Source organism: Longimicrobium sp. (genome assembly GCA_036389135.1).
Taxonomy (GTDB): Bacteria; Gemmatimonadota; Gemmatimonadetes; order Longimicrobiales; family Longimicrobiaceae; genus Longimicrobium.
The window spans coordinates 1-57,134 of record DASVQP010000008.1 but is presented as its reverse complement, the minus strand read 5'-3'; the positions used below and the strand labels follow the sequence as shown (position 1 = coordinate 57,134).

51 protein-coding genes (1 of these 51 running past the window's edge) are annotated in these 57,134 nt (G+C 70.7%); 14 read left to right on the top strand and 37 right to left on the bottom strand.

Annotated features, from left to right (window positions below; all coding sequences use genetic code 11):
- Window positions 1–108: the 5' portion of a hypothetical protein gene (locus tag VF584_02240; GenBank protein HEX8208980.1), read on the bottom strand. Its footprint begins 129 nt before the window's first position; the window shows 108 of its 237 coding nt (coding positions 1–108); it begins with the start codon at window positions 106–108; its stop codon lies off the left edge, out of view.
- Between the two features lie 227 nt (window positions 109–335).
- The gene (gene typA, locus VF584_02235) at window positions 336–2,162 is read right to left on the bottom strand and encodes a translational GTPase TypA (protein ID HEX8208979.1); all 1,827 of its coding nucleotides are present in this window, start codon (window positions 2,160–2,162) and stop codon (window positions 336–338) included.
- Window positions 2,163–2,416: 254 nt separating this feature from the next.
- Between typA and VF584_02230 the strand changes: the two genes are divergently transcribed.
- Complete coding sequence (locus tag VF584_02230) at window positions 2,417–3,043, top strand: type 1 glutamine amidotransferase family protein (GenBank protein ID HEX8208978.1); 627 nt, start codon at window positions 2,417–2,419, stop codon at window positions 3,041–3,043.
- Entirely contained in the window at window positions 3,040–3,501 is a 462-nt protein-coding gene (locus VF584_02225; GenBank protein HEX8208977.1) for a MarR family transcriptional regulator, read from the top strand. Before VF584_02230 ends, VF584_02225 begins: the two co-directional genes overlap by 4 nt.
- A 375-nt stretch (window positions 3,502–3,876) precedes the next feature.
- On the opposite strand, the gene speB is transcribed toward VF584_02225, so the two are convergent.
- The 4 genes from speB to VF584_02205 all read right to left on the bottom strand — a co-directional run bounded on the left by speB (window position 3,877) and on the right by VF584_02205 (window position 7,059).
- Window positions 3,877–4,809: an agmatinase gene (gene speB / locus VF584_02220; GenBank protein HEX8208976.1), complete on the bottom strand. Its 933-nt coding sequence runs from the start codon at window positions 4,807–4,809 to the stop codon at window positions 3,877–3,879.
- 157 nt (window positions 4,810–4,966) lie between these two features.
- On the bottom strand, window positions 4,967–5,476 hold the full coding sequence (locus VF584_02215) for a Fur family transcriptional regulator (protein ID HEX8208975.1): 510 nt from the start codon (window positions 5,474–5,476) through the stop codon (window positions 4,967–4,969).
- Between the two features lie 60 nt (window positions 5,477–5,536).
- The gene (locus VF584_02210) at window positions 5,537–5,947 is read right to left on the bottom strand and encodes a hypothetical protein (GenBank protein ID HEX8208974.1); all 411 of its coding nucleotides are present in this window, start codon (window positions 5,945–5,947) and stop codon (window positions 5,537–5,539) included.
- Between the two features lie 11 nt (window positions 5,948–5,958).
- A complete protein-coding gene (locus tag VF584_02205; GenBank protein ID HEX8208973.1) occupies window positions 5,959–7,059 on the bottom strand; it encodes a hypothetical protein in 1,101 nt (366 codons plus the stop codon).
- Between VF584_02205 and speA the strand changes: the two genes are divergently transcribed.
- Both speA and VF584_02195 read left to right on the top strand, forming a co-directional pair.
- Window positions 7,005–9,161: a biosynthetic arginine decarboxylase gene (speA, locus tag VF584_02200; GenBank protein ID HEX8208972.1), complete on the top strand. Its 2,157-nt coding sequence runs from the start codon at window positions 7,005–7,007 to the stop codon at window positions 9,159–9,161. The two genes, VF584_02205 and speA, sit on opposite strands and share 55 nt — an antisense overlap.
- Window positions 9,162–9,511: 350 nt before the next feature.
- A complete protein-coding gene (locus tag VF584_02195; GenBank protein ID HEX8208971.1) occupies window positions 9,512–9,718 on the top strand; it encodes a hypothetical protein in 207 nt (68 codons plus the stop codon).
- 72 nt (window positions 9,719–9,790) lie between these two features.
- Here VF584_02195 and VF584_02190 read toward each other — a convergent pair whose 3' ends face one another.
- Entirely contained in the window at window positions 9,791–10,807 is a 1,017-nt protein-coding gene (locus tag VF584_02190) for a bifunctional oligoribonuclease/PAP phosphatase NrnA (GenBank protein HEX8208970.1), read from the bottom strand.
- Window positions 10,808–11,059: 252 nt separating this feature from the next.
- Here VF584_02190 and VF584_02185 point away from each other — a divergent pair, with 252 nt between their 5' ends.
- Both VF584_02185 and VF584_02180 read left to right on the top strand, forming a co-directional pair.
- The gene (locus VF584_02185) at window positions 11,060–12,658 is read left to right on the top strand and encodes an amino acid permease (GenBank protein HEX8208969.1); all 1,599 of its coding nucleotides are present in this window, start codon (window positions 11,060–11,062) and stop codon (window positions 12,656–12,658) included.
- 196 nt (window positions 12,659–12,854) lie between these two features.
- Entirely contained in the window at window positions 12,855–15,062 is a 2,208-nt protein-coding gene (locus VF584_02180) for a sodium-translocating pyrophosphatase (GenBank protein ID HEX8208968.1), read from the top strand.
- A gap of 326 nt (window positions 15,063–15,388) precedes the next feature.
- Here the strand turns inward: VF584_02180 and VF584_02175 are convergent, their stop codons facing one another.
- The 5 genes from VF584_02175 to hemL form a co-directional block, all read right to left on the bottom strand.
- Window positions 15,389–15,814, bottom strand: a complete 426-nt coding sequence (locus VF584_02175; GenBank protein HEX8208967.1) for a ferritin-like domain-containing protein — start codon at window positions 15,812–15,814, stop codon at window positions 15,389–15,391.
- 104 nt (window positions 15,815–15,918) lie between these two features.
- Window positions 15,919–16,929, bottom strand: coding sequence for a Gfo/Idh/MocA family oxidoreductase (locus VF584_02170; protein ID HEX8208966.1), 1,011 nt, complete (start codon window positions 16,927–16,929; stop codon window positions 15,919–15,921).
- On the bottom strand, window positions 16,926–17,579 hold the full coding sequence (locus VF584_02165; GenBank protein HEX8208965.1) for a hypothetical protein: 654 nt from the start codon (window positions 17,577–17,579) through the stop codon (window positions 16,926–16,928). Before VF584_02165 ends, VF584_02170 begins: the two co-directional genes overlap by 4 nt.
- A gap of 154 nt (window positions 17,580–17,733) precedes the next feature.
- On the bottom strand, window positions 17,734–19,041 hold the full coding sequence (locus tag VF584_02160) for a SpoIID/LytB domain-containing protein (GenBank protein HEX8208964.1): 1,308 nt from the start codon (window positions 19,039–19,041) through the stop codon (window positions 17,734–17,736).
- Window positions 19,025–20,350 carry a glutamate-1-semialdehyde 2,1-aminomutase gene (gene hemL / locus VF584_02155; GenBank protein HEX8208963.1) on the bottom strand — a complete coding sequence of 442 codons (1,326 nt, stop codon included), beginning with the start codon at window positions 20,348–20,350 and terminating at the stop codon, window positions 19,025–19,027. The genes VF584_02160 and hemL overlap by 17 nt, the downstream gene beginning before the upstream one ends.
- 25 nt (window positions 20,351–20,375) lie before the next feature.
- On the opposite strand from hemL, the gene VF584_02150 reads away from it, so the two are divergent.
- Window positions 20,376–20,534 carry a hypothetical protein gene (locus VF584_02150; protein HEX8208962.1) on the top strand — a complete coding sequence of 53 codons (159 nt, stop codon included), beginning with the start codon at window positions 20,376–20,378 and terminating at the stop codon, window positions 20,532–20,534.
- Window positions 20,535–20,600: 66 nt separating this feature from the next.
- Here the strand turns inward: VF584_02150 and VF584_02145 are convergent, their stop codons facing one another.
- From VF584_02145 to VF584_02100, 10 genes are all read right to left on the bottom strand, one after another.
- Window positions 20,601–21,104: a YajQ family cyclic di-GMP-binding protein gene (locus tag VF584_02145; GenBank protein ID HEX8208961.1), complete on the bottom strand. Its 504-nt coding sequence runs from the start codon at window positions 21,102–21,104 to the stop codon at window positions 20,601–20,603.
- A gap of 221 nt (window positions 21,105–21,325) precedes the next feature.
- Entirely contained in the window at window positions 21,326–22,219 is an 894-nt protein-coding gene (gene lolA, locus VF584_02140; protein HEX8208960.1) for an outer membrane lipoprotein chaperone LolA, read from the bottom strand.
- Between the two features lie 289 nt (window positions 22,220–22,508).
- On the bottom strand, window positions 22,509–24,911 hold the full coding sequence (locus tag VF584_02135) for a DNA translocase FtsK (protein ID HEX8208959.1): 2,403 nt from the start codon (window positions 24,909–24,911) through the stop codon (window positions 22,509–22,511).
- A gap of 465 nt (window positions 24,912–25,376) precedes the next feature.
- Window positions 25,377–26,111 (bottom strand): 2-phosphosulfolactate phosphatase, encoded by a 735-nt coding sequence (locus tag VF584_02130; GenBank protein HEX8208958.1) that lies wholly within the window; start codon window positions 26,109–26,111, stop codon window positions 25,377–25,379.
- A gap of 1 nt (window position 26,112) precedes the next feature.
- Window positions 26,113–27,465, bottom strand: coding sequence for an acetyl-CoA carboxylase biotin carboxylase subunit (gene accC / locus VF584_02125; protein ID HEX8208957.1), 1,353 nt, complete (start codon window positions 27,463–27,465; stop codon window positions 26,113–26,115).
- A 13-nt stretch (window positions 27,466–27,478) separates the two neighbouring features.
- Window positions 27,479–28,654: a type IV pilus twitching motility protein PilT gene (locus VF584_02120; GenBank protein ID HEX8208956.1), complete on the bottom strand. Its 1,176-nt coding sequence runs from the start codon at window positions 28,652–28,654 to the stop codon at window positions 27,479–27,481.
- Between the two features lie 2 nt (window positions 28,655–28,656).
- Window positions 28,657–29,160: an acetyl-CoA carboxylase biotin carboxyl carrier protein gene (gene accB, locus VF584_02115; protein HEX8208955.1), complete on the bottom strand. Its 504-nt coding sequence runs from the start codon at window positions 29,158–29,160 to the stop codon at window positions 28,657–28,659.
- Window positions 29,157–29,720 carry an elongation factor P gene (gene efp, locus VF584_02110; protein ID HEX8208954.1) on the bottom strand — a complete coding sequence of 188 codons (564 nt, stop codon included), beginning with the start codon at window positions 29,718–29,720 and terminating at the stop codon, window positions 29,157–29,159. The genes accB and efp overlap by 4 nt, the downstream gene beginning before the upstream one ends.
- 104 nt (window positions 29,721–29,824) lie before the next feature.
- Window positions 29,825–30,271, bottom strand: coding sequence for a type II 3-dehydroquinate dehydratase (gene aroQ, locus VF584_02105; protein ID HEX8208953.1), 447 nt, complete (start codon window positions 30,269–30,271; stop codon window positions 29,825–29,827).
- The gene (locus VF584_02100) at window positions 30,268–32,526 is read right to left on the bottom strand and encodes a tetratricopeptide repeat protein (protein HEX8208952.1); all 2,259 of its coding nucleotides are present in this window, start codon (window positions 32,524–32,526) and stop codon (window positions 30,268–30,270) included. Before VF584_02100 ends, aroQ begins: the two co-directional genes overlap by 4 nt.
- 254 nt (window positions 32,527–32,780) lie before the next feature.
- Between VF584_02100 and VF584_02095 the strand changes: the two genes are divergently transcribed.
- Complete coding sequence (locus VF584_02095) at window positions 32,781–34,583, top strand: SurA N-terminal domain-containing protein (protein ID HEX8208951.1); 1,803 nt, start codon at window positions 32,781–32,783, stop codon at window positions 34,581–34,583.
- Between the two features lie 282 nt (window positions 34,584–34,865).
- Window positions 34,866–36,656, top strand: coding sequence for a carboxypeptidase-like regulatory domain-containing protein (locus VF584_02090; GenBank protein HEX8208950.1), 1,791 nt, complete (start codon window positions 34,866–34,868; stop codon window positions 36,654–36,656).
- Between the two features lie 281 nt (window positions 36,657–36,937).
- Here the strand turns inward: VF584_02090 and VF584_02085 are convergent, their stop codons facing one another.
- From VF584_02085 to VF584_02030, 12 genes are all read right to left on the bottom strand, one after another.
- The gene (locus tag VF584_02085) at window positions 36,938–37,318 is read right to left on the bottom strand and encodes a hypothetical protein (GenBank protein ID HEX8208949.1); all 381 of its coding nucleotides are present in this window, start codon (window positions 37,316–37,318) and stop codon (window positions 36,938–36,940) included.
- Entirely contained in the window at window positions 37,315–37,638 is a 324-nt protein-coding gene (locus VF584_02080) for a hypothetical protein (protein HEX8208948.1), read from the bottom strand. Before VF584_02080 ends, VF584_02085 begins: the two co-directional genes overlap by 4 nt.
- A complete protein-coding gene (glpK, locus tag VF584_02075) occupies window positions 37,635–39,164 on the bottom strand; it encodes a glycerol kinase GlpK (protein ID HEX8208947.1) in 1,530 nt (509 codons plus the stop codon). Before glpK ends, VF584_02080 begins: the two co-directional genes overlap by 4 nt.
- Window positions 39,128–39,508 carry a CPCC family cysteine-rich protein gene (locus tag VF584_02070; GenBank protein ID HEX8208946.1) on the bottom strand — a complete coding sequence of 127 codons (381 nt, stop codon included), beginning with the start codon at window positions 39,506–39,508 and terminating at the stop codon, window positions 39,128–39,130. Before VF584_02070 ends, glpK begins: the two co-directional genes overlap by 37 nt.
- Window positions 39,509–39,544: 36 nt before the next feature.
- Window positions 39,545–40,144, bottom strand: a complete 600-nt coding sequence (locus tag VF584_02065) for a Maf family protein (GenBank protein ID HEX8208945.1) — start codon at window positions 40,142–40,144, stop codon at window positions 39,545–39,547.
- 5 nt (window positions 40,145–40,149) lie between these two features.
- Window positions 40,150–40,587 (bottom strand): D-aminoacyl-tRNA deacylase, encoded by a 438-nt coding sequence (gene dtd, locus VF584_02060; GenBank protein HEX8208944.1) that lies wholly within the window; start codon window positions 40,585–40,587, stop codon window positions 40,150–40,152.
- A 142-nt stretch (window positions 40,588–40,729) separates the two neighbouring features.
- Window positions 40,730–40,969, bottom strand: a complete 240-nt coding sequence (locus tag VF584_02055; GenBank protein HEX8208943.1) for a hypothetical protein — start codon at window positions 40,967–40,969, stop codon at window positions 40,730–40,732.
- 64 nt (window positions 40,970–41,033) lie between these two features.
- Window positions 41,034–41,846 carry a methyltransferase domain-containing protein gene (locus tag VF584_02050; GenBank protein HEX8208942.1) on the bottom strand — a complete coding sequence of 271 codons (813 nt, stop codon included), beginning with the start codon at window positions 41,844–41,846 and terminating at the stop codon, window positions 41,034–41,036.
- Between the two features lie 301 nt (window positions 41,847–42,147).
- On the bottom strand, window positions 42,148–43,875 hold the full coding sequence (locus VF584_02045) for a M28 family peptidase (GenBank protein HEX8208941.1): 1,728 nt from the start codon (window positions 43,873–43,875) through the stop codon (window positions 42,148–42,150).
- Between the two features lie 68 nt (window positions 43,876–43,943).
- On the bottom strand, window positions 43,944–45,566 hold the full coding sequence (locus tag VF584_02040) for a S41 family peptidase (protein HEX8208940.1): 1,623 nt from the start codon (window positions 45,564–45,566) through the stop codon (window positions 43,944–43,946).
- Window positions 45,567–46,061: 495 nt separating this feature from the next.
- Entirely contained in the window at window positions 46,062–46,691 is a 630-nt protein-coding gene (locus VF584_02035) for a hypothetical protein (GenBank protein HEX8208939.1), read from the bottom strand.
- Window positions 46,692–46,816: 125 nt separating this feature from the next.
- A complete protein-coding gene (locus VF584_02030) occupies window positions 46,817–47,941 on the bottom strand; it encodes a Vms1/Ankzf1 family peptidyl-tRNA hydrolase (GenBank protein HEX8208938.1) in 1,125 nt (374 codons plus the stop codon).
- 181 nt (window positions 47,942–48,122) lie between these two features.
- On the opposite strand from VF584_02030, the gene VF584_02025 reads away from it, so the two are divergent.
- Both VF584_02025 and VF584_02020 read left to right on the top strand, forming a co-directional pair.
- On the top strand, window positions 48,123–48,686 hold the full coding sequence (locus VF584_02025) for a thioredoxin family protein (GenBank protein ID HEX8208937.1): 564 nt from the start codon (window positions 48,123–48,125) through the stop codon (window positions 48,684–48,686).
- Between the two features lie 107 nt (window positions 48,687–48,793).
- The gene (locus tag VF584_02020) at window positions 48,794–49,225 is read left to right on the top strand and encodes a hypothetical protein (GenBank protein ID HEX8208936.1); all 432 of its coding nucleotides are present in this window, start codon (window positions 48,794–48,796) and stop codon (window positions 49,223–49,225) included.
- A gap of 326 nt (window positions 49,226–49,551) precedes the next feature.
- Here the strand turns inward: VF584_02020 and VF584_02015 are convergent, their stop codons facing one another.
- The 3 genes from VF584_02015 to VF584_02005 form a co-directional block, all read right to left on the bottom strand.
- The gene (locus VF584_02015; GenBank protein HEX8208935.1) at window positions 49,552–50,841 is read right to left on the bottom strand and encodes a tetratricopeptide repeat protein; all 1,290 of its coding nucleotides are present in this window, start codon (window positions 50,839–50,841) and stop codon (window positions 49,552–49,554) included.
- 30 nt (window positions 50,842–50,871) lie between these two features.
- A complete protein-coding gene (locus VF584_02010) occupies window positions 50,872–51,411 on the bottom strand; it encodes a hypothetical protein (protein HEX8208934.1) in 540 nt (179 codons plus the stop codon).
- Window positions 51,412–51,581: 170 nt separating this feature from the next.
- A complete protein-coding gene (locus VF584_02005; protein HEX8208933.1) occupies window positions 51,582–52,961 on the bottom strand; it encodes a sigma-54 dependent transcriptional regulator in 1,380 nt (459 codons plus the stop codon).
- A 148-nt stretch (window positions 52,962–53,109) separates the two neighbouring features.
- Here VF584_02005 and gspG point away from each other — a divergent pair, with 148 nt between their 5' ends.
- The 3 genes from gspG to VF584_01990 all read left to right on the top strand — a co-directional run.
- Entirely contained in the window at window positions 53,110–53,556 is a 447-nt protein-coding gene (gspG, locus tag VF584_02000; GenBank protein ID HEX8208932.1) for a type II secretion system major pseudopilin GspG, read from the top strand.
- A 386-nt stretch (window positions 53,557–53,942) separates the two neighbouring features.
- The gene (locus VF584_01995; protein ID HEX8208931.1) at window positions 53,943–56,384 is read left to right on the top strand and encodes a S8 family serine peptidase; all 2,442 of its coding nucleotides are present in this window, start codon (window positions 53,943–53,945) and stop codon (window positions 56,382–56,384) included.
- A 397-nt stretch (window positions 56,385–56,781) separates the two neighbouring features.
- The coding region (locus tag VF584_01990; GenBank protein ID HEX8208930.1) for a hypothetical protein at window positions 56,782–57,134 on the top strand (353 nt) is incomplete at its 3' end.

Genomic DNA, 57,134 nt, shown 5'->3' with positions numbered 1-57,134 from the left:
GCCATCGCCGCTCCACTCGTCGTCCTCTTCGTCCTCGAAGCGCGCAAAGATCGCGTCCTCGAGGTCGAGCTCCTCACCGGTCGCCGGGTGAGCCATCGCGTTCGGCATTGCCAGAGTCTCCATGGTAGGCGGGATACGGAAGAGAGGCGCGGACCGGTGCCGACCGGTCCTCGTCGCGCGACGAAAGTAAGCGGCGCCCCCGGCCTGTCAAGCCTTGAATAACCGTTCCGCGCCGCATACGCAAATACCGCGTCATTCTCCTGCCGTTCCGCCACAAACGAAGAGCGCGCCGCTCCCGTGTGGGAACGGCGCGCTCGCCACCGGCCTGGAACCGCTCAGGCGCTGGCGCGGGATGCCTTCTTGCGGTCGCTGGCGCTCAGCAGCCGCTTGCGCAGCCGCAGCGCCTTGGGGGTCACCTCGATCAGCTCGTCGTCGGCGATGTACCCCATCGCGTCCTCCAGCGTCATGATCCGCGGCGGCTCCAGCAGGACGTTGTCGTCCGAGCCGGAGGCGCGCATGTTGGTGAGCTTCTTCCCCTTGGCGACGTTGACCTCCATGTCGCCCTGGCGCGAGTTCTCGCCCACGATCATCCCCTCGTACACCGGCAGGCCGGGGGCGATGAAGAAGGTGGAGCGCTCCTGCAGGTTGCCCAGCGCGAACGCCACGCTCTCGCCGTCCACCATGCTCACCAGCACGCCGCGGTTGCGGGTGCTCATGTTCCCCACGTACGGGCCGTACTCCAGGAAGCGGTGGTGCAGGAGCCCTTCGCCGCGCGTGTCCGTGAGGAACTCGGAGCGGTAGCCAAAGAGCCCGCGCGCCGGCACGCGGTACACCAGGCGCACCAGCCCGCCGCCGGGGTTCTTCATCTCGATCATCTCCCCGCGGCGCTGCCCGAACTTCTCGATCACCGGCCCCATCAGCCCTTCGGGGACGTCCACCGTGACCTCCTCGTACGGCTCCATCAGCTCCCCGTTGGGGCCCTTTTTGAGGATCACGCGGGGGCGCGACACGGCGAACTCGTACCCCTCGCGGCGCATCGTCTCCATCAGGATCCCCAGGTGGAGCTCGCCGCGGCCGGACACGGTCATGGTGTCTGGCGAGTCGGTGTCTTCCACGCGCAGCGCGACGTTGCTCTCCAGCTCCTTCATCAGGCGGTCGCGGAGCTGGCGCGAGGTCACGTACTTCCCTTCCCGCCCGGCGAACGGCGACATGTTCACCATCATGTCGACGGAGACGGTGGGCTCCTCCACGGCGATCCCCAGCAGCGCCTCCGGGTGCTCCGGGTCGCAGATGGTGGAGCCGATGTCCACGTTCGGCAGCCCGGCCACGGCGACCACGTCGCCGGCGGATGCGCTCTCCACTTCGCCGCGCTCCAGCCCCTCGAAGGAGAAGAGCTTGCTGATGCGGGCGCGCGCCATGCCGGGCGCGTCGCCCTCGTGGCCGTGCTCCAGCAGGATCACCGGCTCGCCCACCCGCGCCACGCCGCGCTCGATGCGCCCGATGGCGAGCCGCCCCAGGTACGGCGAGTAGTCGATGGTGGAGACGAGCATCTGGAACGGGCCCTCCGCGTCGCCCGTGGGCGGCGGGATCGTCTTCACGATGGTGTCGAAGAGGGGCGTGAGGTCCTTGCGCTCGTCCTCCGCCTCGTACATCGCCACGCCCTCGCGGCCCACGGCGTAGAGGAAGGGGCAGTCGAGCTGGTAATCCTTGGCCTCCAGCTCCATGAACAGCTCCAGCACCTCGTCGTGCACGCGGTGCGGGTCGGCGTCGCCGCGGTCGATCTTGTTGATGATGACCACCGGCTGCAGCCCCAGCTCCAGCGCCTTGCGCGTGACGAAGCGCGTCTGCGGCATGGGGCCCTCGGCCGCGTCCACCAGCACCACCACGCCGTCCACCATGCGGAGGATGCGCTCCACTTCGCCGCCGAAGTCGGAGTGGCCCGGGGTGTCGACGATGTTGATCTTGGTGCCGGCCCAGCGGACCGACAGGTTCTTGGCCAGGATGGTGATCCCCCGCTCGCGCTCCAGCGGGTTGGAGTCCATCACCCGCTCCGCCACCTGCTGGTTCTCGCGGAAGGTACCGGCCTGGCGCAGCATGTGGTCGACCAGCGTGGTCTTGCCGTGGTCGACGTGCGCGATGATTGCGATGTTGCGAATGGCCATATGTATCTCGGTCCCGTGCGGGCTCGATCGAAGTCTAGGTTTCACCAAACGAAAGCGGGCGCCTCTTACGGGAGGTGCCCGCCCTCGGTGTGCAGCCATGTAAAATAACGGGTTTACCTCCCGCGGTCCACCCCCGGAGCTGTTTGCTGGCTGAGGCGACGGGAGAGTTGACAGCAGACTGTCAAACGCCTATCGTTCCTCCGCAGATGACAGGATGCTGTCATCATCCACTCGCGCCCCGACCGGAGGATCTCATGGAGCAGAAGACCGTGCACCTGTTCGTGCTGGACACGATGGCGGATTGGGAGCCGGGATACGCCGTCAGCGGGATCAACCAGCCGGCATACCAGACGAATCCCGGGCGCTATGTGGTGCGCACCGTGGGCGCCACCCGCGACCCGGTGCGGACGATGGGCGGCGTGACGATCCTCCCCGACTTCGCGCTGGACGAGGTGACGCCGGGCGAGAGCGCGATGCTGATCCTTCCCGGCGCGGAGACGTGGGACCGGGGGGAGCACGCCCCGGCGGCTGAGAAGGCGCGCGAGTTCCTGGAGGCGGGCGTGCCGGTGGCCGCCATCTGCGGCGCAACGTCGGGCCTCGCGCGGTGCGGGCTCCTCGACTCACGGCCGCACACGAGCAACGCGCCGGAGTACCTGGCCGCCGCGCCCGGCTACGCGGGGCAGGCGCACTACGCCGGCGGCCCCGCCCTGCGCGACGGCGACCTGATCACGGCGAGCGGCACCGCGCCGCTGGACTTCGCCCGGCTGATCTTCGAGCGGCTGGAGCTGTACGCGCCGCCCGTGCTGGATGCGTGGTACCGGCTGTACAGCACCGGCGACGCGTCCGCGTTCTACGCCCTGGAGGGGGGCGGCGAAGCGTGAGCGAGGCTCCGCGCCTGGTCCGTTCGGCGGCGGGCGACGCGCTGACGGAGCTGCTCCTGCGCGTCTTCCGCCTGAACGGGCTCTTTCTCTCCGAAGCGGAGGAGATCGCGCGGCCCACGGGGCTGACGCCGGCGCGGTGGCAGGTTCTGGGCGCCGTTCTCCAGCAGCCGCGCACCGTGTCCGGGATCGCGCGCGTGATGGGCCTCACCCGGCAGAGCGTGCAGCGCCTGGCCGACGCGCTGGTGGAGGCGGGGATCACCGAGTACGTCGACAACCCCGCCCACCGCCGCGCCAAGCTGCTGCGCCCCACCGCCGCGGGTTGGGCCGCCATCGAGGTCATCCGCCCGCGCCAGTACGCCTGGACGCACCGCGTGACCGCGGACATCGGCGCGGAGGATCTGCGTGCGGCCGTGGCGACGATGGATCGGGTGATCGAGCGGATCGAGGAGATGGAGTAGGGGGCCCTCTCCCCGCTCGTCACCTCGCTGCCCCTCCCCCAAACTGCGGGGGAGGGGCGTTGGGCGTGCATCGGTGCGCGGTGGCTTGGGGCGGCGCGGGGGATGGCACGGGCAGCCACGCGGGGCGGCCCCTACGGGTTTGGGTGCGACCGGCGTGGGTCGCGGTGGGGGCGAGGGCGGGCAGACACGTGGGTCTGCCCCTACGGATCTGTGCGTAGAGCAGGGATCGAGCAGGCGGAGGGTGGGCGCGATGAATCGCGCCCCTACGGATCGATGCGTTTCCGGATGCGGAGGCACCGCGAGGATGGCGGCGATCTCCCCCCTCGCCCAGCAGTTTGGGAGAGGGGGGCCGGGGGGGGGGTGAGGGCTGGGCCCTCAACCCCGCGCCCTCAGCCCGTAGTACGCGATCATCTTGTACACCAGCTTGGCGGCCACGAAGTCCGGCGCCGCGTTGCCGCCGATGGGGGCCAGCTCCACCACGTCCGCGCCCACGACGTTCTTCTCGGTGAAGACGCGGCGGAGGAGCTTCATGGTGGGGTACCAGGTCATCCCGCCGGGCTCGGGGGTGCCGGTGGCGGGCATCAGCGAGGGGTCGAAGTAGTCCACGTCGAAGGTGATGTAGACGTCGTCGCCCAGCGCGTCCATGGCGCGGCCGATCCACTCCTCGTTGTCCCACATCTCCTCGGCGAAGATCGTGGTGATGGCGGGGGCACGCTCGCGCATCAGCGCCCGCTCCTCGGAGGTGATGGCGCGGATGCCGACCTGCACCAGGTCCGCGTCGTCGATGCAGCGGGCCATCACGGCCGCGTGCGAGTAGGGTGAGCCCTCGTACTCCATGCGCAGATCGCCGTGCGCGTCGAACTGGAGGACGGAGAGGCGGCGGCCCTGGAGTCGCGCGGCGTTGGCGAGCACCGGGGCGCTGGAGATCGAGTGCTCGCCTCCCAGCCCGATCACCAGCCGGTCACCGGCGGCCGCGAGGATGGTGTCGTACGCCTCGCGCAGCTCGCGCACGGCCGCCTCGGGGCCGGCGGAGCTGAGGTGGATCGCGGGGAGCGTGCAGACGCCGACTGCCGGGCCGGGCTCGCCGTCCAGCTCCTGGTCGTACAGCTCGATGTAGCGCGACGCCTCCAGGATGGCGGCGGGGCCCAGCTTGGTGCCGCCCTGGTACGACACGGTGGACTCGTACGGGATCGGCAGGATTACCACGCCCGCGTTCTCCCACCCGGCGGCATCGCCTTCAAGGCCCAGGAAGTTGCGGGGCAGCTCCCAGGGAAGGTCCTTCAGCGATTCGGGGAGGTCGTTGCTCATATCGGGTCCGGCGCTCGGGTTCGATGGGATGTGGGCGGGCGCAAAAGAACGGGTGCGCCCCCGTGCGTCAACGGCACGGAGGGGAGGCCGCGTCCCGCCGCAGCCTCCCCTCTTCCGTTCCCTCCCCGCGTCTCCGCGCCTCCGCACTTCCGTCAGGCTACCACGCCGGGCAGGTGAGCCCGTTGTAGGCCACGGTGACGCCCTGCTCCTGGCACTCGGCGCAGAGGCCGTGGATCTCCAGGCGGTGGCGGGTGGGGGCGAAGCCGTGCTCGCGCGAGACCGCGTCCTTGATGCGCAGCAGCTCCGGGCTGCGGAACTCCGTCACCTTTCGGCAGTGGGTGCACACCAGGTGGTCGTGCACCGGCTGCCCGCCGAAGAGGTGCTCGTAGCGCTTGAAGCCGTCGCCGAAGTCGTGGTCCTCCACCAGGCCGCTCCGCACCAGGATCTCCATGGTGCGGTAGATGGTGGCCTTGCCGATCCGCTCGCCCCGCTCCCTGAGGCGCGCCTCGATCTCCTCGACCGAGAGGTGCTCGGTGGTGCTGAACACCACGTCCGCCACCACCTCGCGCTGCTGCGTAACCGGGAGCCCCTGCTGCTTCAGGTAGCGCCGGAAGAGGTGGAGGTACGGCGAGGCCACGGGGGGAGAATCGAAGGTCGCTACCGACATGCTGGGCTCCTTGCGGGAAAGCTCGCCGACTTCACGGCACCCCAACGATAATCATTCTTGTTAGCGGGGGTCAAGCATCCCGGCGAGCTCGGCCAGGAGACGAGTCCAGTCCGCGGGGTCGCCGCCCACGTCGCGCACCTCGGGGGTCTCGGTGCCGCCGCCCAGCCGGCGCACCATCCCGTCCACGATGCGGTCCAGCCGGTCCGCGGGAACGGTGCCCTCTTCCTGGCGCGTGTCCACGCGGCGCGTCTTGCCGCCCTTGAGCGCCTCGGCCTCGTACGTGAGCGTGTGCAGGGTGCGGCGCTGCCCCCGCGCGTCGGCCTCGGCAAAGAGGGCGAGGACGGCCAGCCCGCTCTCCCGCGCGCCGAGGGGGCGCGGCGGGAAGATCCACACCTGGTCCACCTGTTCGGGCGGCGTCTGCTCCGCCGCGGCGGCCAGGGCGGCGGCGAGGTGGGGGTTGGGCGGAAGCAAGGCCGCGCGGGTCAGGCGAGCTGCCGCGAGGCGACCTCGATCTCCACGTAGTGGCGCAGCACGTGGAGGAAGTCCTGCGCGTTGGTGATGACGCCGAACGCCTGGTGGGTGCCGCGGTCCTTGAGCTTGGAAACCACGAACTCCGACGAGTCCACGCAGATGGTGGTAATCGGCCGCACTTCGCCCGTCTCCTCGTTCCACGCGTACGACGGCAGCATGTTGCCGGTGGCGATGGAGTGCAGCGCGGTGGCGATCATGATGACGCCGGTGGCGCGGCGGGTGTGCTCCTTCATCGTCTCCTGGCAGACGATGGCGTCGGTCAGGGTGTCCGGGAGGGGGCCGTCGTCGCGGATGGAGCCGGCGAGGACGAAGGGGACGCCGGAGGTCACCAGCGCGTGCATGATCCCCTCCTTCACCACCCCCTGCTCCACCGCCGCGCGAATGGAGCCGGCCGCCCGCACGCGGTTGATGGCGCGCATGTGGAAGCCGTGCCCGCCCAGCATGGGGAGGCCGCGCGAGTTCATCCCCAGCGTGGTGCCCATGGTGGCGGACTCGATGTCGTGCACCGCCACCGCGTTGCCCCCGAACATCACTCCCACGTAGCCGTTGCGGATGAACCAGGCCAGCGTGTCGCGCCCGCGGGAGTGCAGCACGGCGGGGCCCACCACCCACACGAAGCAGCCGCCGCGCTCCTTCTCCTCCACCAGGATGCGCGCCATCTCCCCGTAGTCGGTCGGCTTCTCGCGCGACACCTCGCTCGACATGAACTTGAACTCGCCTTCGGGGCCCTGGTCCGGGTCGCCCATCAGCCCCGCCACGTGCACGAAGATCCCCTGCGAGCCGTCCTCGGCCATCCCCATAGCCACCTTCTGGCCGGCGCGCACGTAGCGCCCCTCCAGCACCCGCGGCACGCCGTCCGGGTCCAGCACCAGCGCCGCGTCCATGCGCGGGTCGCGCGGGAGCCGCCACTCCCCACCGGTGTGCACGTAGGTGGGGAGGTTGGTGGTGGAGAAGAAGCCTTCCGGAAGGACGCCGTCGGCGGGCGCGGGGGCGAAGCGTGCTTCGGGCGCGGACTGGAAGCGCGGCTGCGAGAAGTCCGGTGCGCGGTACATGGGAGAACGATCTCGGCTGGGGTACGGAGGGCCGCTCGGGCTGTGCGAACGCGGGCGTCCGCGCGGCGCGGGGCCGGACGGCGGAAGGTAGCGGAGGCCCCCCGCGGCGGACAAGCCGGGGGCGGGGTCTTTCGCTCCGGGGCCAGAGGGTCCAAATTGCGCCCCCGCAACGCACAACCGCAACGCTCCCAACCCCGGAGGCCGCACTGGCTACCGACTGGACGATCGAAGACTCCCGCGAGCTCTACAACGTGGAGGGGTGGGGGGTCGGCTACTTCGAGATCAACGACAAGGGGCACGTCGCCGTGCGCCCCACCCGCGAGGATTCGCGCGAGCTCGACCTCTTCGAGATCGCCATGGACATGGAGGCGCAGGGGGTGCGCCTTCCGCTCCTCCTGCGATTCTCCGACATCCTGCGCACCCGCATCGAGACGCTGACGGACCGCTTTCAGCACGCCATCAAGGAGTTCGACTACGAGGGTGGCTACACCACCGTGTACCCCATCAAGGTGAACCAGCAGCGCCACGTGGTGGAAGAGATCGTGGCGTTCGGGCAGGCGCACGGGGTGGGGCTGGAGGTGGGGAGCAAGCCCGAGCTGCAGGCCGTGCTCGCCCTCACCGAGCGCGCGGACCACCTGATCGTGTGCAACGGGTACAAGGACGAGGAGTTCATGCGCCTGGCCATGATGGGCCAGAAGCTGGGGCACAAGGTGCTCATCGTCATCGAGAAGCTGAGCGAGGTGGAGACGCTCCTGCGCGTGGCCGACGAGATCGGCGTGGTGCCTACGCTGGGGGTGCGCATCAAGCTCACCACCACCGGCTCCGGGCGCTGGAGCGAGACTGCGGGGGAGAAGAGCAAGTTCGGGCTGAACGCGTCGCAGGTGGTGCGCGTGCTGGACAAGCTGGAGGCGGCGGGGAAGCTGGACACGCTCAAGCTGATCCACTTCCACCTGGGCTCGCAGATCCCGGACATCCGCAACATCAAGCTGGGGATGGCCGAGGTGGCGCGCTTCTACGTGGAGCTGCGCACCATCGGCGTGGGGATCGAGTACGTGGACGTGGGCGGCGGGCTGGGGGTGGACTACGACGGGTCGCGCTCCACCTCGTCGGCCAGCGTCAACTACAGCGTGCAGGAGTACGCCAACGACATCATCTACGGCCTGGCGGAGGCGTGCCGCGAGAACGAGATCCCCATGCCGCACGTGATCAGCGAGAGCGGGCGCGCCCTCACGGCGCACCATGCCCTGCTGCTGATCAACGTGGTGGACCTGGAGACGCAGGTGGCCGGCGAGCCGGAGCCGGTGGACGAGGATGCGCACGCGCTGGTGCAGGAGCTGGCGGCGACCCTCAAGGAGGTGGGCGTGCGCAACACCCGCGAGGTGTACCACGACACCTCCTTCGCCAAGCAGCAGATGCAGCTGTTCTTCAACAGCGGCTCGCTTTCGCTGCGGGAGCGCGCCTCGGCGGAGCGCTACTGGCTCGCCATCATGAATCGCGTGGCGGACGAGGCGCGCAAGGACCCGGAGGAGTACGAGGACATCCTCCCCGAGCTGGAGTCGGTGCTGATCGACCGCTACTTCTGCAACTTCTCGCTCTTCCAGTCGCTCCCGGACTCGTGGGCGATCGACCAGCTCTTCCCCATCATGCCGATCCACCGGCTGGGGGAGGAGCCCACGCGGCGCGGCACGCTGCAGGACGTGACCTGCGACTCGGACGGCAAGATCGACAGCTTCGTGGGTTGGCGTAAGGCCAAGCCGTCGTTGGAGCTGCACACCTTCCATCCGGACGAGCCGTACATCCTGGGGATTTTTTTGACGGGCGCGTACCAGGAGATCCTGGGCGACCTGCACAACCTGTTCGGCGACACCAACGCCGTGCACATCCGCCTGGCCGAGGGCGGCTACGAGATCGGCGACCTCGTCCACGGCGACACGGTGACCGAGGTGCTGAACTACGTGCAGTTCAACGCGCAGGACCTGGTGGCGACGTTCCGGAAAAAGGTGGCGAACGCGCGGCTGCCCCGCGCGCAGGCCAACGCCTTCATCGCGGACTACGTGGACGGGCTGGCGGGGTACACGTACCTGGAGTCGGAGGTGGAGTAGGGCCTCTCCGGGGCCCCTCCCCCGCTCGTCACCTCGCGGCCCCTCCCCCGAAAACCATCTGGGGGAGGGGCGCTGGCGTTTGCAGGGGACGTGGATTCTCGCGGGGTCGGGCACGGGCAGCCACGTGGGGCGGCCCCTACAGGGTTGGTGCGGGGGGCGGGGGTCGAGGTGGGGCAAGGGAGGGCGCGATGAATCGCGCCCCTACGACCGGCGCGTTTCCCGATGTGGAGGCACCCGCGGATGGACGGGGGGGAGGGGTGGGAACCCGAAACTTCCCACGCTCCCCCACCGTACCGCACCTCGTCCCGGAAGAGGCCGGGTAACGCACGCACCTGGAAAGCGAGGACACGGTGAGAAATCCTGGCATTGCGGCTCTCCTGAGCTTCCTGATCCCCGGCATCGGGCAGATCTACAACGGCAAGTTCCTGCGCGGGCTCTTCTGGCTGATCGTGACGCCGGGGATGTGGATCGGCACCGGCGGGCTGCTGGGGTGGGTCTGCCACCTGATCGCCGCGTACACCGCGTACAACTACGCCAAGGCCCACCCCTACCGCTGATCCGGGGGGAGGGAAAGACGAAGGGGCGCCCCCGGCAGCGGGGGCGCCCCTTCGTCTTGCCGCGGGCATCGCTCAGCCGGCGCTGCGGGCGGCGGCCAGGACGGGAGGGGCGACCTCGTCGATGCCGCCGGGGATCAGCGCGCCGGCGGCCTTTACGTGCCCGCCCCCGCCGAAGCGCCGGGCCAGGCGGTTGACGTCCGCCGCGCCGTTGGAGCGGAAGGAGACTTTGGTGTCGCCCTCGCCCGTCTCGCGGAAGAGCATCGCCACCTCGGTGCCCTCGATGGAGCGCACGTGCTCGATGAGGCCGTCGAAGTCCTCGCCCGTGGCGCCCAGGCGCGTGGCGGTGTCGGCACGCACCGTCATCCAGGCGATGCGCGCCTCAGGGTCGGTGCGCAGGGTGGCCAGGGCCTCGCGCAGCAGCTCCAGGCGGCGCAGCGGCGCGGTGGCGAACATGCGGCGGTACACCACCTCCGTGTCGATGCCGCGGCCCAGGAGCTCCGCGGCGACGGCGTGGATGCGCGGGGTGGTGTTGGAGTAGCGAAAGGAGCCGGTGTCGCTCACGATCGCCACGTACGCCCCCAGCGCCGAGGCGTGCGGCACGGCGTCGCCCGCCAGCGTGATCAGGTCGTACACCATCTCGCCGGTGGCGCCGGCGGAGGGGTCCTGAACGGCGGTGTCGCCCACCACCTCGCTGCCGGCCGGGTGATGGTCCACCACCAGGGTGCGGTCCGGCGGGAGTCGCTCGGCCAGGGCGCCCACGCGCGGCGGCTCCGAGGTGTCCAGCACGACGAACAGGTCGGCTTCGGCCAGGGCGGCCTCGCCCTCCGGCGTCCCCATCTCCGCCACCACGTCCTGCCGGTGCAGGCAGAAGCGGAAGAGGTCCGGGAAGGGGGTGGGGTTGACGATGGCCACCTCGATGCCGCGCGACTCCAGCCAGGCCGCGAGGGCCGCCTGCGAGCCGCTGCCGTCGCCGTCCGCGCCCACGTGGGTCACCAGCACCACGCGGCGGGCCGCGAGGAGGCGCTGGAGGACGCGCCGCAGCGGGAATGCGCGCGATTCGGGAACGGCGAGGAGGTCGTGGCTCGGCATCAGCGGCGGGCGCAGGGCGTACGCGGGGCGGGATCGCCCCCGGTGCAGCGCGTGGATGGTACGCCCCCGCGCGGCCCGCCGCAACCGTCGCGGCGTACATGTTGGGCGCAAAGAGCCGAACGAGCGCTTGACCGGCGCCACACGGGCGTTACATTGCGCGAAACCCAGAGTAGCTCCACTCGCGCCCCGTGGTCCCGGCGCGCCTGTATCCATCCCCACCGCGGACGCGGTTCCGCCCAGACCGGAGCAGCCATGAACTATTTCGCCCGCAAGAACATCGACCAGTTGCAGGCGGACGCAACCGCGGAGGGCGAGCACGCGCTGAAACGCGAGCTGGGACCGCTGAACCTGGTCTCGCTGGGGATCGGGGCGATCATCGGAACCGGTATCTTCGTGCTCACCGGGACCGCGGCCGCACAGCATGCCGGGCCCGCCATCGTGCTGGCGTTCGTCTTCGCGGGGATCGCGTGCGTCTTCGCCGGCCTGTGCTACGCAGAGTTCGCGGCCATGATCCCCATCGCCGGCTCCGCGTACACCTACGGGTACGCCACGCTGGGCGAGCTGATCGCGTGGATCATCGGGTGGGACCTGATCCTGGAGTACCTGTTCGGAGCGGCGACGGTGGCGGCGGGGTGGTCGGGGTACGTCAACTCCTTTTTGCGTGACCTGGGGGTCGTGCTCCCCCCCAGCCTCACCTCGCCTCCGGGAGAGCTGGTGCAGGCGCCCGGCTCCGAGACGTGGGTGCGCAAGACGGCGGCGCTGGCCGAGTCGCTCTCCAAGCAGGGGGTGGACATCAACACCCTGCCGCAGGCGAACGGCGGCTTCAACGCCATCGCGGCGATCGGCATCTTCGCGGTGACGGTGCTGCTGGTGGTGGGGATCAAGGAGTCGGCCCGCTTCAACAACGCGGCGGTGCTCATCAAGCTGGGCGTGGTGACGGCGTTCATCCTGGCGGGCGGCTACTACGTGCTCACGCACTGGGGCCAGACGGTGGACCACTGGACGCCCTTCATCCCGGCCAGCACCGGCCCGGGGACGTACGGCTTCAACGGCATCATCGCGGCGGGCGGCGTCATCTTCTTCGCCTACATCGGCTTCGACGCGGTGTCCACCACGGCGCAGGAAGCAAAGAATCCCCAGCGGGACATGCCCATCGGCATCCTGGGGTCGCTGATCATCTGCACCGTGCTGTACATCCTGGTGTCGGGGATCATGACGGGGATCGTGGAGTACCCGCGCCTCAATGTGGGCGAGCCGATCGCCGTGGCCATCGACGCGACGGGGTACACCTGGCTGGCGCCGTGGATCAAGATCGGCGCGATCGCCGGTCTCTCGTCGGTGATGCTGGTGATGCTCATGAGCCAGCCGCGCATCTTCTACACGATGTCGCGCGACGGCCTCCTTCCGCCGCTGTTCAGCCGCCTTCACCCGCGCTTCCGCACGCCCCACATCAGCAGCATGCTGGTGGGCACCGTGTGCGCGCTGCTGGCCGGCTTCTTCGACGTATCGGAGCTGGGCCACCTGGTGTCGATCGGCACGCTGCTGGCCTTCTGCATCGTGTGCGGCGGCGTGTGGTACCTGCGCGTGAAGGAGCCCAACCGCCCGCGCCCGTTCAAGACGCCGTTCGTGCCGCTCTTCCCCATCCTGGGGATCGCGTCGTGCCTGTACCTGATGACGGGGCTGCCGACCGAGGCGTGGACGCGGCTCTTCATCTGGCTGGCGATCGGGATGCTGATCTACTTCCTGTACGGCCGCAGGCACAGCGTGGTGCAGCTGACGGGCGACGAGGCCCACGGCGGGCTGCAGGAGCCCCCGCGCCCCACGTACACGGACGACAAGGACGGCGTCTGAGCCGTTCGTGACACGTTGAAGGCGGGCCGGGCGCGGAGTTTCCGTGCCCGGCCCGCTTGCGCTTCCGGCTTCTTTCAGCCATCCTATCGCGCGCGTCACGGCGCCCGCGCTGTGCGCCCCCTCCCCTGCCCCACGGCGGCCGGACGGGTGTGCAAGCGGGCGCGTCCTTTTTTTCAGTAGCCCCAACACCGTTCACATGCATCCGATCGCATACGCTGTCCCCGCCCTTGGGGTGCTGGCCCTGGTCTACACCTTTGTGATGTCCGGCTGGGTGTCGAAGCAGGACGCCGGCAACGAGCGCATGAGCACCATCGCCGGGTACATCGCCGACGGCGCCCGCGCGTTCCTGAACGCGGAGTACCGCGTGCTGGCGATGTTCGCGGTGATCGCCTCGCTCTTCCTCGGCTACCTGAGCTTCGCCGACGAGCGGTCGCACCCGCTGATCATCGCCGCGTTCCTGATCGGCGCCCTCTTCTCGGCCGTCGCCGGGCGCATCGGGATGATCATCGCCACCAAGGCCAACGTGCGCACGGCGCAGGCGGCGCGCACCAGCCTGTCCAAGGCGCTCGACGTGTCGTTCGCGGGCGGCTCGGTGATGGGGATGGGCGTCGCGGGCCTGGCGGTGCTGGGCCTGGGCGGCCTCTTCATCGCCTTCTACGGCTTCTTCGTGGACGGCGCCTCGCCCAACGGCTTCGAGATGGAGCGGGCGCTGGAGGTGCTGACCGGCTTTTCGCTGGGCGCCGAGAGCATCGCGCTCTTTGCCCGCGTGGGCGGCGGCATCTACACCAAGGCGGCCGACGTGGGCGCCGACCTGGTGGGCAAGGTGGAAGCCGGCATCCCCGAGGACGACCCGCGCAACCCCGCCACCATCGCGGACAACGTGGGCGACAACGTGGGCGACGTGGCCGGGATGGGCGCGGACCTCTTCGGCTCGTACGTGGCCACGATCCTGGCGACGATGGTGCTGGGCCGCGAGGTGGTGGCCCGCGGCGACAACTTCGGCGGGATGAGCCCCATCCTGCTGCCGATGGTGATCGCGGGGCTGGGGATCGTCTTCTCGCTGGTCGGCATCCTGCTGGTGCGCATCAAGGAGGGCGGCGACGTGCAGGCCGCGCTCAACCGCGGCAACTACGTGTCGATCCTGCTCACGGCCGTCGGCTCGTACTTCCTGATCGTCTGGATGCTCCCGGACACGATGCGGATGGGCCGTACCGGCTCGCAGGAGTTCAGTCCGATGGGGGTGTTCGGCGCGGTGGCGGTGGGGCTGGCGGTGGGCGCGCTGATGAGCATGATCACCGAGTACTACACGGCGATGGGCAAGCGCCCGGTGAACACCATCGTCCAGGGGTCGGCCACCGGCCACGCCACCAACGTGATCAGCGGGCTCGCGATGGGGATGGAGTCCACCGCGCTCCCCATCCTCGTACTCGCCGCGGGCATCATCGGCTCGTACGAGTTCGCGGGGCTGTACGGCGTGGCGATCGCCGCGGCGGGGATGATGGCGACGACGGCGATGCAGCTTGCCATCGACGCCTTCGGCCCCATCGCGGACAACGCGGGCGGCATCGCGGAGATGAGCGAGCTTCCCGCCGAGGTGCGGCAGCGCACCGACATCCTGGACGCGGTCGGCAACACCACCGCGGCCACCGGCAAGGGCTTCGCCATCGCCTCGGCGGCGCTGACCTCGCTGGCGCTCTTTGCGGCGTTCATGGGGATCTCGGGGATCGAGGTCATCGACATCTCCAACGCGCGGGTGCTGGGCGGCCTTTTCGTGGGTGCGATGATCCCCTTCATCTTCTCGTCGCTGGCGATCGCCGCGGTGGGGCGCGCGGCGATGGCGATGGTGCAGGAGGTCCGCCGCCAGTTCCGCGAGATCCCGGGGATCCTGGAGGGCACGGGGATGCCGGAGTACGGCCGCTGCGTCGCCATCTCCACCAATGCCGCCATCCGCGAGATGATGCTGCCGGGCGCCATCGCCCTGATCGTGCCGGTGATCGTGGGCTTCGCCATGGGGCCCCAGGTGCTGGGCGGGCTGCTGGCGGGGGTGACGGTGTCGGGCGTGCTTATGGCGATGTTCCAGTCCAACGCCGGCGGCGCGTGGGACAACGCCAAGAAGTCGTTTGAAAAGGGCGCCATGATCGACGGCGCGCTGGTCTACAAGGGTTCGGACGCGCACAAGGCCGCCGTGACCGGCGACACCGTGGGCGACCCGTTCAAGGACACCTCCGGCCCGTCGATGAACATCCTGATCAAGCTGATGTCCATCATGTCGCTGGTGATCGCCCCGCACATCGCCGTGCGCACGCCCGGCGAGTCGCCGGTGCGCGAGCCCGAGGCGCGGGCGCCGGTGGAGGCGCCCGCGGTGGCTGCGGCGGCGCCTGCGGTTGCGGTGGTGGCGCGGTAGAGGGCCCCCTACCCCCAGCCCCAGGGACCCTCACCCCCGGCTCGTTACACTCGCCTGCCCCTCTCGCGATAACAGGAGAGGGCTGTGCCCTCTGTTATCGGGAGAGGGGGCGTATGTCGTTGCCAGGCGCGCAGATCTCGTAGGGGCGCGATTCATCGCGCCCGTGTCACGGGGCTGCACCGCAACCGGCGGCACTCGAGACCGCTTCAGCGGTCTTCCCGTGGTTCCAGTTGGGGGATTCATCCCCCGGGCGATCACGACCGCCAGAAAGAAGGGCGGCCCCACACCGGGGCCGCCCTTTCGTTCGTTCTGCCGGCGCGACGCGCCTACCGCCAGTCCATCAGCATGCGGCGGATGGTGTCGCGGTGGGTGCTCTCGTCCACGATCAGGTCCTCGAGCTGAATCTTGATGGCGATCTCGCCCACGGCCTCCGCTTGCTCGATGCGGCGGGTGTAACGCTCGATGGTGTCGACCTCGCCCTGCAGGGCGTTCTCCAGCATCTCACGGTTGTTCCTGGCCATCGGCACGGGCGCAGGCACCACCGTGGGCGTGCCACCGAGCGCGACGATCTTGTCGGCCAGAAGGGCGGCGTGGCCCAGCTCGTCCGGGATCTCAGCCTCAAAGAAATCGCGCAGCTCCTGCCGGTTGGGGCCCGTCACCAGCGCGGCGTAGGTCCGGTACAGGATCACGGCCTGGTATTCGGCCGCCAGGTCTTCGTTCAGCCCATCGATCAGCGCCTTCACATCCGACATTGTTCCTCCCACGGTAAGCGTTTGTGGTCCAGAGAGTCCTGAGTGCTAAGTGCTAAGTCCTGAACTCCTCACTTAGCACTTAGCACTCAGCACTTAGCACTTCCTTACGGCACCACCTCCCGGCGTTCCTCCGCTGATCGGTAAGCGGCTTCCACCAGCCTCAGGAGCTGCACGTGCTCGCGGGCGGACGAGTCCGGCGGCTGTTCGCCGCGCACCACCTCCACGAAGTGCTGCAGCTCGCTGCGGTACGAGGCGGTGAACAGGTTCTCGCGGCCCGGGGGGAGCTGCGGCGTAACCTCGGTGAGGCCCGTGGACATCTCGCGGTACACCGCCAGCGGCGAAAGCGACGCGGAGCCGGCCGAGCCGAGCACGTGCAGGAACTGGCGGTCGCGCGCGGAAAGCAGGTTCCAGCTCGCCTCCAGGTTGATCACGCGGTCGCCCTCCAGACGCAACAGGAGGGCCGCGGCATCCTCCACCTCGCTGCCGGCCGGGCGGTGCATCTGGGCCGAGATGCGCTCGGCTTTCGGGTGGTCAAGGATCCAGAGCGCCAGGTCGAGCATCTGGATGCCGAGGTCCATGAAGGCGCCGCCGCCCGCCGCCGCCTTGCTCTCGCGCCAGGTGCGGCCGCGCGGCTGCGCGCGGTTCAGCCACCCCGCCTTGAGGTAGAAGACGTCGCCCAGCTCGCCGCTCTGCACGAATGAGCGGATGGCGCGGGCATCGGCGCGGAAGCGCTGGTTCATCGCCACCTGCAGCCGCCCCTCGGCGCCCTCCTCGGCCAGCACCCGCTCCACTCCGGCGGCGGTGAGGGCGAGCGGCTTCTCGCACAGGACGAACTTCCCCGCGCGAAGCGCATCCACGACGTTTTCCTCGTGGCGGTTGCTGGGGGTGCAGACCACCACGGCGTCCACGGTGTCGTCGGCCAGGACTTCGTCGGTGTCGCGCGCGCCGCCCGCCACGCCGAAGCGCTCGGCGATGGTGCGGGCGGTGCGCGGGTCCTTGTCCGCGACGGCGGCCACTTCGACGCCGCGCATGCGCGTGAGGATGGGGAGATGCACCACCTGCGCGATGGCGCCCGCGCCCAGCACCGCCACGCGCACGTTGCCGCGCGGGGTCACGGGCGCACCTCCGCGGGCGCGCGGCGCTCGGGGAGGACGATGCTCCCGCCGATGCCCGCGCCGAACCAGTTGACGCCGCCGGCCAGCACGGCGCGCGCCTCGCCGTGGATGCGCAGGCGGCCGATGGGGAACTCCACGCCCGCCATGGCGTTGATCCCCGGTGTGATGGCGTCCAAGATCTCTTCCACGAAGGTGTTGTCGATGAAGTCGCCGCCGCCGTTCACCAGGTGGAGCCCGGCGCCCAGCCCCACGTAGGGCTGCACCCGGAGCGGCCCGCCCACCAGGTACCTCGCGTCCAGATCGATGGACAGGTCGCTGATGTCCACCTCGCCCAGGTCCAGCCCGGGGCACGGGGTGCCGCCCGCCTCGCACAGCTCCTCCACCCGCTGCCGCACGTGGCTGACCTCCTGATCGCGCAGCTCCGTGGCCCAGAAGGTCATCGAGGGCGACACCCGCACCCGCGGTGCCAGCCTTCCAAGGTACGCGTTCAGGTGGAGGCCCGTCGTGGCTTCGCTGCGCGCGGGTACCACCTGGTACAGCGACGCCCCGAACCCCTGGAACTCCAGCGCGCGCAGCCCGAACTGCTGGGCAGCCGCTGGGGCCGCGGCGAGCAGCGCGAGGGCGAGGGTGATGGGTGCGGCGCGAAGCATCGAGGAGTGCGTAAGTGCGTTAGTGCGTAGAACATCGCTGAACTGCATCTCACACGGAGACACAGAGAAACACAAAAAGAATCGGAGAACAACAAACCTGGTTTCCTTTGTGGCTTTCTGTTGTTCTCTGTGTCTCTGTGTGAACCGCTTTTCGTCAGTAGACCTTTCGGATTTCCGTTCCCGGGTAGTACGCGCGCAGGATGGTGCGGTAGTTCTGGCCGGCGCGGGCGCGGCCCATGGCGCCGACCTGGCACATCCCGATCCCGTGGCCCCAGCCGCCGCCCTCGATGACCGCGCCGCCGTCAGGGCTCATGCGGACGTCGAACTTGGAGGAGTTCAGGATGCCGCCGCGCATCGGCGTCAGGATCCAGCGCACGCGGTCCCGGCCGACGGTGAAGCGCCCGGCGTCCGTGTCGATGGCCATCGCGCGCACGCGGCCGGAGGGGGTGCGCGTGAGGACGCGCATGTCGGTCACGCGGGTGATGCGGCGCCCGCGCAGCGAGTCCGCGAGCGTCTTGTTGAGCGTGGAGACAAGCTGCGGACCCGTCCACCGCTCCGTCCAGGTGAAGCGCGAGGAGCTGCGGTCGTAGGCCTCGCCCGTCGCGGGGTTCACGTCCACCACCGAGACGAGGTACGGGATCGGACCCTCGTTCCACACCTCGTCGATGGCGGCGGTGCGGCCCGCGCAGGTCGAGTGGTAGTAGGCGACGATCGGCTGGCCGTTGTACTGCATCACCTCGCCGACCGTCCCAAGCACGGCCTCGGAGATCAGCGGCGTCTCGCCCGTTACGCCGCCGTACACCTGGTCCTCGACCGTCGCGTACACGTCGAAGCCCTGCGTGCTGCGGCGCCCGAGGTAGCGGACGGCGTAGGTGCGCGCGGCGACGGCCTGCGCCTTGGCGGCTTCCATGATGTCTGGCGTGACGCGCCCGAGCTCCTTCGGCACCACGCCGAGGAGGTAGCTCTCCATGTCCAGGCGGTTCACGAGCGTGATGCCGCCGCGCGGGCTCTGCTGCACCAGGAAGACGCCGCGGTACGGGTTGTTGCGCAGCCGCAGGATCCCCTCGGGCGCTTCGACGGTCAGCGGCGCGCGAAGTCCGGACTGCGTCTGCCCGCCGCTGGTGCGCAGGCTGATGCCGTCGGCGGCGGAGGAGAAGCGCACGGTCTCGCCCGAGTTCACCCGCGCCACCACGCGCCCATCCGCGGTGCGCACCATGAAGCGGTCGTCCGCGCCCACTTCGACGGATGCGCTGTCCACCACCAGCCCCACGCGCACCGGCGTCGCCAGCGTGGTGACGGCGTCGGGGACCCGGGCCGGGGGCGCCGGAGGCGCCAGCGGCGGTGCGGCCGGGGGCGCGGCGGGCGGGAGCGGCGCGGGGAGCGGACCGGGTGCGGCTGGGGGCGGAGCGCACGCGGCGGCGCCCAGCAGGAGCGCCGCGGCGGCGCTATGCCAGGGCTTCACGGAGCGCCTCGCGGGAACGGTGGATCGTCTCGTCGACATCGGAATCGGTGTGGGCTGTAGATAGGAAGCCGGCTTCGAAGGCGCTCGGCGCAAAGAAGACCCCGCGCCGCAGCATTCCGTGGTAGAACCGCTGGAAGAGCGCCACGTCGCTGGCTTTGGCGTCTTCGAACGAGCGGATGGGTCCAGCGGCAAGGAACACGCCCCACATCGAGCCCAGGCTCCCGCCCGACATCGGCACCCCCATCTCCGCGCCCACGCCGAGCAGCCCGTCCACCAGCCGCCGCGTGCGCCGCTCCAGCTCCGGGTACGGGTTCTCGTCGCGCAGGATGCGCAGCTGCGCCAGCCCGGCCGCCATCGCCAGCGGGTTGCCGCTGAGGGTGCCGGCCTGGTACACGGGGCCCACGGGCGCGATGTGGTCCATGATGTCGCGCCGCCCTCCGTACGCGCCAACGGGTAGGCCCGCGCCGATCACCTTCCCCAGCGTCGTGAGGTCGGGGCGGATGCCGAAGCGCTCCTGCGCGCCGCCGAGCGCCACGCGGAACCCCGTCATCACCTCGTCCAGCACCAGGAGCGAGCCGTCCGCCTCCGTCATGCGCCGCAGCCCCGGGAGGAAGTCGTCGTCAGGCGCGATGAAGCCGGCGTTCCCCACCACCGGCTCCACGATCACGCACGCGATCTGGCCCGGGAAGGCGCGGAATGCCTCCTCCACGGCCGCGAGGTCGTTGTAGGGCGCGGTCAGGGTGAGCTTCGACAGCTCGGCGGGGACGCCGGGGGAGTTGGGGAGGCCGAGCGTGGCGACGCCGGAGCCCGCCTTCACCAGGAAGGAGTCGCCGTGGCCGTGGTAGTTCCCCTCGAACTTCAGGATCATGTCGCGGCCCGTGGAGCCGCGGGCCAGGCGCACGGCGGACATCGTCGCCTCCGTGCCGCTGCTCACGAAGCGGAGGCGCTCCATCGACGGAAAAAACTCGCGCACCAGCTCCGCCAGCTCCACCTCGCCGGCGGTGGGCGCGCCGTACGACGTCCCCCGCCCCGCCGCATCGCACACGGCGGCGACGACGGCGGGGTGGGCGTGCCCCAGGATCAGCGGACCCCAGCTCAGCACGTAGTCGATGTACTCGTTCCCGTCCGCGTCCCACAGCCGCGACCCGGCGGCGCGCTCCACGAAGAACGGATCGCCCCCCACTCCGCGAAACGCGCGCACCGGCGAGTTGACCCCGCCCGGCGTCACATCCTGCGCGCGCGCAAAGAGCGCCGCCGACCGCGCACGGGCCGGGTTCTTGCCCTCGCCCCCCGAAACCGAATCCGACATTCAACCGACCTCAAGGATGGAGCGTATGACCAGGCGCCTCGCGTACGCCGTGCTGGCTCTCGCGCTCGTGGTAGCCCCGCTGGCCGCCTGCGACGACGGCATGGACGACCGCCGCGACGGCGCGGAAGAGAACGCCGGCCAGCAGCAGGCCCCCGCGGACACCGCAAAGGCGCCGGGGAGCTAACAGCAGTGCCTAGTGCCTAGTGCCTGCAGTCACTTGGCACTGAGCACTCGGCACTGGGCACTTTCTTCAAGACCGGAAATTCCCGAACGACAGCTCGATCCCGAAGTCCTCCTTCTTGAGCGCCGCAATCACCGACTGCAACTCGTCGATGGAGGGCGACGTCACGCGCACCTGCTCGTCCTGGATCTGCGCGCTGACCTTTTTGAAGCCGGCGGCCTTGATCGCCTTCACGATCTCCTTCCCCTTTTCGGTGGAGATCCCCTGCACCAGCGTGATCGTCTGCCGCGCCTTGCCGCCGAACGCCTCCTCGACTTCACCGTAGTCGAGGTTGCGCACGGGCACGCCGCGCTTGATCAGCTTGGTCTGGATGACGTCCACCAGCGCCTGCAGCTTGTACTCGTCGTCGGAGAGGAGGGTGAGCGTCCCGTCCTTTTTGCTGAACTCGATTTCGGCCGTGGAGCCCTTGAAGTCGAAGCGCTGCAGGATCTCCTTGCGCGCCTGGTTCAGGGCGTTGTCGACCTCCTGGAGGTCCACGGTCGAGCTGATGTCGAAGGTGGCCGTCTTTGCCATGGTCTCGGTCCGGGTGGATGGGGTCGGCGCCAATGTAGGCCGGCGGCCGGGGGCGGAGCAAGGCGGGTTGCCCTCACCCCCCGGCCCCCTCTCCGCCTTCCCGTGGTAGGGGCGCGATTCATCGCGCCCGCGCTCGCCCCCGCCACGAAGGCTGCCACCAACGACAAAGGCCCCGTGCCGGGGATTTCCGGTCGGGGCCTCCGTCATACGCCGTGCGCCGCTTACTGTTCGAACACCTGCGTGCCCTGCGGCGGCGTGAAGCTGAACAGGTTGTCCGGGATCGTGCCGTTGACGCGGATGTTGCGCAGCTCCACGCGGCGCACCGACTCGTTTTCCTCGGTCATCTCGAAGCGGCGGACGGTGTAGTCGTCCTTGTCCACCCAGATGCGCAGCACCTTGTACGGCGACGCCTGCCGCGGGACGAGCGTAAGCGCGTGGCTGTCGTGCCCGTCCACCACCTCGCTGCGGTTCAGCGTGGCGACGAAGCGCGCGGCCGCGTTGCCGATGAACTGCCGCTGGAGGTCCACCGCGCCGCCGCCCTTGGCGATGCTGGTGCGGATCACCTGCGTGCGGTCGGTGCTCGGGTAGTAGAGCCAGAAGTAGCGCCCGTCCGCCACCATCACGTCGCCGGCGGGCTGGGTGAAGCGCATCAGGAAGCGGTCCGGCTTGCGCTGGTACAGCTTGCCCGCGCTGTTCTGGTTCTGGTTGAGGAGCGGCACGCGCAGGCTCTGCACGAAGTCCGCCTCCAGCGTGCGGATCGCGTCCGCGCGCTGCTCGGTACGACGCAGGATCTCCGTCGCGTCGTCCGTGCTCGCGGCGGTCTGGCCGGCGGCCGGCTTGGCGCCCGGCTGCGCAGCCGGAGCAGTGCCGGCCTGCGCGGGAGCCGCCGACGGTGCACCGGGCTGAGTCACCGCACCGCCGCTCTGGGCCGTGCCCCCGCCGATGGAAGCCGCCGCCGTATCCGCGCCGGCTACCGGTGCCTCCGCGACGGCTGGCGTCTCCGCACGCGGACGCTGCGGCGCCACGCCCTGCGCGGGCGAATCGGCGGAGCTCTCCTGCCCGCCGCATGCCGCCAGCGCCACCAGCAGCACTCCAAAGGAAGCCGAACGAATCATCACCGATCTATCTCCCGAACGAGTTCGAATCGCGTACCGCAAGGTTATGCGTTGCGCTGAGTTACCCCGCCGGCACGCGCACCGTTCCGGTTCTTGGATGCGGGCTGCGCCGCGGCGGCCGGCACGGGCAGCTACTTGGGGCTGTCCCTACGAGGATTTGGTGTGCGGAGCACGGGTCGAGGTGGGGCAAGGGCGGGCGCGATGAATCGCGGCCCCACCACAGATCTCGAAGCCGAGTCCGCGAAGGCGGACTTTGTGCTGTTGTTGCAGCGAGTTCACTCGCCCCAGCCTATCCACCGCAGATCGAATCGATCTGCGTGAAGTCGACGAGCACGTCGCGCGGCTTGGAGCCGTCCGGGGGGCCGAGGACGCCGGCGAAGTGGAGCTGGTCGATGATGCGCGCGGCGCGGCCATAGCCGATGCGCAGGCGGCGCTGCAGCAGCGACGTGGAGCCGCCCTGGTGCTGGATGCACAGCTCGGCGGCTTCGCGGAAGAGCTTGTCGCGCTCCCCCACCGCCTCCTCCGGCTCCAGCTCGCCCGTGTCCTCGGAGGCGCGCACGACGTCCAGGATGTTCGCCTCGCCCGTGCCCTCGGCGAGCTCCAGGCCCGCGGCGAGCGCCTCCTCGCGGCGGATGCGCGCCTGCTCGCGGTACCACTTCATCACCTCTTCCGTCTCCTCCGTCGATAGGTACGCACCCTGGATGCGGATCAGCTCGCTGCTCCCCGGCGGCAGCATCAACATGTCGCCGTTGCCCAGCAGTGCGTCGGCGCCGTTGCCGTCCAGGATGGTGCGGCTGTCCACTTTGGACGAGACGCGGAAGGCGATGCGGCTGGGGAAGTTGGCCTTGATCAGCCCCGTGATGACGTTCACCGAGGGACGCTGCGTCGCCAGGATCAGGTGGATGCCGATGGCGCGAGCCTTCTGCGCCAGCAGCGCCAGCGGCTTCTCCACGTCGCCCTGCACCGTCATCATCAGGTCGGCCAGCTCGTCGATGATGACGACGATGTACGGGAGCGCGCCGCTCTTGTAGAGCCACCGGTCGGGATCACCCTCCTCCCCGTCGGCCTCGGGGGAGCGGATGACGACGCCGCTCTCCACGCGCTTGTTGAAGTCCTGCAGGTTGCGGACGCCGTTCACCGAGAGGAGCTCGTAGCGGCGCTCCATCTCCAGCACCGCCCACTTGAGGACCGCCGCGGCATCGTTGTTGTCCGTGACGACGGGGTGCCGCAGGTGGGGGAGGTCGTTGTACATGCTGAGCTCCACCATCTTCGGGTCCACCATCAGGAACCGGAGCGACTGCGGCGAGTGGCGGTAGATCAGCGAGGTGATGATGGTGTTGACGCACACCGACTTGCCGGAGCCCGTGGCGCCCGCGATCAGGAGGTGCGGCATCTTCGCCAGGTCCGCCACCATCGGCCGCCCGGCGATGTCCTTGCCCAGCGCCAGCGGGAGCGCCGCCTTGCTCGCGCGGAACTGCTGGCTCTCCACCACTTCGCGAAAGAACACCATCTCCGGCGTCGGATTGGGCACCTCCACGCCGACGGCGCCCTTGCCTGGGATGGGCGCTACGATGCGCACCGATGGCGCCTTGAGCGCCAGCGCCAGGTCCGCCTCCAGGTTCGCGATGCGCGCCACTTTAACGCCAGGCGCGGGCGAGACCTCGAACTGCGTGACCACGGGCCCGGTCGTCATCCCGACGATCTCGCCCTCGATCTTAAAGGTTGCGAGCTTGTCGATCAGCACCTTTCCCAGCTTGTCCAGCTCCTGCCGGTTGCGCTGGTCGTCGCGGAAGGGTGCGGCGGTGAGCAGGTCGGACGCCGGAAGATCGCCGGCCGTGGGATCGCCTGCGTCCTGGGGGATCAGCTCCGTCTGCTCGGCCGCGGTGGACCGGGCGACCGGCTTGGCGGCGGCTTTGGCCCTCGCGGCGGGCGCCTTCGTGGGCGGCGCCACGGCGACGGGGTGGTCGAGCACCGTCGCCTCCTCGTCGTCGTAGCTGGCGAAGGCGTCCTCGGGAAGGAAGTCGGCGTACTCCTCCTCCAGCTCAGCCCCGTCGATCTCCTGCTCCGTGTCCGGCATGCGGGCGCCGCGCGAGGGGATGAGGAGGCGCGGATCGGGGAGGCGCAGCGTGGGCGTTGGGATGGAGGTGGCGAGGGTGCGCGCGTGCCCCCATGCCAGCCGCCCGCCGCCGACCGCGGTGCGCAGCGGGTTCCACTTGAGCGTCGCCACGCACAGCCCGGCGAAGGCGAAGAAGAGTACGAGCGACGCGCCCACCGTCCCGATCAGCGACGCCATTCCCCACCCCGCCGCGGCGCCGGTCCACCCGGCCAGCAGCGGCGGCTGCGCCACGCGTCCGATTGCGACGGCGGCGGTGGCGGGCACCAGCAGCATCAGCCCCGTCGCCAGCACGCTCCAGCGCAGTGCGGAGGGCGCCTCCAGCTTGTCGAACGCGACCAGCCCCCACAGTCCCGCGAGCACCGGCAGCGCGACCGCCCCGACGCCCAGGAAGCCGAGGGTGCTGCGCGCGAGCCAGCTTCCCGCCACGCCGACCACGTTGCCGGTGGGAAAGAGCCGCATTCCGGTCGCGCCGAACAGGCCGACCGGGATCAATGAAAGCGCGAGCAGGAGCGCGAGGGCCAGAAGTCCGAGCCCCCACAGCTCGCGCCGCTGCCGGTCGTCGAGGGATAACTGCATGGAGTTCCTGCGGGTGGGGAAGTACGGAAAACGAAGTGCGTTAGTGCGTAAGTGCGCTGACCGATGCCGCCCCTTTCCTTTGTCATCCTGAGGGAGCCGCATCGCAAGGCTCCGCGGCGCACTGCGGGGCTCCTGCGGCGACCGAAGGATCTAGCCGGCGAGGCAAGAGGACAGCGCGATTTGACGGTCCCCTCGGCACGCGCAGTAGATCCTTCGCTCCGCGCCCGAAGTCTGGTGAACGGGCGAGGATGGAGTAGGCGCTTTGCTCAGGATGACGAGAATGGGGGGACGTGCACCGCCCTCTGCGTGAGTCCGCGCAGGCGGACTTCGTGTGGTTCCAGCGGCGAATTCATTCGCTCCTGGACCCCCACGGGATTGCGGTGTGCACGGCGGGGCGCGGAGCCGATTCGGGCGCGGGCGTGATGAATCACACCCCTACCACCAATCCGGCCGTCCCCAACGCACTCACGCACTTCCGTTCAACGTGATGCTGCGATCCTGGAGCACCGGGACCACGTCGCGGAGGTTGGTCTGGGCGCAGAAGGCGAGGTCGGCTTCCAGGCCAACGTCGGAGAGCTGGCGGCCGGCGGCGGTCTGGGCGAAGAGGACCGCCGCGTCGCCGTCCCAGGCGCGGCCCAGGGCCAGGGCCGCGCGGGCACCGTCGTTCATCGTCCACTCCGCGTCCGGGCCCGCTTCCAGCAGGGCGCCGATCATCCGGCCGGCGGTCACCGCGTCGTCCAGGCCGAAGCGGCCCTCGCGGGCCGAGCAGAGGAAGACGGGCTCGGCGCCGGTGCGCACCAGGTCCTCCACCACCGCGTCCAGGTTCAGCAGCGCGCCCACGATCACCCGCGCCGCCCCCGCCGCGGCCGCCATCGACGCCGTGCCGTTGGTGGTGGTCATCACCAGCGTCTTGCCGCCCACCCGCTCGGGGGTGAACTCGCCGGGCGAGTTCCCCAGGTCGAACCCCTCAATGGTGAGCCTGCGCCGCTCGCCGCACAGCAGCACCTCGTCGCGCCCCAGCGTGTTGGCAAGGCGGATCGCCTCCTCGATGGAGGTGACGGGGAAGATGGTGCGCGCACCCGACGCCATCGCCTCCACGATGGAAGACGAGGCGCGCAGCACGTCGATCACCACGACGGTGCGGCCTGCGACCTCGGCGGGGATGGCCTCGGCGGGGGTCATTAACACGTCCAGCCGCATGTCAGGCACCCGCGCGCTCCGCCATCCAACGCTCCAGGAACTTGGTGTCCACGTCGCCGGCCATGAAGCCGGGGTGGTCCATCACCTGGAGAAGGAAGGGGATGGTGGTATGCACCCCCTCGATCACGAAGCCGGCCAGCGAGTGCCTCATGCGCGCGATCGCCTCTTCGCGCGTGGAGGCGTGCACGATCAGCTTCGCCAGGAGCGAGTCGTAGTACGGCGGCACCCGGTACCCGGCGTACACGTGCGTGTCGATGCGCACGCCCGGGCCGCCCGGCGGGTGGAAGACCGAGATGGTGCCCGGCGACGGCGCGAAGTTGCGCGACGGGTCCTCGGCGTTGATGCGGCACTCGATGGCGTGGCCGCGCAGCTGGATCGGATAGTCCGGAATGGAGAGCGGGAGCCCCGCCGCGGCCCGGATCTGCTCCTTCACCAGGTCGAACCCCGTGCACACCTCGGTGACCGGGTGCTCCACCTGGATGCGCGTGTTCATCTCCATGAAGTAGAACGACCCGTCGTCGTTCAGCAGCATCTCGATGGTCCCCGCGCCCACGTAGTCGATCGCCTTGGCCCCGCGCACCGCCGCCTCGCCCATGCGCGCGCGCAGGTCGTCGTCCAGTGCCGGGGAGGGAGCCTCCTCCAGCAGCTTCTGGTGGCGGCGCTGGATGGAGCAGTCTCGCTCGCCCAGGTGGATGACGCGGCCGTGGCTGTCGCCCAGGATCTGGAACTCGATGTGGCGCGGGCGGGCCAGGTACTTCTCCACGTACACGGAGTCGTCGCCGAAGGCGGCCGCCGCTTCGTTCCTGGCCATGGTGAAGGAGCGCGCAAACTCGTCCGCGTCCAGCGCCACGCGCATCCCCTTCCCGCCCCCGCCGGCCGCCGCCTTGATGAGCACCGGAAAGCCGATCTCCTCCGCCTTCGCCAGCGCCTCGTCCACGTCGGCGATGGCGTCGGTGCCGGGGACGATGGGGACGCCCACCTCGCGCATGGTGCGGCGCGCGGTGGCCTTGTCGCCCATCATGCGGATCTGCTGCGGGGTGGGCCCGATGAAGGTCAGCTCGCTGCGCTCGCAGATCTCGCTGAACTCCGCGTTCTCGGCCAGGAAGCCGTAGCCGGGGTGGATTGCGTCCGCGCCCGTGATCTCCGCCGCGGCGATGATGCGGGGGATGTTGAGGTAGCTTTCGCGCGCGGGCGGCGGGCCGATGCACACGTCTTCGTCGGCGAAGCGCACGTGCAGCGACTCGCGGTCTGCCTCGGAGTAGACCGCTACGGTGCGGATCCCCAGCTCCTTGCAGGCGCGGATGACCCGCAGGGCGATCTCGCCGCGGTTCGCGATCAGGACTTTACGGAACACGTCTCTCGGGGATTTATCGGTCGGAACGGGGGGAGGCCGGCGGCCCGCCCCAGGTTTCCTGCTCGCCGCTCTCCACCCCGGAGGCGCGCAGCGCGAACTCCGAAGGGTTGGACGCGTAGTGCATCGCCCACTCGTACGTGATGGCGCCGCGGCGGTACAGCTCGAGCAGGCTCTGGTCGAACGTCTGCATCCCGTACTGCACGCGGCCGTCCGCGATCAGCTCGGGGATGCTCTGCGAATCGTCGCCCGTGCGGATGAGCTGCGAGATGGCGGCGGTGTTCACCATCACCTCGGCGGCGGGGACGCGCCCCGGCCCGTCCGCGCGCGGGATCAGCCGCAGCGACACGATGGCGCGCAGGGCGTTGGACAGCACCCCGCGGATCTCCGCGTGCTGGTGCGGCGGGAAGAACGAGATGATGCGGCCGATGGTCTGCGCCGCGTCCGTCGTGTGGAGGGTGCTCATCACCAGGTGCCCGGTGTCCGCCGCCTTGAGCACCGTCTCCATCGACGGGCGGTCGCGGATCTCGCCGAGCATGATGACGTCCGGGTCCTGCCGCAGCACGTGGCGCAGCGCGTCGTGGAAGGAGTGCGTGTCCGTCCCCACCTCGCGCTGGCTGATGATGGCCTTCGTGTCGCGATGGAGGAACTCGATGGGGTCCTCCACCGTGACGATGTTGACCGCGCGCCGCTCGTTGAGGTGGCGGATCATGGCGGCCAGCGTGGTGCTCTTGCCGCTCCCCGTCACCCCCGTCACCAGCACCAGCCCGCGGGGGAGGAGGGCGATCTGCTGCAGCGCCTCCGGCAGCTCCAGCGTGTCCAGCCCCGGCACTTCCATGGGGATGGCGCGAAAGGTCATCCCCAGCGTGCCGCGCTGGTGGAAGATGTTGGTGCGGAAGCGCCCCAGCCCGCTCACGCCGATGGCGAAGTCGATCTCCTTCTTCTCGGCGAACTCTTCGCGCTGGCGGGGGTTGAGCGTCTGCTCGGAGCAGCGCTTGAGGTCCTCCGGACGCAGCGTGGCGAGCGCCGTCTCCACCAGCTCGCCCTGCACGCGCAGCATGGGCGGGCGGCCGACCTTGAGGTGCAGGTCGGAGCCCTGGCGCCGCACCAGCTCGTCCAGCGCTTCGCGAAGTACGAACTCGCGCTGCGCCGGGCGTGGCGGCGTTTCCGCGCTGCGGACCGCTTCGGCCATGGTCAGGCCGCCGGCTCGATGCGGAAGAGGACCTGCCCGTACTCCACGGGCTCGCCGTTCTCCACCAGGATCTCGCGCACGATGCCGGCGACGTCGGACTCCAGCTCGTTCATCAGCTTCATCGCCTCCAGGATGCACAGCGTCTGCCCCTTGGCGACGCGCGTGCCCAGCTCCACGTAGGCCGGGGCCTCGGGCGCGGGGGAGCGGTAGTACGTCCCCACCATGGGGCTCTTGACGTCCACCAGGTTCCCGGCCGCGGCGGCCGCCTGCGCCGCACCGCCTGCCGCGGGCGCCGCGGAGGCCGCCGCCGCAGGAGCCGCCGCGGGCGCGGGCGCGGGCACGGCGGCGTGCACCACCTGCGCGGGGGCCGCCGCGGCGCTCACGGGCGCGGGGGGCGGGGTCTTGTGGATGCGGATGCGGGTTCCGCCGCGGGCGATCTCCAGGGAGTCGATCCCGCTGTCGTCCACCGCGCTGATGAGGCCGCGGAGAAAGTCGAGGTCGATCATTTCGCGCGCTCGATGTACTTGTCTTCGCGCCGGTCGACGCGAATGAGGTCGCCCTCGTTGAGGAAGAGCGGCACCTGCACCACGGCGCCGGTCTCCAGCGTGGCGGGCTTGGTGCCCCCGGTGGCGGTGTCGCCGCGCACGCCCGGGTCCGTCTGCGTAACCTGCAGAGTCACAAAGAACGGCAGCTCCACGGCGATCACGTTCTCGCCGTGCACCAGCCCGTCGCACTCCATCCCTTCCTTGAGGTACTTGAGCTGGTCCTCGCCCAGCACCGCCGCCGCGATCGGGATCTGGTCGTAGGTCTGCTGGTCCATGAAGTAGTAGAACTCGCCGTCGTTGTACGAGTACTGGATCGGCCGGTGCTCGAGCCGCACCTCCTCGATGCGCTCGCCCGCGCGGAACGTCTTCTCCAGCACGTTGCCGGTGAGGACGTTCTTGAGCTTGCTGCGCACCACGGTGTTCCCCTTGCCGGGCTTGTGGTGCTGGAACCAGAGGATGCTCCACAGCACGCCATCCATGCTGATGACCATCCCGTTGCGGAAATCGGCCGTCGTTGCCACTGAAATCTCCTAAGTTTTTGTGCCGACTGAAGTTTCGGTTTGGTAGTCCTAAGTGCTAAGTGCTAAGTGCTGAACTGGAACACCCAGGACTTAGGACTTAGCACTTAGGACTTCTGTTCGTTCTCCAAAAGCTCCACCAGCGCCCGCAGCCCCAGCCGGTAGCTCTCCGCGCCGAAGCCGGAGACGATGCCGACGGCGCCGGCGGCGAGATACGAGCGGTGCCGGAAGCGCTCGCGGGCGAAGACGTTGCTAAGATGCACCTCCACGTAAGGACGCGCCACTCCCGCCAGCGCGTCGCGCAGCGCGATGCTGGTGTGCGTGTAGGCGCCCGCGTTCACCACGAACCCGCCCACGCGCCCTGCCGCCTCCTGCACGTGGTCCACCAGCGCGCCCTCGTGGTTGGATTGAAAGAACTCCACTCCCACGCCCAGCTCGGAGGCCAGCGACGCCACTCCGGCGTTCACGTCGTCCAGCGTCGCGCTCCCGTACAGCGCGGGCTCGCGCGTGCCCAGGAGGTTGAGGTTGGGGCCGTGGACGACCCCGATCCTCAACGCTTGAGGCTCTGCAGCCACGCCTGGAAGCTCTCCAAGTCCTCGTCGTCGTCCGCCGCCGCGTCGGCGGCCGGTGCCGCCGGGGCCGCGGGCTGCGGTGCGGGGGCCGGCGGCGGCGCGGGCGCGGGGGCCGGCTCCGAGAAGAAGTCCTCGAACGAGAACCCACCCACCGGCTCCGCGGGTGCCGGGGCCGGCGCGGCCTCCGCGGCCGCCGGCGGAAGGTCCAGCGCCATCTCCCACGGCATCGGCTCGTCCGCCGCGTCCCCGGCACCTTCCGTTCCCGCGGGCGCGAAATCTTCCACAGGCGGCGCGAACTGATCCGCGTCCGGCTCCGAAGCGGCCACCGGCTCGTCCAGCGCCAGCCACGGAAGCTCGTCGATCGCCCCCGCCGTGTCGTCCGGCGGGAGGATGTCCTCGGTGGGCGCGGCCGGGACCGCCCACGGCTCGTCCTCGTCGTTGGCCGAGGTGAGCTCCGACTCGACGGCCCCATCCGCCATCCAGGGCTCGTCCAGCGGCGGCTGCTCCTCGGCGGCGCCCAGCGTCACGTCATCCCACGGCTCGGCGGGGGGCGGCGCGCCCGCTTCGGGCTCGATGTCGGGCGGGTTGTACTCGAGCGGGGCGGGCGCGGCCGGCTCCACGTCCGTGGCGTACGACTCGTACGCGGGGCTGGCAGTCGCGCCCGGGCGCCAGGAGAGGATCGACCAGAGGTACGCCGCCACCGACTCGCTTCCTTCCGTCCCCTGCTCCGCATCCGTCTGGGCAGTGACGGGCTCCGCGGCAAAGGCGGGCTCCATCTCGAATGCGGCGTCCTCGATGGGGGCGGTGGGCTCCACGGTCGGCGGCATCCAGGCGTCGCGCTCGGCGTCAAAGGGCGCGGCGTAGGCGGGCGCGGCTTCCTCCGCGGGCGCCGTCTCCGCCGCGGGTCCACCGAACCCGTTCGCGAACGACTCGGCAAAGGTGTCGGCAGACGTTTCGCCGCCCTGCGCGCCGATGAAGTCGCTGGCCGGCTCGTCGTGCGCGAAGCTCATCATGGGGAGCGGCGGCGGGGTGCCGGGCTCATCGGCGAAGCTCATCCCGGGGAGCGGCGGCGGGGCGTTGCCGGTCATCGCGGCGTCCACCGCGTCCAGCCACGACGGCGCGGCTTCCTCCTCCTGGACCGAGGCGGGCGCGGGCTTGTCGGCGGCGGGGTTGCGGAGCTCCGTCTCCAGCTCGGCGAGGCGGCCGATGAGGGCGGGCTCATGGCCGCGGCGCGCCACCAGCTCGCGGTACACGTCGGCGGCGCGGTCCACGAAGCCCTGGCGGTAGTACAGCTCCGCCATCGTCTCGGTGACCATCTCCACCTCGTCCTCGCCGACGGCGTCCTCGTCGTGGAAGGAGCGCAGCTCCACCGGCTCGTCCGGCGCGTCGTTGAAGGAGTTCCACCCGGCGTCGGCGGCGGGGTGTGGCTCGGCGGGCGCGCTGCTCCAGTCGTCCGTCAGATCCACCGTGCCGAAGTCGAGCGCGTCCGGCGCCGCGGCGGCGGGGGGGGACTCGAACGGCTCGTCCAGGCTCACGTCGCCCCAGCCGGACAGGTCGGCGGCGGGCTCCTCCGCGGCGGCCGGCGGCGGGAGGCTGATGCCGCCGAAGCCCAGCTCCGGCGACGGCTCCAGCGTGGCGGGCACGTCGAAGCCCGGCGCGTCCATCAGCTCCGGCTCGTCGAACGAGCCGTCGTCGATGCGCGTCTCGCCGTACGCCGGCGCGGGCTCGCCGAACGACGAATCCACCGCCTCGGGCGAGGCGACTCCGCCGTGCTCGAACGGGTCCCATCCACCCGATGGATCGGGAGCGGCGGCCGCGGCGGGGGCGGAGTCGAGTGAATCGAGCGCCTGCCGCGCCTCCGCGCTCATCGGATCGACCGCCAGCAGCTCGCCGTACCAGCGGCGCGCCTCGGCCTGGTCCCCCCCGGAAGCGGCCATCTCGCCCAGCGTGCGCAGGGCGATCAGGTTCTGCGGGTCGATGGAAAGGACGTAGCCGAACTCGTTGCGCGCCTCCTCCGTGGCCCCACGGTCCGCCAGGCAGCGCCCCAGCAGGACGTGCGCGCTCAGGTAGCCCGGGTGCCGCTTGAGGTTCTCGCGCAGCAGCTCCTCCGCCCTCGCCAGATCGCCCGCTTCGCGGTACGCGGAAGCGAGCGGCATGAAGAAGCGCGACGGGTTGCCGTCGTGGCTGCTCCTCAGCTGCTCGATCCGGGCGGCAAGCTCGGGCGAGATGTCGGGCATGGCGGCTCGTGCCTGGGAGGGGTGGTGCGGGCAGGTTTTAGGAACAGGGAACGCAACTTAAGCCTCGCGGCACCATGGGTCAACGGCAACCTCGCGCGGGCGTGCGGGGTACGCGGGGGCACGGGTTGCGGCGAACGGCCGGGGTAAGTATCTTTGCGGCCTTCACTTTCGCCCATCAGGCGGTCCGCAGCACGCTCGCAAACCACATGCATCCGCCGCGATCTCGCGGCGCACTTCCGGAGTTTGACGCCCACATGATGGAGTTCATCCGCAGCAAGGCCGGAAAGTTCATCATCTTTCCCACCGTCGTCTTCTTTCTCCTCTTCATGGTCTGGGGGATCATCGCCGAGACCGGCCAGACCGCGCCCAACGAGCTGGGGAGCGTGAACGGGGAGCCGATCACGGTGCAGGCGTACCAGAACGCGCTGGAGACGCTCACCCGGCAGGCGCAGGAGGGCGGCGCCACGCGCATGACGCCGGAGGAGCAGCGCCAGATCCGCGAGCGCGCCTGGGACGAGCTGGTGACCGATGCCCTGCTGCGCCAGGAGATGGAGCGCCGCGGAATCAACGTGACGGACGGCGAGATCGTGCTGGCCGCCCGCTCGTTCCCGCACCCGCAGATCTCGCAGCAGGAGATCTTCCAGACGAACGGGCAGTTCGACATCCGCAAGTACCAGTCGTTCCTGGCCAGCCCGCAGGCGAGCGACGAGCTGCTGGCGCAGATCGAGGGCTACTACCGCGCCATGCTGCCGCGCATGAAGCTCCAGCGGCAGCTCGCCGCGGGAGCGCGGGTTACGGAGGCGGAGCTTTGGCGCGCCTTCCAGGACCAGAACGAGCGCGCCACCGTCGAGTACGTGTCGCTCGACCTGGCGAAGCTGGCGCCCGGCCAGGTGAACGTGACCGACGCCGAGGTGCGCGACTTCTTCCGCGACAACCCGGACCGCTTCGAGCGTCCGCGCACGGCGCGGCTGACGGTGGCGTACATCGCCAAGACGCTGACCGACGCGGACAAGCAGGCGGCGGTGCAGAACGCGCTGCGCATCCGCCAGGAGCTGGTGGGCGGCGGCGACTTCGCGGCGGTGGCGGCGCGAGAGAGCCAGGACCCCGGCAGCGCCCAGAAGGGCGGCGACCTGGGGACCTTTGGGCGCGGGCAGATGGTGGGCGCGTTCGACTCGGCCGCCTTCTCCCTCCCGGTGGGCGAGATCTCGCAGCCGGTGGAGACCCAGTTCGGGCTGCACCTGATCCAGGTGCAGGAGCGCACGGGCGACCAGGTGAAGGCGCGCCACATCCTCCTCCCCATCGGCAAGTCCGAGGCGGAGCTGGCCAAGCTGGACGTGCGGGCGGACTCGCTGCGCACCCTGGCGGAGCGCTCCGGGATGAACCTCGCGGCGCGCGCCGTGGGCGCCACTGTGCGCCGCGGCGTCACGGTGACCGAGTCGCTCCCGGTGATCCCCGGCGTGGGCCCGGCGCAGGACGCGCTGGACTGGGCCGCCAACCCCGGCGAGAGCGACGGCAAGCCGGTGATGAGCGACGTCTTCGAGAACGACAACGCGCTGTACGTGCTCCAGCTGGAGAGCTACGCCCCCAAGGGCCGCATGACGCTGGCCGAGGCGACTCCGCAGATCCGCCGCGACCTGATCGTGCGGAAGAAGCGCGCGCAGGCCCGCGTGGCCGGCGAGAAGATGGTGGCCGAGGTGCGCGCCGGGCGCTCGCTGGCGCAGGTGGCGGCGGGGCGCGGGCTGACGGTGGGCGTGGCCGGGCCCTTTGCCCGCGTGGAGCCGAACCCCATCCTGGGGCAGGCCAACGCGGCGATCGGCGCGGCGTTCGGCACCCCGGTGGGCCAGGTGAGCAGCGTGGTGGAGACGCCGACCGGGCTCTTCATCATCCGCCCCACCCAGCGCGTGCCCGCCGACCGCAAGGCGTGGGAGGCGCAGAAGGAGCAGCAGCGCGCCAGCGTGAGCTACCAGATGCAGCAGGGCACCATCGAGCGCTGGCTGCAGAGCGCCCGCCGCAACGCCGAGATCGTGGACAACCGGGAGACGCTCGGCGTTTCCTGATTTTTCCCGGAACAGCGTGAAACCGCCCCGTCCTCCGGCATGGAGGGCGGGGCGTTCTTTCGAAAAAGCCTCACACAGAGACGCAGAGGGGAAAGGCAAGGCACAGAGAACCTCCTCTTCTATCCTTGTAGTTTCCTTCCGTGGCTCTGTGTGAGGCCATCCGTTCTCGCGTTTCGGCTTCTTACAAACGCTTGGCGCGAATCCGTCAGATATCCTCCCTCCCGTGCGTTTCCTTTCGGGTCCGTGCACCCCCCTCCCACATACCTGCAGCAGGAGCCTTCCATGCTACGTACGATGGCGCTTGTCCTCGCCTGTTCCGCGATCCCGGCGGCGCTGGCGTCCCAGACGGTAGCGGGGACGCTGGTGGCGGCGGACCGGGGGGCGCCGCTCGCCGGGGCCACCGTTTCGCTGCTCGACGAAGGGGGGCGGGCGGTGGCGGCCGCGTCGAGCCGGGCGAACGGGGGCTTCACGCTGACCGCGCCCGCCGCGGGACGGTACCGGGTGCGCGCGGAACGAGTCGGCCACGCTTCCACGCTCTCCGCGCCGATCTCGCTGGCGGCGGGGGAAACGTTCACGCTGCGGCTGGAAGCAGGGGGCCGGGGGGTGCAGCTCGAGGGAATCAAGGTGGTCGCGGGCGACCGCGGCTGCGTGGTGAACCCGCGCGCCGGGGCGCGAACCGCCGCCGTTTGGGAGGAGGCCCGCAAGGTACTCTCCGCCACCCGCCTGTCGGAAACGAGCGCGGGCACCCTCTACACCGTCCGCCGCTTCCGCCGCGAGCTGGACGCCTCCACTTCGATGACGCGCGCCGCGCAGGAGGACACCACGCGCGGCATGAGCCTCGACCCCTTCCGCAGCCTCCCGCCGGAGGAGCTGGCGCGCGAGGGGTACGTGCGGCGCGAGGGGCGGGAGAACGTGTTCTTTGCGCCCGACGCGCAGGTCCTCCTCTCCGACGAGTTCCTGAACGGCCACTGCTTCCGCGTGGTGCCGGGGAGCGGCGAGGCGGCGGGGATGATCGGGCTGGCGTTCGAGCCGGTGCGCGGGAGGCGCCTCCCCGACGTGCAGGGCACCCTGTGGCTGGACCCGGCCAGCGCCGAGCTGCGCTTCATGGAGTTCACCTACACGCGCCTCGACGAGATCTCCGTTGACGACAGCTGGGGCGGCACCGTGGAGTTCGACCAGACGGACGCGGGGACGTGGATCGTCAACCGGTGGAAGCTGCGGCTCCCCGTGGTGGGACGGATGGTGAATCCCAGGGGGCGGAGCGTGGCGGATGCGCCGGTGGGGGTCGTCTCGATCTCGGAGGTGGGGGCGGAGGTCCTGGGGGTCGGAGCGACGACCGCGACCGGGGTGGTGGCGGGCACGGTCTTCGACAGCACCCGCGCCGCGCCGCTCGCCGGCGCCGTGGTGAGGCTGGCCGGCACGGGTCACTCCGCGACGACCGACGCGTCCGGAGCGTTCCGCATCAGCGAGGTGCCGGTGGGGCGCTACGAGGTGGAGTTCACGCACCCGCGCGCGGACTCGCTGCAGTGGAAGCCCGACGCCGCACAGGTGGCGGTGGCGGGCTATGAGAGCGCCGTGCACCTGTCGCTTCCGCGGCGCGCGGCGCCCGCCGTGGTCGCCGCCCGCGACTCTCTGCGCGTGGTGCAGCTGGAAGGCGTGACGGCTACGGCGGCGGCGCAGGCGCGCATCCTCTCGCGGCTCGGCTTCTACGAGCGCAAGGAGCGCGGCATCGGAACGTACCTGACGGGCGACGAGTTCCGCGACAAGGGCCGCGGGCGGATCACGGACCACATCACCGGCACGCGGCGGATCTTTGCCACCCCGGCCGGCCCCGACGGGATCATATTCATCCAGAACAGGGGCGGGGGCAGGTGCTGGGTGCCGGTGTTCCTGGACGCGCGGCAGGTGCCGGCGCGGGAGCTGAACCGGTTGCGGCGCGAGGACATCGTGGCCGTGGAGATCTACGAGGGCACCGACGTCCCCGGCGAGTTCAACATCGCCATGCACTACAACAGCGCGGGGCGGCGGCGCGCGTGCGGGGCCATCGTGGTGTGGACGACGCTGGCGCGGTAGACGGCCGGGGGTAGGTCCGGCGGTTGAAACCGCTGCAACAACCGCGGGAAGCCTGCCTTCGCAGGCTCCAGGGGGCGGGATGGGTCCGGGACGGTAGGGACGGTCCGGCGGCTGGTCGCCGGGGGATGAATCCCCCGGCTGGAACTACGGGAAGGCGGCTGAAGCCGGCTCGTGCGGAACGCGGTTCCGCGCGGGCGCCGCCGTCTTCCATTCCCCATTCCCCATTCCCCATTCCCCATTCCCCATTCCCCATTCCCCATTCCCCATTCCCCCGCAGTTCCCTACCCCACCGTCCCGCGCGCGACCTCCGCCTGCACGGACCAGCGGCAGCTCGCGCACTGCACCATGTGCGGCTGCCGCATGCGGCCGAGCTCGGAGTAGTCCTGGGCGGTGCCGCACTTGGGGCAGGGGCCGTGGAGCGAAAGCAGGGTGCGGTGCTCGCGCAGGCGGCCAAACGCGCGAAAGGCGCCCAGGCCCAGCACCAGCAGCACCCACGGGATGTGCGGCGGGATGAAGAAGACGGCGGGCGCCAGCAGCCACCACGCCAGCTCCTTCAGCGCGGCCGTGCGGCGCCAGCGGGGGGTGCGCTCCAGGACGCGGGCGCGCGCCTCCGTCGTCTGGCCGGAGAAGCTGAGGCGCGCGGGGACCTCCGGTACGGTCATCGAGCCTGGGCCACCAGCACGGTCGCGGTGCCCACACCGATGGCGTCCCAGGCGAGGTCGTAGAGGGAGGCGGTGCCGCTTTCGGGGGAGCGGCGGTCGCGCAGCTCCTTGGCGATGCCCAGGCCCATCCCCGCCGCCGCGCCGGCGGTGAGGCTGGGGGTGCGCCCCAGGCCGGCCGCCCGCGCGCCGCTGGACGCCAGGCTGGTGAAGACAAAGGAAACGGCGAAGTGCTTCAGCTTGTCTTCCGCGAAGAAGCGGTCCGCGGGGGTCTCCGGGCCCGTGCCGAGGGAAAGGCACAGGCAGAGCATCAGGTGATTCACGATTCCTCCTCCGTTGCGGCCCACGCGCGCGCCGCGCCCACCGCCCGGCGCCATCCGCGCTGCCATTCCCCACGCGCGGCGTCGTCCGCGGCGGGGGTGAATACCGTTTCCTCGGGGCGCGCCGCATCCAGCTCCTCCGGCGTGCGCCACACGCCCGTCGCCAACCCCGCGAGCCCCGCCGCGCCGCGCGCCGTCATCTCCACCATCGCGGGGCGGCGCACGGGCACGCCCAGCACGTCCGCCTGGTACTGCATCAGCCAGTCGTTCGATGTGGCGCCGCCGTCCACCCGCAGCTCGGAGAGGGTGACGCCGGCGTCGGCCTGCATCGCCTCCACCACGTCGGCGGTGGAGTAGGCCATCGCCTCGAGGGCGGCGCGCGCCAGGTGCGCCCGCGTGCTCCCGCGCGTGAGGCCAAAGAGCGTCCCCCGCGCCCGTGGCTCCCAGTGCGGCGCGCCCAGCCCCGTGAACGCCGGGACGAAGTACACCCCGTCGTTGCTCTCCAGCGAGCGGGCCATCGCGTCCGTCTCCTCGGCCTGCTCCACGATGCCGAGGCCGTCGCGGAGCCACTGCACGGCGGCGCCCGCGATGAAGATGGAGCCCTCCAGCGCGAAGGCGCGCTCGCCGCGCGGTCCGCAGGCGGCGGTGGTCAGCATCCCGTGCTTCGACGCCACGCGCTCGGCGCCGGTGTTCACCAGGAGGAAGGCGCCCGTGCCGTAGGTGTTCTTCCCCTCCCCCGCCGTCCAGCAGCCGTGCCCAAAGAGCGCCGCCTGCTGGTCTCCCGCGATCCCCGCGATGGGGACCTCGCCGCCGAACGCGTCGCCGCGAGTGGTGCCGTAGACTTCGCTGGAGGCGCGCACCTGCGGGAGCACGGCCGCCGGGACGCCGAACAGGTCGAGCATCGCCGGGTCCCACGCGCCGTCGTCGAGCGAGTAGAGGAGGGTGCGCGAGGCGTTGGTCGGGTCGGTCAGGTGCAGGGCGCCGCCCGTGAGCTTCCACACCAGCCAGCTGTCGATGGTCCCCGCGGCCAGCTCCCCCGCCTCGGCGCGGCGGCGCGCGCCGGGGACGTTGTCCAGGAGCCACGAGAGCTTCGTGCCGCTGAAGTACGGGTCGATCACCAGCCCCGTGCGCGCGCGTACGTCCTCCTCGCGGCCGGCATCCTTGAGGGCGCGGCAAACGTCGGCGGTGCGGCCGTCCTGCCAGACGAGTGCGCGATGGAGAGGGCGGCCGGTGGCGCGGTCCCACAGCACGATCGTCTCGCGCTGGTTGGTGATGCCGATCCCGGCGAGCCCCTCCAGCGCGATATCCGCATCCGCGACGGCGGTGGCGGCGACGCGGCGCGTCGTCTCCCAGATCTCCTCCGCATCGTGCTCCACCCATCCCGGCCGCGGAAAGTGCTGGCCGAACTCGCTGTATCCACGCCCCCTCACCCGCCCCTCCACGTCGATCACCAGACAGGTGACGCCGGTCGTCCCTTCATCGATCGCCAGGATCATGTTGATGCGCGGGTGGAGGATGGGGTGCGCCAATAGTACGGCTGGTCGTGCGCCGGAACGATGTCGCACGTCGGGTCGACGGGCCGCCAGAGCGGATCGCGTGGCTCGTCCGCGGCCGGCGGGCGGACGAAGGCGGCCACGCGCGGCTCGCATGCTCCGAGTTCCGCGAAGTTGCGTTGCGCATCCGCCAGGGTGACCGCGTTGGCGCCGCGGGTCGTGGGTTCGCGGAGTTGCGCGGCGTCATCTTCCCAGAAGCAGACCGGGCAGATCTCGTGCGACCCCGGCGCGACGCCGAACACGAGATGTCCGCAGCAGGGGCAGGGGAACCGCTCCGGGCCGGCCCCGCCGCGCAGGCAGGCGGGCGAGCTCAGCGCCACGCGCACGGCTCCGCGAGAGAAGGTGCCTCCATCGCCCTACCCGCGCCGCAGCTCGCCGAATGCGTAGCGCCAGCCGAAGCGCTCGAACAGCTTCAACATGTGCACCACGGGAAGCCCCATGACGGCGAAGTAGTCGCCCTCGATCCCCTCCACCAGCGCGCTGCCGAAGCCCTGGATTCCGTACGCGCCGGCCTTGTCCATCGGCTCGCCGGTGGCGACGTACTCCTCGCAGGTGCGGCGGTCGAGCGCGCGGAAGCGGACGCGGACGCGCTCCAGCCCGCTCTCCACGCGCCCCCCCTGCACCACCGCGATCCCGGTGCACACCTCGTGCTCCCGCCCCGCGAGCCGCGTCAGCATCTCCACCGCCTGCGCCTTGTCGCGCGGTTTGCCGAGCACGTCGCCATCGACCACCACGATGGTGTCCGAGCCGACCACCAGCGCGTCCGGGTTCCCGGCCGCGACGTGCAGGGCCTTGTCGCGGGCCAGGCGCTCGGCGTGCTCGGGGGGAGTCTCGCCGTCGCGGTAGCGCTCGTCTAGGTCGGCGGGGATGGTGTCGAAGACGAGCCCCAGCCGCCCGATCAGCTCGGCGCGGCGCGGGGACTGGGAGGCGAGGACGATGCGGGGTGAGTCGGACATCGGGATCAGCGTTCCAGGACCAGGGTTACGGGGCCGTCGTTGACCAGCTCCACCTCCATCATCGCGCCGAACTCGCCCGTCTGCACCGGTCGGCCGGTGGCGCGCAGCAGCTCGAGGAAGCGCTCGTACAGCGGGATGGCGGTTTCGGGGCGCGCGGCATCCACGAACGATGGGCGCCTTCCCTTGCGCGCGTCGCCGTACAGCGTGAACTGCGACACCACGAGCAGCGCGCCGCCCGCCTCCTCCAGCGAGCGGTTCATCTTCCCTTCGTCATCGGGGAAGATGCGCAGCCCGACCACCTTGTCCGCCATCCACGCGAGCGCCTCCTCGCCGTCGCCCTCCGTGAAGCCGACGAGGAGGAGCAATCCGCGGCCGATTTCGCCGGTGGTGCGCCCCTCGACGGTGACGCGGGCGCGCGACACGCGCTGGAGGACGATTCGCATGCGGGGAAGTTACTGCGGGCGAGGGGCCGGGGCGAGTGAACTCGCGGCAACGACAGCACAAAGTCCCCCTGCGGGGACTCGGCTTCCGCCTCGGGGCGAGTGGCCTGGGTCCGCGAGGGGGACGTTTGCGGCGGCTGCGGGTTCAGCGGGCGCGGGCGGCGTCCTTGCCCTGCTCGCTCAGCACGTCGGCGAGGGCCATGAGGGCGCCCGTACCCGCCGCCAGGATGATGGCCGTGCCCAGCCCGCTGCGGCGGCGCACCGGATAGGGGAGGCGCGGGGCGCCGTGCTCGTTGTGCATCGCCTTGCGGGTGCGGCTCCTCACCACCTTCGACGCCGCCGTGCCGACCACCATCCACAGAAGCTTTCGCGAGAGACTGGCCACTGTTCCATCCTCCTCTTCGGGTTCCGTTCGCGATCGGGCGCGGCGCGTTGCAGGAGCCGGGCCATCAACGCTTTACGCCCACCACCTCCACCATCGGCGGCGACGCGAAGAAGGCCCCGGGGACGCTTTCCCACTCCTTCCACCTCGCATCGAACTCCGCCAGCTCGCCCGCGCTCAGCAGACCCGCCTCTACCAGCGTGGGGAGGAAGTTGTCGAAGAAGGTGCGCGGCCACTGCCAGAACGCCGTCCCCGGCCGCCCGATGCGGCGGATGGGGCGGATGTGCGTGACCCGCAGCCCGCACCGCTCCATCATCGCGGGGAGCGCGGCGCCCACGCTGGGATCGCCGCCGCGCTCGCGCCACGCCCGCACCACCGCGGGGAAGATCCGCGCGAAGGCGGGGTCTTCGGGGGCGATCTGGACGGCTTCGTACTGCGAGTAGTCCTGCACCACGAAGGCGCCGCCGGGCCGCAGCGCACGCGCCACCGCCCGCACCGCCGCCTCCGGATCGGCGACGAAGCAGAGCACCCAGCGCGCGTACGCCCCGTGGAACTGATCGGGGGGGAGCGGCGCCGCGGTGAGGTCGCCCTCCTCGGCGGTGACGTTGGGGATGCCGCGCGCGGCGATCTCCCCCTGCAGGTGGCGGATGAAGCGCGCGGAAAGGTCGATCCCGTGCACGTGCCCCGTCGGCCCCACGAGGCGCGCCAGGTCGAACGACGCGTATCCGGGCCCGCACCCCACGTCCAGGATCCGCTGCCCGGGCCCAAAGCCGGCCGCCTCCCACCCCTCCGCCGCGTACCCGCTCCACACCGCGTGCTGAAACCCGAGCCGCGTCAGCTCGCCGTCGCCGGTGCCCAGGACGTACTCGCGTTCTTGCAAGGCCCTCACCCCCGTCTCGTTACACTCGACTGCCCCCTCTCCCGATAACAGGAGAGGGCTCCGCCCTCCTGTCATCGAGAGAGGGGCTTGGGTTTGCTTCGGCGGGTTTTATGCCGCGCGGAGGGCCCCCCCCGGCCCCCTCCCCCGGCTGCGGGGGCTCAGGGCGGGCGAGGGGGGGAACTCCGCGCGCGCCGCAGGCACCGCACCCGGCCGCACTCGAGACCGCTTCAGCGGTCTTCCCGTGGTTCCAGCCGGGGGCTTCAGCCCCCGGCGATTCATCATCCCCCGGCGGTGCCCGCGGCTACTGCTGGCAGCGGCCGTACGGATCGGGCTTGGGCTTGTCGACCACGGGGCGCGCGTCGCGGTTGGCGACCGCTTCGGCGACGGAGCCGATGAAGCGGCTCACGCGGACGAGCTTGTCGAAGTCGATGTACTGCGGCTCGTCGGTCACCATGTGGTAGTCCGCGTGGCCGCCGGTGGTGAAAAAGGTCACCGGGATGCCCCAGCGGGCGTAGCTGTAGTGGTCGCTCCGGCAGTAGATGTTCGCCTCGTGCTTGTCGGCGTCCATCGAGTAGTCGAAGGTGAAGCCGTGGCTGCCGGTGCGGTTCACCTCCTCCACCAGGTCGCCGAGCTGCGTCGAGAGCCGGCGCGAGCCCACGAGCTGCAGGTAGCCCTGCCCGCCGCCGCGCTCCACGTCGTCCGCGCGGCCACGGCCGATCATGTCGATGTTCAGCTGCGCCACGATGGAGTCGCGCGGCACCGTGGCGTGCTCGGTGAAGTACTGCGAGCCGAACAGGCCCTTCTCCTCCGCCGTGTGCCAGACGAAGAGGACGGAGCGGCGCGGCGGGCGGGCCGCCATCTGCTGCGCGATCTCCAGCACGGCCGCGCTTCCGGAGGCGTCGTCGTCCGCGCCGTTGAAGATGCTGTCGCGGCGCGCCGGGCGCACACGCCGCAGCGAGTCGATCCCCGCGCGCAGCTGCGCGGCCTCCGCCGCCGACAGCACACGCTCCGGGTCCTCGGCGCCGCCGCGGCGGAAGAGGCGGTCGTGGACGCGCACCGAGTCGTGGTCCTCCGCGTGCTCGGCGATCCCCACGTGGTCGTTGTGCGCGCCGACGGCCACGTACTGCCCGCGCAGCCGGGCGTCGCTGCCGGGGAGGATCGCCACCACGTTGCGCGCCGGGAAGGCCGTGCGCTGCTCCAGCGGACGGAAGCCGCCGGTCACGGTGCGCCCGCCCGCCGCGGCGGCGCCGGGTTGCAGCGAAGTGAGGGGCGCGCCGAGGAGCCGCTCCGCCGCGACGGAGGTCACCAGCATCACCGGCGGACCGCTCTGGCGCCGCGGCCCGGCGGCGAGCACCAGCTGCTCGTCGCGCAGGAAGGTGATGAAGTCCGGCGGCGACGCGTCCATCGTGGCGATGGCGATGCCGGTGGCGCCTGCGTAGCGCGTCATCGGTCCCTGCATCCAGATGCGGAAGTCGGGGCGGCCGTTGGGCGACATCGGAGCCGAGAAAACGACGAAGCGCCCGCGCGCCTGCTCGGGTGTCATCGCGGCCGGGTCGCCCCAGCGCCCGCCGTACACCACGGGCGCGGCCTGCGCGGCGAGGGTGGTGCCCACGTCGAAGAAGCCCTCCACCTGTGGCAGTGGCGCGAAGTCTTCCCACAGCTTCAGCGGGTTGCCTCCCCGCGGCGTGAACGACGACTGCGGGTCCACCGTGCGGCGCACCATCGGCACGGTCTGGAAAAAGGTGCCGTTCTCCCCCGCCGGCCGCAGCCCGATCCGCCGCGCCTCGGCGGCGATGTAGTCGGTCCCCATCACGTTGCCGCGCGTGCCGGCGTCACGCCCCATCATCGAGTCGTCGGCCAGGACGTAGACGCGCGTCATGGCGTCGTCGCGCGTGATGGCGGCGGCGGTGGGGCGCGGCGCGTGCCGGGCCGGCCCCTCGCCGGGCGCGGCGCGCGGGGCCTGCGCAAGCACCGGCGCGGCGGCCAGCGCCAGGGCGGCGCCCGCTGCCATTCCGAATCTGCTCTTCACTCGATTGCTCCTGGAGGGAGTGTGGGGCGAGGCCGCGCCGCTCCGGCCGGCCCCCGGTGGATACCGCGTCAGCGCCCGCCGCCCGTGGCGCCGGGGACGCGGGCGAGTGCTTCCTGCTGGGTTCGCGCGCCGCGCAGCACCCGCAGCGCCGCCTGCAGCTGGTTGTCGCGCGGCACGGTGAGGAGGAACGACGCCTCCTCGCCCAGCGCCAGCGAGGTCACGCGATCGGCGATCAGCCGGTCGATCAGCGGGAGCCCCGCGTTCCACACGGCGCGGTCCACCGGCGCGCCACGCGCGACCAGGCGCTGGAAGAAGGCCTCGCGCCACGCCGGCGTCACGGTGAAGCCGCGCTGCACGCCGGCGCGCGCCCACTGCAGGCTGAGCTCGGTCAGCACCTCGTTGATCACCGACGCGCGCCCGGTGAGCGCCTGCACCAGCGCCCGCTCGCCGCCGCCCAGCGTGTCCGGCCGCACCACCAGGTCGGGGGTGATGCCCCCGCCGCCGCGCACGATCCGCCCCGCGTCCGAGCGGAACTCGGGGAGGCGCGACAGCGCGGAGTCGGAAGGCGGCAGGGTGTCTGGAAGGAAGCGCCCCGTCTCCGACACGCGCCGCTCGCGCTGGATGGAGCGCCCGCTCGGCGTGAACCACTTGGCGGTGGTCAGCTTCAGCGCGTAGCCGTCCGGAAGGGGGAAGAGCTCCTGCACCAGCCCCTTGCCGAACGAGGGCGTGCCGATCACCACCGCGCGGTCGTGGTCCTGCAGCGCCCCCGCCACGATCTCCGAAGCGGAGGCGGAGCCGGCGTCGGTCAGCACCACGATCGGCTCGCCGGACGCGAGCGGCCCGCCCTCGGCGCGGTACACCTCCGCGGGGCGGTCGCGGTAGCGGACCTGCAGGATCTCCTGCCCGCGCGCCAGGAAGAGGTTGGAGATGCGGATCGACTGCTCCAGGCTCCCGCCGCCGTTGCCGCGCAGGTCCAGGATCAGCGACTTCGCCCCGCCTGCCCGCAGCGCCGCCACGGCGCGCGTGACCTCCTCGGCCGACGCCTCGCTGAATCGGTCCAGCGGCAGGTAGCCGACGCCGCCCTCAAGCACCGTGGCGTACGCCACCACGGGGATGTGGACGATGGCGCGCCTCACCTCGCGCACCACGGGCTGCTCGCCCGGGCGCACGAAGGTGACGCGCACGGGCGTCCCCGGGACTCCGAGCACGCGCGAGGTCACGCTGTCCAGCGGCAGCCCGATGACGCGGTGCCCCTCGACGGCGATCACCCGGTCGCCCACGCGGACGCCCGCGGCGGCGGCGGGGTTGCCGGGGTAGACGCGGGTGATGACGGTGGTGTCGCGGACGCGCTCCAGCAGCATCCCCAGCCCGCCGTAGCCGTTGCGGAGCCCTTCGCGCTGGAAGGCCGCCAGCTCGCGCGGCGTGTACAGCTCCGCGTACGGATCGCCGATGCTGCGCAGGAGCCCCCGCGCCGCCTTCTCGTACAGCGAGTCTTCGGGAATCGAGTCCACCCCGCGCGTCGCGATACGGGTGAGCACCTCGTAAAATAGGCGCTCGCCGTCGTTGGCCTGCCGCTGCAGCATGAAGCCGCCGGCCAGCACGGGGATGACCAGCCCGGCCACGGCGCTGCGCAGGAAGGTGAGGCGCGCTGCGCGGCGCGGGTCGTCGGAACGTCGGGGATCGCGGGCCATCTGCGCTCGTCGCGGCGGGTGTGCGCGCCCCCCTGGCGGCGGCGCGGAGGTACTCCGGGTGAAGCTGTCCTCCTGCGTACAAGACACAGGCCAGCGCGGTTCCACCAGGGTTAAATTTTTAGCACCACGCGGTTTGATGCAAGGACGAGGGGTGAGGGTTGGGTTAGGGGGCCTAGTTTGGTGCCGCAAGGAGGGGCCCCCTCCCCCCGGCCCCCCTCCCCCGCCTGCGGGGGCGCAGGGCGGGCGAGGGGGAGAACTCCGTGCGCTGCGGCAATGCCCTCGTAGGGGCGCGATTCATCGCGCCCGTGTCACGGGCATGCACCGCACCCCGCCTCACCCGAGACCGCTTCAGCGGTCTTCCCGTAGTTCCAGCCGGGGGCTTCAGCCCCCGGCGATGCGGCCGCGCTGCCCGCCCGTCTGCACCGATCCGCTCCCCGGAGCCTGCGAAGGCAGGCTTCCCGCGATTGTTGCAGCGGTTTCAACCGCCGGGGTTGCTCAATCCTGCGCCTGCGCCAGATAGTTCCCCAGGATGCGGTTGGTGGCGTTGAGCACGGCCAGGGAGGCGGAGTGATAGAGGTTCTCGGTGGCGAGAGCCGCGCCGATCAGCGTGCGGCCGTCCGGGGTGCCGCCACGCAGCACGGCGACCACCACCTCGGCGTCAAAGGCGCGGAAGCCCTTGATCCCCACCAGCTCGAACTCCACCCGGCCGCCCAGGATCGCGTGCAGCGAGCGCAGGGTGGCGAGGGCGGCCAGGCGCAGCTCCAGCGGCGCGCCCCCCTCCCCCTCCACCTCCTGGCGGAACGACTCGCCCGCCCACTCCAGCTCCACCTCCGCGATGGCGCGGCCGGGGCGCGGCTGCGTGAGGCGGGCGGACACGAAGCGGACGCGGCGCCGCGGCTCGGCGGTGGGGAGGAAGGCGAGCTGCACGTCGGCGCCCACGAAGCCCAGGCGCGCAAGGATGCCGCGGGCCAGCGCCTCGATGGGGCCGCCGTCGCCGCGCTCGCAGATCAGGTAAACGGATGGGGACGATTCGCCGTCGACCACCGCGCGGCGGACGCCGCCCACGGACTCCAGCTCGGCGCGCAGGCGCTCGCGCCCGGCCTCGTCCAGCATGGCTGCGGACATGGGGGGATCGGAACCGGAAGGGATGGGGAGGTGAGTGGCGAACGTAGCAGCGTCTTGTTGCAGTTGTCAAGCGGTGCGGGGCCCGGAGACGCTCGTCCCCGGGCCCCGCCGTCACCGTCGCAGGCTCAGAAGCGGAGCAGCGCACCGGCGCCCTTGAGCTCCTGCACCTCGGCGGCGGCGGCGAAGGCGATCTGCACCCCCTGCCCTTCCGCCATCCGCACCATCTCCTCCACCACGTCCACCCCCTCCAGCGTGGAGGAGCCGTCGTACGGGCACGTCTTCAGGTCGCGCGCGAAGACGAAGCCGCACTGGCCGCAACGCACCCCGTCCTGCCTGTGGTCGCTGGCGAGGACGAGCGTGTCCACCTTGCCTTCCTGCAGCGCGGTCAGCGTCCCCTGGAAGCCGGCGGTGGCCAGGTAGTCGTGCGCCACGCGGTCCTTGAGCTGCTCCACCACCTCGCGCTCGCGGCGCTCGAGGTCGGCGCGAAGGAGGGGCTCCAGCTTCTCCATCACCCCGGCGGCGGGCTCGTCCACCCACATGTTGCCGGTGTGGACCACGCGCTGGAGGATGGAGTCGGGGAGGAACTCGCGGAACTTGGCCGTGTTCTCCTCGGTCCCCAGCAGCACCAGATCCTGCGGGTGGTAGCGGTCCACGAACTCCTCCACCTCGGCGGCGAAGTCCTTGAAGAAGTGCCGCATCTCCTCCGCCTTGCGGCGCTGGATGCGCGACTGCGAGTAGCCGCCGGCCTTGACGTGGCTGTTGACCGGGAGCGGCTCGCCGTGGCGCTCGATCTCGTCCAGCAGCGACCCCAGGTACACGCTCAGGATGCGGACGTGCTCGCGGTCCAGCAGGATGACGCCGTAGTGGTGGTAGCTCTCCAGCACCTGCGCCAGCGGCCCCACCAGGGGGCGGTCGTTCACCACCATGCGGTTCTGCACAGGGACGGGAAACTGCATCGCCTCGAAGTAGTCGCCGCCCACTTCGGCGTAGATCACCACGCCGCGGTTCGACTGGTCGAAGTCGTTCGCGATCCACGAGCGGATGCGGGCCGTCAGCTCGTCCACCGCCGGGCCTTCACGCTGGATCAGCTCGGGTTCGATCTCCTCGAGCTGAGCGCGCTTCTGGCTCAGGAAGACGTCCCATTGGCGCTTGTTGTTGTGGTTCACCGACATGTCGAGGAAGAGCGAGATCACGGGGCGCCCGCTCGGCTCGCGGGAGATGAGCCTCTCGAGGTCTTGCTTGGTAATCATACCATCCTGTGTTGAAGGAGGCGGAATCGGCCGCAGGTCCGCCCTGCGCGGCGAGCGTGCGGCTCGGTGCAAAAGAGGAGCCAGTGCCCCCCCGCTTGACGCCTCCGCTACCTTCGGGTGCCGTCCGGTGTACCGGGTGGCGCGCGGAGCCACGTCGGCTCCGCCCATCCGACTGGAGGATATGAAGATGACCGACCTGGACTACCGGGCGTTCTGGGACAGGGGGTTCACCTGGGCCGACTACCTGGGCAACGAAGTGCGCGAGCACCGCGACCTGTGGCTCGCCGTCGACAGCCGCGCCGTGGTCCCCGCCTGGGCCGCCGATGAGGCCGCCGCGCTGGGCGACGGCTGGAAGCTGCTGATCATATCGGAGGACTGGTGCGGCGACGCTTCCAACACCGTCCCGGTGATCGCGAAGCTGGCTGAGGCCGCGCCGGGCGTGGAGCTGCGCGTGGTGAAGCGCGACGAGAACCCCGAACTGATGGACCGCCACCTCACCAACGGCGCGCGCTCCATCCCCCTCGCCGTGGTTCTGGACCGCGACTTCCGCCCCGCCGGCCAGTGGGGTCCGCGCCCTTCGGAGCTGCAGGAGATGGTGCTGCGGGAGAAGAAAGCCGGCCTGCGCCCCCTGGCCGAGATCTACCGCGACGTCCGCCGCTGGTACGCCCGCGACCGTGGCGAGAGCACTCTGCGCGAGATCCTGTCGGTGATGGGCTCACACGGAAACACGCAGGCATCGAGATAGAATCGTCCCGGTGCCTCCGTGTCACTGTACGACGGGTTGTAGCGTTCTGGCGAGAGAGGCAGATTCATCTGTATCCGCGCGCCACTTACACGCAACCCCGAATAGACATGCTGCGCCTCCCATTCTTCGCCACGGTGCTGTGCTGCGCTTTTCTCGCCGCCTGCGACGGACGCACCCCCGTCGATCCGAACCTTCGTTTCGAGGGCACGTACGACCTGGTGTCGATCAATGGAGAGCCAGTGCCTTACCTCGTCTCCCTCGGCCGCGAACGTAACCTCATCAACAGCGGCTCCATCACGCTCCTCATCGACGGACGGTTCCACCGGCAGGAAACCAGGCAGTACAGCTTTGGCCCCGAGGTCTACCAGGACAGCGGCACGTACGTGGTTCGGGGCGACTCGGCCTCGCTGGTCACCATTGAACGAAACGGGTCACCCCCCGCCGCCTCGGCGGCGCTGAGCGACTCGGCCATCGTCATCCGCTGGCAGCACTACGACTCGCGCATCATCGGCCTCCCCTTCGTCTACCGGAAGCGATAAGGAAACGGAGGCACGGAGACGAGTCTGTCTCTGTGCCTCCGTCTTTCCCGTAGTGTCTCCCTGCTGTCGATGCTGGCCGCGGGCTCGATGAATCGCGCCCCTACACACGCGCCGCCGCGTGTTCAGGCACGGGCAGCCACGCGGGGCTGCCCCTACGGGCATCGGCGCGCGTGGCGGCGGTCGAGGCGGGCGAAGGGTGGGCGCGATGAATCGCGCCCCTACAACGGATATCGGACCCCGAGTCCGCGAAGGCGGACTTTGTGCTGTTGTTGCCGCGAGTTCACTCGCCCGGGCTCCAGGGCCCAGGGCTCCAGGGCCCAAGCCCCTCAATCCCCCGCCCCCACCTCCTCCAGATCCGCGGCGAGGCGGGCGAGCTCGGGGGCGAAGCCGAGGGCGCGATAGATCTCGCCGGCGGCATCCAGGTAGGCGCGGGCCTCAGAGGGGCGGCTGCAGCGCGCGTGCAGAACGCCGTAGTCGTGCAGGATCGCCGCCTCCGTCTTGCGCGGCAGGCCCCGCTCGCGGCACACCCGCAGCGCCTGCTCGTAGAAGACGAAGCCCTCCTCGTCCCGCTGCGCGCGCGCCACGGAGCCCAGCAGCAGGTACACGTCCACCAGGTCCGGCACGAAGCGGTTGAGGATGGCGATCTCCTCGGCGCGGCGGGCCTCGTCCTGCGCTTCCAGGAGGCGGTCCTGCGGCACCAGGGCGCCGCCCAGGTTCACCCGCAGCGTCACCTCCCAGTCCGGCCCGGGGCCGCGCGCCAGCGCCTCGCGGAAGACGTCCTCCGCGGCCAGCGCCTCGCCGCACTCCACCAGCAGGAGGCCGCGGTTGTTGAGCCAGTACAGGAGCGGATCCTCGGCACCGGAGGCTTCGATGCGCTCGCGGGCGCGGTCCAGCAGGCGCTCGGCCAGGGGGAGCTTCCCCTCCAGCATCGCCAGCACGGACAGGTTGGTGTAGAACGGCCACTCCACGGCCGGGTCGTTCAGCCTGCGGGCGATCTCCAGCCCGCGCTCGTACCAGGCGCGGGCTTCCGGACGCTCGCCGCGGCCGTCGCACACGTTGCCCAGGCCCTGGCAGGCGATCGCCTGCCCCGTGTCGTCGCCCTGCGCCACGCTCAGGCGGTGGCTGCGCTGGTACCACTCCCACGCCTCCTCCAGCCGCCCCGCCGCGCGCGAGCTGCGCCCCAGGCGGCGCAGCGCCAGGATCTCGGGGTCCTTGTCCCGCAGGTCGCGCGAAACCTCCAGCGCCAGCGAGTAGATCTGCTGCGCCTGCTCCAGCCTGCGCTCCCCCTCCTCCACCTCGCCGGCGCGCACCAGCGCGCGCGCGGCGCCGGCCGCGTCGCCCTCGCCCTGCAGGCGCACCGCCTCGATGACCAGGGCGAAGAGGCGCTCCATCCGCTCCTGCGCGCGGGTGACGACGGCGGGCACCAGCGCCGCCAGCCGGTCCGCGTCCAGCACCCGCTTCCCCACCGTGGAGTACTCGGCCGAGCGCGCCCAGAGCTTCTCCCGGTCCGTGTGCGACGCGCCGATGAGGGCGTCGCTCAGGGGGAGAAACTCATCGCCGAGTGGAACGAGCGCGAGCGCGCGCTCCACCAGCAGTTGCGAGGCGGGCCGGGACACTTTGACCTGTGGAGTGGAAGAGGCCGGCCGTCAGCCGCCGGCCATCACGTACTTGCCGCCGTACGCCGAGAAGTGCGGCGTAGTGCCGGAAAGCACCGTCCCCAGCACGTTGACGCTGCCGCCGAGGGAGGTCCACCCGCCGTTCTCCCAGCGCGCCACCTCGATGGGGCTGCCGTTCAGCGACACGCCCGCCAGCGGGAAGCGCAGGGTGACCGGGGTGTTGAACTGAATGCCGTGCGGACCGAACTCCGCCACCACGCGCCTGGCCAGCGCCGGCTCGGAGGGGAGGTCGATGGTCACCACCGTGTCGGCCGGGAGCGCGCCGGCGGGGATGTCCACGCGGAAGCCGTTCAGCTCCACGAAGCCACCCTGGGCTGCGCTGATCCGCTTCTCCGCGTGGCGCGCGCCGGAAAGGTCCGGGAGCGAGCTGAAGTGAAGCAGCGTGGTGACGTCCGCGGCACCGAGCACGCGGGCGGCGTCAGGGGCGGGGGCGAGCGGCGAAACGTCGGAGCAGCCGGCGAGCAGGACCAACGAAGCGAACGCGGCGCTGAGGGAGCGTCGAAGGGTCACGGATGGTTCCTTTCACGGAGTGAGCGGGGTTCCCGGCGAGTACATCTAGCACGTGCCATGCCGCGCCGCGCAACGCCTGAATCGCGGAAATCTCCAGTGTTTGCGCGGAGAATCGCCCACGGGACGCCAAATGCGCCCGGAAGGCGCTGCACCAAAACGGGGCAGCTTCACTAATCCAGGGAAGCGGATCCCTCCAGCCCGTACTCCCGCACCTTGCGCGTGAGGGTGTTGCGGTGCACCCCCAGCACCTCCGACGCGCGCCCCATGTGCCCGCCCACGCGCCGCAGCACCTCGCGGATGTGCAGGCGCTCCACCGAGGCCAGGTCCAGGTCCGGGGAGTAGCCGGCCAGCGGGGCGCCGTCCGCCTCGGCGGGCGCGGCGGCGTTGAGCTGGTCGGTGGGCAGGTGGTCCGGCAGCAGCACCGAGCCGTGCGACATCAGCACCGCGCGTTCGGTGACGTTGCGCAGCTCGCGGATGTTCCCCGGCCAGTCGTGCTGGTGGAAGCGCTCGAACACGGAGCGGGCGATGGCGCGGATGGGCCGCCCGTAGTGCGTCGCGTGCCGCGCCACGAAGTGCTGCGTGAGGAGGTCCAGGTCGGGGCCCCGGTCGCGGAGGCGCGGCAGCTCCAGCGTGACCACCGCCAGGCGGAAGTAGAGATCCTCGCGGAACGTTCCTTCGGCGATGGCGTTGCGCAGGTTGCGGTGCGTGGCGGCCACCACGCGCACGTCCACGGCGATGCGCTCCTCGCCGCCCACGCGCTCGATCTCGCGCTCCTGCACGGCGCGCAGGATCTTGGCCTGCAGCGCCAGGCTCATGTCGCCGATCTCGTCCAGCAGCAGCGTCCCCCGCTGCGCGCGCTCCCAGCGGCCGATCTTGCGCGCGATGGCGCCGGTGAAGGCGCCCTTTTCGTGGCCGAACAGCTCCGATTCCAGCAGGTTCTCGGGGATGGCGGCGCAGTTGATGGCCACGAACGGCCCCGCGGCCCGCGCGCTGTTGCGGTGGATGGCGCGCGCCACCAGCTCCTTCCCGGTCCCGCTCTCGCCCAGGATGAGGACGGTGGCGGAGCTCGGCGCCACGCGCCCAACCATGCGGAACACCTCCAGCATCGACGGGCTCCCCCCGATCGCGGAGTCGCCGTCGCCCTCCTCGCCCACCGCGTCCAGGGGGACCACTTCCTCGGCGTCGGACACCTCGCGCAGGAGGGCGGCGAGCTCGCGCACGTTGGGCGGGGCGGCCAGCACCCCCAGCACCCCCAGCCGCGACGCCTCCACCATGAGCTGCATGGTGGGGCGCGACGCGGTCAGCACCAGGGCGCCCGGCTCCACGCCGCTGGACACCATCCGCTCCACCAGCGCCAGGTCGGCCGCGGGAAAGTCGAGCGAGAGGACGACGGCGCCCCAACCGCCGGCGCGGAGCCGCTCCAGCCCCTCGGAAAGGGTGGCGCAGGGGTGCACGCGCGCGCCCGCCCCCAGCGCCTCGCGCGTGGCCTCGCGCACGGCGTCGCCGGAGGCGGCGAGCGGGTCGATGACGAGAACGGCGGGAGCGGCCACGCGCTCGGGGGCCCGGGGAACAGGATTGGGGGAACGCCGCAATCTGAGGCACCGCGCGGGAGTGTGCAACACGTTTCTCCCGCTTGCGGGCGCAGGCGGAGCCGCGTAACCTTGGCTGCACCCGATTCCCGCACCTCTGGAGACGACCATGGAGCGAGCCCATCCCCCCGAGCGGCGCCTGGACCGGGCCGGCATGACGCTGATCGAGATCATCGTCGTCATCGTGGTGCTCGGCATCCTGGCGGCGGTGGTCGGCACGCAGGTGTTTGGGCGGGTGGGCGAATCGCGCACGCAGGCGGCGCGCACGCAGATCGAGCAGTTCGGCGTGCAGCTCGACCTCTACCGCCTGGACAACGGCCGCTATCCCTCCACGGAGCAGGGCCTGGCCGCCCTCCGCACGCGCCCCACGACGCCGCCGGAGCCGCGCGCCTGGAAGGGCCCCTACGCAAAAAAGGACATCCCGCCCGACCCGTGGGGCAACCCGTACCAGTACCGCTTCCCCGGCGAGCACGGCGACTACGACCTGGTCTCCTTTGGCGCGGACGGCAAGGAAGGCGGCGAAGGCGAGGACGCGGACCTGGTGAGCTGGAAGTAAGGTCCACCCAGCAGCGAGCAACGGCGCGGATGCCCACGAGGGTGTCCGCGCCGTCTCCGTATGAGATCTCCCACCGAGACACAGAGCCACAGAGAGAACAGCCCAAAGCCTTTCTCTGTGGCTTGCAGTTTCCTCCGTGTTCTCTGTGTGAGCTTTTTTCTCTGTCTGCATCGGTATGGTGAAGACGCCCTGCATTCTGCACCATTATGGTGAAGCAGCGGAGAGCCAGCAATGAGGACGGCGAGGCTAAGTGCCACGGGGGCAATAGATTACGAATATGAGCACGCGCGGACCGGGTCGTGCTCAGGAGGAGGGCACCGGGCCACACATTCGGCCGGATCCACCTCTTGCCCTGGGGAGCCATGCTCCGTTCAGCACCACGCCGGTTGCTGCTGCTAGTCGCGGCCACGCTGCTCTGCGCCACCAACGCCGTCGCGCAGGCCATCGATCCCGCGCTCAGGACCGTGCTGGCGTCGGCCGGCACGGCTGAAGTGATCGTCACCTTCAAGGGGAACACCGCTCCGTCGCTGAGCGACCTGAACGTGCTGCGCGCCGTCGGGATCACGAACGGCATCACCTTCCGCTCGCTGCCGATGGTGGGGACCACGGCCACCCTGGCGCAGGTGAACGCGCTGGCCGCCAACCCGCGGGTGCGCTCGGTGTTCCACAACAAGCGGCTGACCTACTACAACTACGAGGCGCGCCACCTGACGGGCGTGGAGCGGGTGCGCTCCAGCGCGGCGCTCACCGGCCTCAACCGCGGCCTTCCCGTCACGGGCAAGGGCGTGGGCGTCTACATCGCCGACAGCGGCATCGACGCCACGCACCCCGACCTGCAGTTCGGCAAGAACGTCATCCAGAACGTGTGGGCCCCCATCCAAAAGGACCTGGTGGGCGCGGAGACGGGCTTCCGTCCCGTGATCGTGGTGGAGAACCAGCTGAACACGGACAACGGCGGGAGCGGGCACGGCACGCACGTGGCCGGGATCTCCGGCGGCACCGGCCAGGCCTCGGCCGGCAGGAACGCGGGCGTGGCGCCGGGCGCCAACCTGGTGGGCTACGGTTCGGGCGCGGGCATCTTCGTGCTCAACGCCATCGGCAGCTTCGACTACCTGCTGACCAACCAGGCGCGCTACGGCCTCCGGGTGATGAACAACTCCTGGGGCTCCAACGGGCCCTTCCAGCCGGACGATCCGGTCAACGTCGCCTCGCGCATCGCGTCGGAAGACCGCAACGTGGTGGTGGTGTTCGCGGCGGGGAACGGCACCTATCCCAACTCGCACAACCCGTACGCCCGCGCGCCGTGGGTGATCTCGGCCGCAAACGGCACCAAGGCCGGCACGCTGGCGGCGAGCTCGTCCAAGGGCACCCCGGGGGGCAACAAGACGGTGACGGCGGCCAACGGCGAGGTCATAACCTGGCTCGACGAGCCCACGGTGACGGCGCCCGGCACGGACATCCTCTCGGTGCGCGCCTCCATCAGCGCCAGCACCTCGACGGACCCGTTCTACACCGTGATGGGCGGCACCTCCATGGCCAGCCCGCACGTGGCCGGCATCGTGGCGCTGATGCTGGAGGCGAACCCGCTGCTCACCCCCGAGCAGGTCAAGCAGATCCTGAAGGCGACGGCCACGCACATGCCGAGCGCGCTTCCGGGGGCGGAGTACAAGGGCTTCGAGGTGGGCGCGGGCTACGTCAACGCCTTCGCCGCCGTCCAGAAGTCGTTCGACCTGGCCACCCCGTTCGGCCGCATCCTGGACGGCTACGAGGTGCTTGGGCGCGCGGAGATGAAGGTGCTGCGTGACCACGCCTTCGACTACAGCCCGCTGGCGCCCACGGGGAGCTACAAGCGCACCTTCTCGGTTGAGCCGGGGGCGGACCGCCTGGAGGTGGAGATCGCCTTCGACGGGCTCTACCTTCCGGCGTACGGCAGCGCGGCCAACTCGCTGACGCTGGACGTGTTCGACCCGCAGGGGAACCGCTACTACACCTACGACCTGCTCTTCGCCATCTACGGGACGAACCGGCTGGTGGTGGTGGTGCCCAACCCGTCCGCGGGCAACTGGACGATGGAGACCAAGATGTTCACCCTGCTGGGCACGCAGGGGAACGTGGCCGCCGCGCCGGACAAGGTGCGCGAGCAGGTGCGCACCTTCACCTTCGAGACGCCGGCGATCGCGGACATCCAGGGGAGCGCGGACCGCGGCGCCATCGAGTGGGCGCTGACCAACGGCTACATGGGGCTGTGCGCGGAGGGCTCGTTCTGCCCTGACCAGCCGCTCACCCGCATCCAGCTCGCCCGCGGCCTCACGCAGTTCGCGGCGATCCGGCAGTCGCTCCCGTTCAACGGCGGCTCCACCTTCAGCGACGTGGCCGAGACCGACCGGCCGTTCGCGGAAGCGGTGGCGGCCCCCGGCGCGGCGCTTCGCGACCCGGAGTACCGCTACGGCGGCGTCATGGAGGGCTCGGGAGGCACGTTCAACCCGGGCAACGACATCAGCCGCGGCCACTTCGCCCGGGTCCTGGTGCGGGCCATCGGCGGAGAGGCGGCCGCGCTCGCCCACACGGGAGACGTGACGGTGGCCTACAACGGCCAGACGTACGTGGTGGCCGACCAGAATTCGATTCCCACGGCGGTGCGCGGCCACGTGCACGCGGCGATCAACTCCGGAATGCTGAACGTGTTCTGGAGGATCGAGCAGGGTCCGCTCGACCCGGCGCCGGTGCTCAAGCCGTACTTCTTCCCGACGGCGGATCCGTCCAAGCCGGTGACGCGCAGCGAGGCCGCGGTGGCGATCTCGCGCTACCACGCGCAGTTCTTCAAGTAAGCCGCGGCAGCTCGCGCGGATCGGCGAGGCACGGAGATTCGTTCTCCGTGCCTCGCTTTCGTTCGCCCGCGAACCTCGAGAACAGCATCACACAGAGTACACGGAGAGGAACCGCAAGACACAAAGAACAACTTTTCCTTCTTCTTTCCGTTCCCCTCTGTGGCTCTGTGTGAGATTTCCTTCTGGGTATCGGTTGTGAAACAAATCAGTGATACTGCTCAAGAACGGTGAAGAAGTTTCACTCTTTTGGTGCAGCCCGGCAGAGGCCGCAGCAGGAGATCGAAGTCGTAAGCTGTTTGTTGTCAGAGAGATAGCTAAATCGGGAGTTTTGGCGGCACACGTGCATTGGAGGGGGACAGTCCCGCAGGACTGTTCCCCCCCCTCGTGGAGCCCCCTGATGCACCTGCCGATGATCCGGCGACTGTTCGCGCCCGTAGCGGCCCTCCTCCTGGCAGCGGCCCCCGCGTTCGCCCAGAGGATCGACCCGCAGCTCACCCGCACGTTCGGCAGCCTGCCGGCCGGGCGCACCGCCGAAGTGATCGTCACCTTCGACGGCAACTCCGCGCCGGCCGTCGCGGACCTGGACGCGCTCACGGCGGTCGGGATCAGGGGCGGCATCACCTTCCGGTCGCTGCCGATGGCCGCCGTGCTGGCCACCAGCGAGCAGGTGCAGGCGCTGGGCCGCAACTCGCGGGTGCGCTCGGTGTTCCTCAACAAGCGGCTGACCTACTTCAACTACGACGCGCGCCA

Excerpts from the sequence above, each read along its gene's own strand:
- typA (HEX8208979.1), bottom strand. The coding sequence starts at position 2,162 with ATGGCCATTCGCAACATCGCAATCATCGCGCACGTCGACCACGGCAAG.
- VF584_02230 (HEX8208978.1), top strand. The coding sequence starts at position 2,417 with ATGGAGCAGAAGACCGTGCACCTGTTCGTGCTGGACACGATGGCGGAT.
- speB (HEX8208976.1), bottom strand. The coding sequence starts at position 4,809 with ATGAGCAACGACCTCCCCGAATCGCTGAAGGACCTTCCCTGGGAGCTG.
- VF584_02215 (HEX8208975.1), bottom strand. The coding sequence starts at position 5,476 with ATGTCGGTAGCGACCTTCGATTCTCCCCCCGTGGCCTCGCCGTACCTC.
- VF584_02205 (HEX8208973.1), bottom strand. The coding sequence starts at position 7,059 with ATGTACCGCGCACCGGACTTCTCGCAGCCGCGCTTCCAGTCCGCGCCC.
- VF584_02190 (HEX8208970.1), bottom strand. The coding sequence starts at position 10,807 with ATGCCGAGCCACGACCTCCTCGCCGTTCCCGAATCGCGCGCATTCCCG.
- VF584_02185 (HEX8208969.1), top strand. The coding sequence starts at position 11,060 with ATGAACTATTTCGCCCGCAAGAACATCGACCAGTTGCAGGCGGACGCA.
- VF584_02180 (HEX8208968.1), top strand. The coding sequence starts at position 12,855 with ATGCATCCGATCGCATACGCTGTCCCCGCCCTTGGGGTGCTGGCCCTG.
- VF584_02175 (HEX8208967.1), bottom strand. The coding sequence starts at position 15,814 with ATGTCGGATGTGAAGGCGCTGATCGATGGGCTGAACGAAGACCTGGCG.
- VF584_02165 (HEX8208965.1), bottom strand. The coding sequence starts at position 17,579 with ATGCTTCGCGCCGCACCCATCACCCTCGCCCTCGCGCTGCTCGCCGCG.
- hemL (HEX8208963.1), bottom strand. The coding sequence starts at position 20,350 with ATGTCGGATTCGGTTTCGGGGGGCGAGGGCAAGAACCCGGCCCGTGCG.
- VF584_02150 (HEX8208962.1), top strand. The coding sequence starts at position 20,376 with ATGACCAGGCGCCTCGCGTACGCCGTGCTGGCTCTCGCGCTCGTGGTA.
- VF584_02145 (HEX8208961.1), bottom strand. The coding sequence starts at position 21,104 with ATGGCAAAGACGGCCACCTTCGACATCAGCTCGACCGTGGACCTCCAG.
- lolA (HEX8208960.1), bottom strand. The coding sequence starts at position 22,219 with ATGATTCGTTCGGCTTCCTTTGGAGTGCTGCTGGTGGCGCTGGCGGCA.
- VF584_02135 (HEX8208959.1), bottom strand. The coding sequence starts at position 24,911 with ATGCAGTTATCCCTCGACGACCGGCAGCGGCGCGAGCTGTGGGGGCTC.
- VF584_02130 (HEX8208958.1), bottom strand. The coding sequence starts at position 26,111 with ATGCGGCTGGACGTGTTAATGACCCCCGCCGAGGCCATCCCCGCCGAG.
- VF584_02120 (HEX8208956.1), bottom strand. The coding sequence starts at position 28,654 with ATGGCCGAAGCGGTCCGCAGCGCGGAAACGCCGCCACGCCCGGCGCAG.
- accB (HEX8208955.1), bottom strand. The coding sequence starts at position 29,160 with ATGATCGACCTCGACTTTCTCCGCGGCCTCATCAGCGCGGTGGACGAC.
- VF584_02100 (HEX8208952.1), bottom strand. The coding sequence starts at position 32,526 with ATGCCCGACATCTCGCCCGAGCTTGCCGCCCGGATCGAGCAGCTGAGG.
- VF584_02095 (HEX8208951.1), top strand. The coding sequence starts at position 32,781 with ATGATGGAGTTCATCCGCAGCAAGGCCGGAAAGTTCATCATCTTTCCC.
- VF584_02090 (HEX8208950.1), top strand. The coding sequence starts at position 34,866 with ATGCTACGTACGATGGCGCTTGTCCTCGCCTGTTCCGCGATCCCGGCG.
- VF584_02085 (HEX8208949.1), bottom strand. The coding sequence starts at position 37,318 with ATGACCGTACCGGAGGTCCCCGCGCGCCTCAGCTTCTCCGGCCAGACG.
- VF584_02065 (HEX8208945.1), bottom strand. The coding sequence starts at position 40,144 with ATGTCCGACTCACCCCGCATCGTCCTCGCCTCCCAGTCCCCGCGCCGC.
- dtd (HEX8208944.1), bottom strand. The coding sequence starts at position 40,587 with ATGCGAATCGTCCTCCAGCGCGTGTCGCGCGCCCGCGTCACCGTCGAG.
- VF584_02040 (HEX8208940.1), bottom strand. The coding sequence starts at position 45,566 with ATGGCCCGCGATCCCCGACGTTCCGACGACCCGCGCCGCGCAGCGCGC.
- VF584_02035 (HEX8208939.1), bottom strand. The coding sequence starts at position 46,691 with ATGTCCGCAGCCATGCTGGACGAGGCCGGGCGCGAGCGCCTGCGCGCC.
- VF584_02030 (HEX8208938.1), bottom strand. The coding sequence starts at position 47,941 with ATGATTACCAAGCAAGACCTCGAGAGGCTCATCTCCCGCGAGCCGAGC.
- VF584_02025 (HEX8208937.1), top strand. The coding sequence starts at position 48,123 with ATGAAGATGACCGACCTGGACTACCGGGCGTTCTGGGACAGGGGGTTC.
- VF584_02020 (HEX8208936.1), top strand. The coding sequence starts at position 48,794 with ATGCTGCGCCTCCCATTCTTCGCCACGGTGCTGTGCTGCGCTTTTCTC.
- gspG (HEX8208932.1), top strand. The coding sequence starts at position 53,110 with ATGGAGCGAGCCCATCCCCCCGAGCGGCGCCTGGACCGGGCCGGCATG.